Here is a 57671-nt window from a genome sequence, read left to right as displayed (position 1 = left end):
AAATCAGCTGCGCTTACTGCGCACACGCCTGACGATGGTGTTCCAGCACTTCAATCTCTGGAGCCACATGACGGTACTGGAAAACGTCATGGAAGCGCCGATTCAGGTGCTGGGTCTGAGTAAGCACGAAGCACGCGAGCGGGCGGTGAAGTATCTGGCGAAAGTCGGCATAGACGAACGTGCGCAGGGGAAATACCCGGTGCATCTTTCCGGCGGTCAGCAACAGCGTGTTTCCATCGCAAGGGCGCTGGCAATGGAACCGGAGGTTCTGCTGTTTGATGAACCTACCTCGGCGCTCGATCCTGAACTGGTAGGCGAAGTGTTGCGTATTATGCAGCAGCTCGCAGAAGAGGGAAAAACGATGGTTGTAGTGACCCACGAAATGGGCTTTGCCCGCCACGTCTCCACGCATGTAATTTTTCTTCATCAAGGGAAAATTGAAGAAGAGGGGGCGCCAGAACAGTTATTCGGCAACCCGCAAAGTCCGCGTCTGCAACAGTTCCTTAAAGGTTCGCTGAAATAATTACCTCTCCGGTGGCTAATGCTGCCGGAGTATTTTCAGGGGGAATTTGCGAGTCAGCTTCCGCTGAAATGTAAAAGTTGCAGTCCGCTAAAAATACTTCTGAATTCGCTGTCCAAAGATAAAAACTGCCTGCTGCATTAGCTATTAAGGATGGGTATTGTCACGTCATCTTAAATTTGAGGGGTGACGGAACGCCATGACAATATCGACAACTTCCACGCCGCATGATGCGGTATTTAAATCTTTTTTACGCCATCCAGACACCGCGCGGGATTTTATTGATATTCATCTTCCCGCACCGCTGCGCAAACTGTGTGATTTAACGACGCTCAAACTGGAACCCAACAGTTTTATTGATGAAGACCTGCGGCAATATTATTCCGACCTCTTGTGGTCTGTGAAAACGCAGGAGGGCGCGGGCTATATTTATGTAGTGATAGAGCACCAAAGTAAGCCAGAAGAATTAATGGCTTTTCGCATGATGCGCTATTCCATCGCGGCAATGCAAAACCATCTTGATGCGGGCTATAAAGAGCTTCCGTTGGTGATCCCGATGCTGTTTTATCATGGTTGCAGGAGTCCTTACCCTTATTCTCTCTGCTGGCTTGATGAATTTGCGGAGCCAGCTATAGCCCGCAAAATTTATTCATCGGCTTTTCCGCTGGTGGATATTACCGTAGTGCCGGATGACGAGATTATGCAACATCGCAAAATGGCGTTGTTGGAATTAATTCAGAAACATATCCGTCAGCGCGATCTGTTGGGATTAGTCGATCAAATTGTTTCGCTGCTAGTTACAGGGAACACTAATGACAGACAGCTAAAAGCTCTGTTTAATTACGTATTACAAACAGGGGATGCCCAGCGTTTCCGAGCATTTATTGGTGAGATAGCGGAACGTGCACCACAAGAAAAGGAGAAACTGATGACCATTGCTGACAGATTACGTGAAGAAGGGCGGAATGATGGATTAATTCTGGGCAAACGTGAAGAAGCCCTGCGTATTGCTCTGGAGATGTTGGAGAGAGGTTTAGACAGAGAGTTAGTTCTGATGCTGACCCGACTTTCGCCAGACGATCTTATCGCGCAAAGCCACTAATCCTGTAACGCCGGGAGTTAACTGGCGGATGTTTGCAGTAAACCACATCAGCGAACGACATCCGCCAGCGCCTCTTCTAAATCGTACCAGCGAAACGCAAAACCCGCTTCTTCCAGCCGTTTTGGCAACGCACGTTGTCCGCCCAAGACCAGAACCGATGATTCCCCCATCAGCAAGCGAATAGCTGTGGCAGGGACGCGCAAAATCGCTGGGCGATGCAGCGCATGACCAAGCGCATGGGCAAATTGTTCATTGTGTACCGGATATGGCGAGACCATATTAAATGGCCCGCGCAGATCGTTATCCAGCAGCCAGAGAATACCGTTGACCATATCATCAATATGAATCCAGGCCAGATACTGCCGACCGGAACCAATCGGCCCGCCCAGGCCAAGACGAAACGGCGGCAGCATTTTACCGAGAATACCGCCATCCGGTGCCAGCACTACGCCGGTACGCAGCAGGCACACTCGCGTTTTGTCACTTTGCGCCCGACAGGCAATTTCCTCCCAACGGGCGCAGAGTTTATGGGTAAATTCGTTATGTGGCGGTTCTTCTTCGGTGACCACGACTTCACCTAAGTCACCATAATATCCCGTCGCCGAGCCGGAAATGAGCACTGACGGCGGCGTGTCGCTGGCGTTAATCAAATCCACCAGTTTTTGCGTTATATTCCAGCGGCTTTGGCAGAGGCGATCTTTTTGCTCGCGAGTCCAGCGTTTATCGGCTATTGGTTCACCGGCCAGATTGATCACCGCATCAACGCCGTTGAGGTTGCTTTGATCGGCAAGCTCTTGCCATAGTGTCACCTGGGAGCCGAGAACTGAGCTGGCTTTCTGCGGGTTACGTGTTACAACCGTGACCTGATGGCCCAGTTCCAACAAACGTGGGATTAAATGACGACCAATTAATCCCGTTCCTCCAGTGATCACTATGTTCATGCAGCCTCCCGATATGGCGGTTAACGCTGCCAGCGTAAGGTCATGGATACCGAATCCGCGTAGCGCAGCGCGTGCAGTTTATCGATCTCCACTTCAGCATACGTCACCCAGTGATGTTCACGTGCGATATCGAGCACATCCTGAGTTAATTTTTCCAGCAAAGAGAAACGGTTATTCTCTACATGCTGAATAATGTTTTTCGTTACGGTGCGATAATTCAGCGCATCGTTGATATCTTCACTGGTTCGCGCTTTATCGGCGGGGTAGTGGATCGTCACATTGATAACAATATCCTGACGGTTGTTAATCTCTTCGTCCTTAATGCCAATAAACGTTCGTAAACGAAGGTTCTTTATCCGAATAATCGCGGCAGGTTGTGCCATTGCAGGTTCTCCGTTGTTTTATTTAGGATTAAATAATACACGAGAACCAGGTTCTGTTAACTATTCGAAATCTCATCATTTACTTGTGCTTTTAGTAGCGCCTGCCCGGTAGCAGGACGTGAGCGGATTCGTTCATACCAGTTTTTTACTGCCGGATACATTGCGAGTTCAATTCGCTGGCGAGTCCAGGCATTAACCCACGGCCAACAGGCAATATCTGCAATGCTGTAGTTTTCACCGCCCAGCCAGGGCGAGTTTTCCAGGCGCTTATTCAATACATGATACAGACGCTGAGTTTCAACCTGATAACGCTCAATTGCATAGGGAATAGTCTGTGGCGCTGCATGATTAAAATGGTGATTTTGCCCGAGCATCGGCCCCAGGCCTCCAACCTGCCAGAATAACCACTGTAATGTAGTGGCGCGCTCACGCGGTTGATGACCTAAAAATAGCCCTGTTTTTTCCGCCAGATACAACAAAATCGCACCTGATTCAAAGAGGCTTAATGGTTCTCCGCCGTCAGTCGGGGCATGATCAACAATCGCCGGAATTTTATTGTTGGGCGAAATGCGCAAAAACTCCGGGCGAAACTGACCACCTTTACCGAGGTCAACTTTGATTAAGCGATAATCCAGTCCCGCCTCTTCGAGAAACAACGTAATTTTGTGACCATTCGGCGTTGGGGCGAAATAGAGATCGATCATTGCAGCTCCGGTTATCTAATAATCTGAACACATCAAGTATAGAAAGCGCAGCGACTTGTGTAAGTTTTCATCAAGTCACCGTGACAAAAAGGCTCTATAGTTTGATAGCAAGCCCATTTATCGCTGAGGACATAATGAGTAAACCTGCTATCACGCTGTGGTCAGATGCCCATTTTTTCTCCCCTTATGTGTTATCCGCCTGGGTGGCGTTGCAGGAGAAAGGCCTGCCTTTTCATATAAAAACCATCAACCTCGACAGCGGTGAACATTTGCGGCCGACGTGGCAAGGTTACGGACAGACACGGCGCGTGCCGTTGTTACAAATTGATGATTTTGAGTTGAGTGAATCCTCTGCCATTGCAGAATATCTGGAGGAGCGTTTTGCGCCGCCGACCTGGGAGCGCATTTATCCGCTTGATTTGCAAAAGCGGGCGCGAGCACGGCAGATTCAGGCCTGGCTACGCAGCGATCTGATGCCCATCCGCGAAGAACGTCCGACGGATGTTGTCTTTGCTGGTGCGAAAAAAGCGCCACTAACGGCGGAGGGAAAGGCCAGTGTAGAGAAACTGTTCGCGATGGCAGAACATTTACTGGCACATAACCAGCCGAATCTGTTTGGTGAGTGGTGTATTGCGGATACTGATTTGGCGTTAATGATTAACCGCCTGGTATTACAGGGTGATGAGGTGCCGGAACGTCTGGTGGATTATGCAGCATTCCAGTGGCAGAGGGCTTCAGTTCAGCGTTTTATTGCACTTTCGGCGAAGCAATCTGGCTGATAGAGGCGATAGAATCCAGTATCATAGCTTACGTTTTTTCGACGAGGAGTGAGTGATGAAACTGATGTTTGCATCGGACATTCATGGGTCGTTACCGGCGACGGAACGTGTTCTGGATTTGTTTGCCCAGAGCGGAGCTCAGTGGCTGGTGATTCTTGGCGACGTGCTGAATCATGGCCCGAGAAACGCCCTGCCTGAAGGGTATGCGCCAGCCAAAGTAGCCGAACGGCTGAATGAGGTGGCGCATAAAGTTATCGCCGTGCGCGGCAACTGCGATAGCGAAGTGGATCAGATGCTGCTGCACTTCCCGATAACCGCACCGTGGCAACAGGTATTACTGGAAAAACAACGTCTGTTTCTGACGCATGGTCATCTGTTTGGCCCGGATAATCTGCCGACTTTAAACCAGAACGACGTGTTGGTGTACGGTCATACCCATCTACCAGTGGCGGAACAGCGGGGTGAAATCTTCCACTTTAACCCCGGTTCGGTAAGCATCCCGAAAGGCGGTTATCCGGCGAGCTATGGCATGTTGGATGATGACGTACTAAGCGTAATCGCACTCAATGATCAAAGTATCATTGCGCAGATCGCGATTAATCCGTAATTTACCCACAACTCAAAATGCGCCGTAAGAGCGCCAGAAAAAGAAGGTTTCCTGATAATGGAACAGCGTCGTTTGGCAAGTACTGAATGGGTGGATATTGTCAATGAAGAGAACGAAGTCATTGCACAAGCCAGCCGGGAACAAATGCGGGCACAGTGTCTGCGTCATCGTGCAACTTATATTGTCGTGCATGATGGCATGGGCAAAATTCTTGTGCAGCGTCGTACCGAGACAAAAGACTTTTTACCCGGCATGTTAGATGCGACCGCTGGTGGTGTGGTCCAGGCCGATGAGCAACTGCTGGAATCCGCACGTCGCGAAGCGGAAGAAGAGTTGGGCATTGCCGGTGTCCCCTTTGCCGAGCACGGGCAGTTCTATTTCGAAGATAAAAATTGCCGTGTCTGGGGCGCGCTGTTCAGTTGTGTCTCTCACGGTCCATTCGCCCTCCAGGAAGATGAAGTCAGTGAAGTTTGCTGGCTAACGCCGGAAGAAATCACCGCACGTTGCGATGAGTTCACTCCAGACTCGCTGAAAGCACTGGCGTTGTGGATGAAGCGCAATGCCAAAAATGAAGCCGTAGAGACTGAAACGGCAGAATAAAAAAGAGCCGCAATTGCGGCTCTTAACATTTTTAATGGTAGCCCATTAACTGAGCGCCTATCACCACCACGCTGGACATAATAAACAGCAGTCCAAGCAGTGTCGCACCCACTTTCACCCAGTTACGGAAGTCCACCCGGCAAACACCGAGCGTGGCCATTAACGACGCCGAGGTCGGGTAAATGATGTGACTGAAGCCATCGCCGAACTGGAATGCCAGCACGGTAACCTGGCGGTTAACACCGACCAGATCGCCAAGCGGTGCCAGTAATGGCATGGTTAGCGCAGCCTGACCAGAACCGGATGTCACGAAGAAATTAAATACCGCCTGGAAGAGCAACATAAACCAGGCCGCGACCGCGTTATCCAGACCGCTAATGGCATTGGCAATGCTGTTGAGGATAGTATTCAGCACGCTGGCCTCACCAGCTTCACCGTTACCCACCAGCAGCAAAATCCCTTTGGCGAAACCTACCAGCAGGGCAGGGGCGATCATCATTCGCGCGCCTTCGGTAAAGGATGAAGCCATGGTATTTACCGTCATGCCGTTAAGACGGAAGACAACGCCGATGATGCCAATCACCAGCCCCATAGTGAAGAACTGGCTGGCAATTTCTGGAATAAACCATGCATTAACGATCACGCCCCAAATTACCCAGACCATCACGGCGGTCAGGACAATCAATACCAGCCAGTCACCAAAGGTAAACGGACGTTGTTCAACATCAGCCTGCTTTTCACGAAAGAAGCGGTCGGACTCATGCACGCGTGACAGAAGAGGATTCTTTTTCACTCGTGAGGCATAAACCATGGTAAAGATCAGGCCAATCAGAGTCGCGATAACCCACACCACAATGCGCAGGCCGGAGCCGGAAAGCACCGGAACGCCAGCAATCCCCTGGGCGACAACCACGCAGAACGGGTTCATCCACGAGCTGGCAAAACCGATTTGCGTGGCGATATAGGTCACCAGGACGGTAGTAATACTGTCATAACCCAGTCGTACCATTAGCGGGGCAATGATGATGGCAAAGGCGACAGCCTCTTCTCCCATGCCGAACACCGCACCACCGAGCGAAAAGAGAATAAACAGCGCCGGAATAAAGAGAATTTCATTCCCTCGTGTATGGCGGATAAGCGCCAGGATGCCGTTATCAATGGTTCCTGTACGCATCACGATGCCAAATGCACCGCCAATCACCAGCATAAACATGATGATGCCAACGGCTGTCCCGTATTTCGATCCGGAGGTTAACCCTTCAAACGGGAAGTTCATCAGGCCTGGACGTTCATCTCCGGTCGTGAACAGTTGTACGCGATGATACTCAGGTTCGCCGGCCTCGTTGGTCAGAATGCGAAATGAGTGAGGGTCTACGACTTTGCGTGTTTTCGTCTGACCATCAACCTGGTACTGCACTTCCTGACTGTCAAACATCCCCACCGGAACAACCCATGTGGCGAGGCTGGTTAAAATAGCGACAAAAAAGATAATCACCAGCGTATCGGGCATTGCCCATCTTCTGGTTGGTTTGGATTCAGTTATTGCGGACATAGCGCAAATTTTCCCTTGCACAAGACAAAGTGGTAAGTATGCAAAGTGATATGGCGCAATTCATTGATGCAGCGCAGTTAAGCAAGATAATCAGAAAGGAGTAATGCAAATTAAGAGAATAAAAAACCGGAAACAGTGACTATTTCCGGTTCAGATATCCGCAGCGCAAGGCTGCGGATGATGACGAGATTACTGCTGCTGCTGTGCAGACTGAATCGCAGTCAGCGCGATGGTGTAGACGATGTCGTCAACCAGAGCGCCACGGGACAGGTCGTTAACCGGCTTGCGCATACCCTGCAGCATCGGCCCGATGGAGATCAGGTCGGCAGAACGCTGTACCGCTTTGTAGGTGGTGTTACCGGTGTTCAGATCCGGGAAGATGAACACGGTAGCGCGACCTGCAACCGGAGAGTTCGGTGCTTTAGATTTCGCAACGTCAGCCATTACCGCAGCGTCGTACTGCAGCGGACCGTCGATCATCAGGTCAGGACGTTTTTCCTGCGCCAGACGAGTTGCTTCGCGAACTTTTTCTACGTCGCTACCTGCACCAGAAGTACCGGTGGAGTAGGAGAGCATAGCAACACGCGGTTCGATACCGAAGGCTGCGGCGGAATCTGCGGACTGAATCGCAATTTCTGCCAGTTGTTCTGCGGTCGGATCCGGGTTGATCGCACAGTCACCGTAAACGTAAACCTGTTCCGGCAGCAGCATGAAGAACACGGAAGATACCAGAGAGCTGCCCGGTGCAGTTTTGATCAGCTGCAGCGGCGGACGGATGGTGTTTGCGGTGGTGTGGACAGCACCGGAAACCAGACCATCAACTTCATCCTGTTCCAGCATCAGCGTACCGAGAACCACGTTGTCTTCCAGCTGTTCGCGGGCAACGGTTTCGGTCATGCCTTTGTTCTTACGCAGCTCGACCAGACGAGCAACATAGCTTTCGCGAACCACTTCTGGATCAACGATTTCAATGCCTGCGCCCAGTTCTACGCCCTGAGACGCGGCAACGCGGTTGATCTCTGTCGGGTTACCCAGCAGTACGCAAGTTGCGATACCACGTTCAGCACAGATAGCGGCTGCTTTAACGGTACGCGGTTCGTCGCCTTCCGGCAGAACGATACGTTTGCCCGCTTTGCGCGCCAGTTCGGTCAGCTGATAACGGAACGCCGGCGGAGACAGACGACGGCTGCGCTCGGAAGTGGCAGTCAGAGAATCGATCCAGTCAGCGTTGATGTAGTTAGCAACATATTCCTGAACTTTCTCGATACGCTCGTGATCGTCAACCGGAACTTCCAGGTTGAAGCTCTGCAGGCTCAGAGAAGTCTGCCAGGTGTTGGTGTTCACCATAAATACCGGCAGGCCGGTAGCGAAAGCACGTTCGCACAGTTTAGAAATGCGCGCGTCCATTTCGTAGCCGCCAGTCAGCAGCAGGGCACCGATTTCTACGCCGTTCATTGCAGCCAGGCAAGCGGCAACCAGCACGTCAGGACGGTCTGCGGAAGTCACCAGCAGAGAACCAGCACGGAAGTGCTCCAGCATGTGCGGAATGCTGCGTGCGCAGAAAGTGACGGATTTAACGCGGCGAGTGTTGATGTCGCCTTCGTTGATGATGGTCGCATTCAGGTGACGCGCCATATCGATCGCACGGGTTGCGATCAGATCAAAGCTCCACGGCACAGCGCCGAGAACCGGCAGCGGGCTGGATTCTTGCAGCTTCGCCGGATCAACATTGTTGACTTTAGCTTTGGAAGAGTCGTCGAAAATCTCGGACAGATCCGGGCGAGTACGACCCTGTTCATCAACCGGTGCATTCAGTTTGTTAACGATAACGCCGGTGATGTTGGTGTTTTTGGCACCGCCGAAGCTGTTGCGGGTCAGTTCGATACGCTCTTTCAGCTGTTCCGGGGTGTCAGTGCCCTGAGACATGACGAAGACGATTTCCGCGTTCAGCGTTTTAGCGATTTCGTAGTTCAGAGACTGGGCAAATTGGTGCTTACGTGTCGGGACCAGACCTTCAACCAGAACCACTTCAGCGTCTTTGGTGTTAGCGTGGTAGTTCGCGACGATCTCTTCCATCAGCACATCTTTTTTATTGCTGGAAAGCAGACCTTCAACGTAACTCATTTTCAGCGGTTCAGCGGCTGTCGTGGTGGAAGAATTCGCACGCACAATAGTCGTTGTCTGATCGGGCGCATCGCCACCGGTACGCGGCTGAGCGATAGGTTTGAAAACGCTCAGACGAACGCCTTTGCGTTCCATTGCACGGATCACGCCAAGACTGACGCTGGTCAGACCGACGCTGGTTCCGGTAGGGATCAGCATAATAATACGGGACACGGTTTATCCTCTTTCGTTACCGCCGGTTTGGCGGGTTACAAAACAGCACCGCCAGCAGGGCTGGCGGTGTGGAATCAGGCGGTCAGGCGGCAGGCGTCTTGCCCGATAACCAGCTCTTCGTTGGTTGGGATCACAACAGCAGGGCGGGTGCCTTCTTTGTTGATGAAACCAGATTTGCCGAAACGTGCAGCCAGGTTGCGTTCATGATCAACTTCAAAGCCCAGCACGCCCAGTTTGCCCAGAGACAGTTCACGAACCATCGCGGCATTTTCACCGATACCACCGGTGAATACAACAGCGTCCAGACGACCATCCATCAGCGCAGTGTAGGCACCGATGTATTTCGCCAGGCGGTGGCAGTAAACGTCCATTGCGCGCTTCGCGTCTTCTTTCGTCGCGTAGTTGTCTTCAACATAGCGGCAGTCGCTGGTCACTTCGGTCAGACCCAGCAGGCCAGACTCTTTGGTCAGCAGTTTGTTGATTGCGTCAACGCTCATGCCCAGGGTGTCGTGCAGGTGGAAGATGATAGCCGGGTCGATATCGCCAGAGCGAGTACCCATTACCAGACCTTCCAGCGGGGTCAGACCCATAGAGGTGTCAACGCATTTACCGTTGCGGATAGCAGAAACGGAACCACCGTTGCCCAGGTGGCAGGTGATGATGTTCAGCTCTTCTACCGGTTTGTTCAGCATTTTTGCCGCTTCCTGGGTTACATAGAAGTGGCTGGTGCCGTGCGCGCCGTAACGACGGATGCCGTGCTCTTTGTACAGGTTGTACGGCAGGGCGTAGAGGTAAGACTCTTCCGGCATAGTCTGGTGGAACGCAGTGTCAAATACAGCAACGTTTTTGTCTTTCAGCTGCGGGAAAGATTTCAGAGCTTCTTCGATACCGATCAGGTGAGCCGGGTTGTGCAGCGGTGCAAAAGAAGCCGCATCTTTGATACCCTGAATAACAGACTCATCGATCACTACGGAGCTGGTATACTTCTCGCCGCCGTGTACGATACGGTGACCGATAGCGGTCAGCTGCGCAGAAAGTTCTGGTTTTTGTGCCAGAATATTATTAACGATAAAGTTGAGCGCTTCGCTGTGAGCGGCGCCTGCACCTAAAGCCGCTTCTTGTTTATTGCCGTCCATTTTCCATTTGATGCGTGCTTCGGGCAGGTGGAAACATTCGGCTAAACCAGAAAGGTACTCTTCACCATTTACAGCATCGATGATTGCAAATTTCAGTGAAGAACTACCGCAGTTCAGAACCAGTACTAACTTACTCGACATGGAAGTACCTATAATTGATACGTGGCTAAAAAAACGTCAGGGAGCCATAGAGCGTAGCGCATGATGACACCGACATTTATGATTAACATCATGCACTGCAAATTTTTTTTGCATGATGGAATAAATATCTTGAGTCTATGCCATTTTGCGTAATTTTCAGCCAATGGCATAATGTATATGAATTTGACGACTCAATGAATATGTACTACTTAGGCCTTCAGGCTGCTAAAGGATACCTGATAGTGGGTATGGAAGACAAAATGTTTTGAACGTTGTCCCGCTGAGTTGTGAATTTGCACAAATTTTTGAATCTTTATATGTGAAGTTGAGGTGAAGCATGTCAACGCCGGATAATCGTTCTGTTAATTTTTTTAGCTTGTTTCGCCGGGGACAGCATTACTCAAAGACGTGGCCGCTGGAAAAACGCCTTGCCCCGGTCTTTGTTGAAAATCGCGTCATCAAGATAACGCGCTATGCGATTCGTTTTATGCCGCCGATTGCTGTGTTCACTCTCTGCTGGCAAATTGCACTAGGCGGTCAGCTTGGGCCGGCTGTTGCTACTGCACTGTTCGCCCTGAGTTTGCCGATGCAGGGGCTGTGGTGGCTGGGCAAACGTTCTGTTACGCCATTACCGCCGGCGATCCTGAGTTGGTTTTATGAGGTTCGTGGTAAATTGCAGGAGGCCGGGCAAGCATTAGCACCCGTAGAAGGCAAGCCTGACTATCAGGCATTAGCTGACACGCTTAAGCGCGCCTTCAAACAACTGGATAAAACTTTCCTTGATGATTTGTAATTGACCCCTGATTACGCATATAAAAGAAGGCAGACATCGGCCTTCTTTTTTTTCACCGTAGTAAAGTGATACAGGAGTCAACAATGGAAATGACCAACGCGCAACGTCTTATTTTGTCTAACCAGTACAAAATGATGACTATGCTCGATCCGGCAAATGCTGAACGTTACCGTCGCCTGCAAACAATCATTGAGCGTGGTTATGGATTGCAGATGCGCGAACTGGATCGTGAGTTTGGCGAGCTGAAAGAAGAAACTTGCCGCACTATCATCGACATTATGGAGATGTATCACGCACTGCATGTTTCCTGGTCTAATTTGCAGGATCAACAAGCTATCGATGAACGCCGTGTCACCTTCCTCGGCTTCGACGCCGCTACTGAAGCGCGTTATCTCGGTTATGTACGCTTTATGGTTAATGTTGAAGGGCGTTACACCCATTTTGATGCCGGGACTCACGGCTTTAATGCTCAGACGCCAATGTGGGAGAAATATCAACGCATGTTGAACGTCTGGCATTCTTGCCCGCGTCAGTATCATCTGAGCACTAACGAAATTAATCAAATCATTAATGCCTGAGGAGGCTAGCGTGCGGTGCAAAGGTTTTCTGTTTGATCTTGATGGTACGCTGGTGGACTCCCTGCCTGCGGTAGAGCGGGCGTGGAGCAACTGGGCGAGACGCCATGGATTAACGCCGGAAGAAGTGCTGGCTTTTATTCACGGTAAACAGGCAATAACGTCTCTGCGCCATTTTATGGTGGGGAAATCGGAGGCGGAAATTGCTGCAGAGTTTACGCGTCTGGAGCAAATCGAGGCTACGGAAACCGAAGGGATCTCCGCACTACCTGGGGCGATAGCTTTGCTCAATCATTTGAATAAAGCGGGTATTCCATGGGCAATTGTCACTTCTGGTTCTATGCCAGTTGCACGAGCCCGCCACAAAATAGCCGGACTTCCCGCACCGGAAGTATTTGTTACTGCGGAGCGGGTGAAACGTGGAAAACCAGAGCCTGATGCATATCTGTTAGGCGCGCAACTGCTGGGGCTTGCACCACACGAATGCGTGGTGGTGGAAGATGCTCCCGCAGGTGTGCTTTCAGGCCTGGCGGCGGGATGTCATGTTATTGCGGTTAATGCCCCGGCAGACACTCCACGTCTGAATGAGGTAGATTTGGTTCTCCATAGTCTGGAGCAAATTACTGTGACCAAACAGCCAAATGGCGATGTTATTATTTCGTGAAACACCTAATCATGATTTAGCCCCGTCTCGTCGGGGCTTTTTTGTGGCAGAATCAAGCCATCCCCCTCAATTAACAAGGATAAGTTGTGAACGGTGAATTGATCTGGGTTCTCTCATTACTGGCCGTTGCCATAGTCCTGTTCGCTACAGGCAGAGTGCGTATGGATGCGGTCGCTTTGTTTGTTATTGTCGCGTTTGCATTAAGCGGAACGCTGACGGTTCCCGAAGTTTTTTCCGGCTTTTCCGATCCCAACGTTGTGCTGATCGCCGCCCTGTTTATTATTGGTGATGGTTTAGTCCGTACCGGCGTTGCAACCGCGATGGGGACATGGCTGGTTAAAGTAGCAGGCAACAGTGAAATCAAAATGCTGGTTTTACTGATGTTAACTGTTGCGGGTCTTGGCGCATTTATGAGTTCAACTGGCGTCGTCGCTATCTTTATTCCCGTGGTGTTAAGCGTTGCCATGCGTATGCAAACGTCGCCGTCGCGCCTGATGATGCCGCTGAGTTTTGCCGGGTTGATTAGCGGCATGATGACGCTGGTGGCGACGCCGCCTAACCTGGTGGTGAACAGTGAACTGCTACGCGAAGGTTATCACGGGTTTAGTTTCTTTAGCGTAACGCCTATCGGCCTGGTCGTATTGGTACTCGGCATCTTATACATGCTGGTGATGCGTTTTATGCTGAAAGGGGATTCCCAGACCCCGCAGCGCGAAGGCTGGACGCGTCGCACCTTCCGCGATCTTATTCGTGAATACCGTCTTACCGGACGTGCGCGCCGTCTGGCTATTCGCCCCGGTTCGCCGATGATTGGGCAACGACTGGACGACCTTAAATTGCGTGAACGCTATGGCGCAAATGTCATTGGTGTTGAACGCTGGCGTCGTTTTCGTCGTGTTATTGTGAATGTGAACGGGGTTTCTGAATTTCGTGCGCGTGACGTTTTGCTTATCGATATGTCAGCGGCTGATGTCGATCTCCGGCAATTTTGCAGTGAGCAATTGCTGGAGCCGATGGTTTTGCGCGGTGAGTATTTTTCCGATCAGGCTCTTGATGTCGGCATGGCGGAGATTTCATTAATTCCTGAGTCAGAGCTTATTGGTAAATCGGTGCGCGAAATTGGCTTTCGTACTCGCTACGGGCTGAATGTCGTGGGGCTGAAACGCAATGGCGTGGCGCTGGAAGGTTCGCTGGCGGATGAGCCTCTGCTGCTGGGCGATATCATTCTGGTGGTCGGTAACTGGAAACTGATCGGTATGCTGGCAAAACAGGGGCGCGATTTTGTGGCGCTGAATTTACCGGAAGAAGTGAGTGAGGCATCGCCCGCACACAGCCAGGCACCCCATGCCATTTTTTGTCTGGTGTTGATGGTGGCCTTAATGCTAACCGATGAAATTCCTAACCCTGTTGCCGCTATCATTGCCTGCCTGCTAATGGGGAAATTCCGCTGTATCGATGCCGAAAGCGCCTATAAATCCATTCACTGGCCGAGCATTATTTTGATCGTTGGGATGATGCCGTTTGCTGTAGCATTACAGAAAACCGGAGGTGTTGCGCTGGCGGTAAAAGGACTGATGGACATCGGCGGCGGTTACGGACCGCATATGATGCTGGTCTGTTTGTTTGTCTTGTCGGCGGTTATTGGGTTATTTATCTCTAATACCGCGACGGCGGTGTTGATGGCTCCGATTGCGCTGGCTGCCGCAAAAACAATGGGCGTATCACCTTATCCGTTCGCAATGGTCGTGGCGATGGCTGCATCCGCCGCTTTTATGACGCCAGTTTCTTCGCCCGTTAACACACTGGTTTTAGGTCCGGGGAATTACAGCTTCAGTGACTTTGTGAAGCTGGGTGTACCGTTCACCATTATCGTGATGGCGGTTTGTGTGGTGATGATCCCGATGCTGTTTCCATTTTGACGAGAGCCTGATGTCGCATCCGTCGCTTATTGCCTGATGCGACGCTGGCGCGTCTTATCAGGCTGTGTCGGCTGGTATCTGGCTGCTTACAGCGGTGAATCCTGGCTAATCTCATCGAGCGAAAGATGGAAGCTGGGAACAAATACTTCCATGAAGTAGTCCATCTCCTGGCTGCGGCGCGCTTCAAGCGTCGCTTCCAGCCGCGTTTTTGCCAGCAAAAATTCATTATTTCCGGCTGCGAGTTCTTCAAGGCATTTCAGATACGCACACAGCGCATCCGCCTGTTTAACCAGTGACTTTTCTTCATCGCTATACGCATTCTCATCGATTAAAGGCGCAAATATATCCCGCAACTCCTCAGGAACCATATCGACAAGTTTTTGCTGAGCGATTTTCTCAATGGCTTTATATTCTTGGGCGATTTGCGAGTTGAAGTATTTCACCGGAGTAGGAAGATCGCCAGTGAGCACTTCAGAGGCATCGTGGTACATCGCCAGCAGTGCGATGCGTTCTGCATTCACCTGTCCGCCAAATTTGCGATTCTTGATGGCTGCCAGCGCATGGGCGACCATCGCTACCTGCAAACTGTGTTCGGACACATTTTCCGTCCGCACGTTGCGCATTAGCGGCCAGCGGTTAATGAGTTTCAGGCGGGAGAGGTGGGCAAAAAAATGGCTCTGTTTCATAGTGACCTTACGAGTGATGACATCCTGAGGTCATTGTGGAGGGATAACACTGCCGGATGCAATCTCCGGCAGTGAATTTAAGATTACAACTGATGATAACCGGAAAGGAAACGAGCGAACTTGCTCAAGGACAGTTCGATATCATCAACACGCGGCAGCGTGACAATGCGGAAGTGATCCGGCCACGGCCAGTTAAATGCAGTTCCTTGTACCAGCAGAACTTTTTCCTGTAACAGGAAATCCAGTACCATCTTCTGATCGTCGTGAATATTAAAGCGTTTGGCGTCGATTTTCGGGAACATGTACAGTGCGCCGCGCGGCTTCACACAGGAAACACCTGGAATGTCGTTAATCAATTCCCAGGCGCGATTACGCTGCTCGTAAAGACGTCCACCCGGCATGATAAACTCGCTGATACTCTGATAGCCGCCGAGTGCGGTTTGTATTGCGTGTTGCGCGGGAACGTTGGCGCACAGTCGCATTGAGGCCAGCATTTCCAGACCTTCGATGTAGCCTTTGGCGTGTTTTTTCGGCCCGTTCAGCACCATCCAGCCCTGACGGAAGCCAGCGACGCGATACGTTTTCGACAGCCCGTTAAAGGTAATGGTCAGCAGGTCAGGAGCTAACGGCGCAATCGAGTGATGCTCTGCGTCGTCATAGAGGATTTTGTCGTAAATTTCATCGGCGAAGATAATGAGATTATGTTGACGCGCAATCTCCACAATCTCCATCAAAAGCTCTTTGGAATATACTGCGCCGGTTGGGTTGTTCGGGTTGATAATAACAATGCCGCGCGTGCGTGGCGTAATTTTGGCGCGAATGTCATCGAGATCCGGGAACCAGTCAGAGGATTCATCGCAAAGATAGTGCACTGCTTTACCGCCGGAGAGCGAAACTGCCGCTGTCCATAGAGGGTAATCAGGCGCAGGAACCAACATTTCGTCCCCACTGTTCAGCAATGCCTGCATTGCCTGAACGATAAGCTCTGATACACCATTGCCAATGTAAATATCTTCCACGGTAACATCACGCATACCACGAGCCTGGTAGTGCTGCATGATGGCTTTACGCGCGGAATAAAGGCCTTTGGAATCGCAATAGCCCTGAGCTGTCGGGAGGTTGCGTATCACGTCAACCAGGATCTCATCGGGTGCGTCAAAACCGAACGGCGCTGGATTGCCGATGTTCAGTTTCAGTACTTTGTTACCTTCTTCTTCCAGGCGTTTTGCTTCTTTCAGCACCGGACCACGGATGTCGTAACAGACATTCTCTAATTTGCTGGATTTTTCAATGGGGGACATGAATCTTGACCTTTTTGCTGTTATCGCCACTCCCTGCCGTGGAAGTCAGCTTAGAACAATGTACTCTCCCAGGGCGGCGTTTTGAAGTTCTGCAGAACAAGATTTTGCTAGCAGAGAAAGAGGAATTGTGCTGTTAATAACTTAATTATCGCAAAATAATAAGATGCATATACTTAATAAGCGATGTTTTGTAGTGATTTGTTCTGAATATTAATTCGCTGTATGGTTTTTTTGTCTGGCAGATAAATGCGTAAAATTTCTTCGGCTTAAGAAATCACGAACATAAAGTGTTGATGATATTTTCGTTATAAGTGAAAAATTAACGAGTAGTGATTGCCGATGTGTCGTATAGGTGATTACGGGGGTAATTATTGTTAAGAGGAATTAATGAATGCGGGTGATGCTAATTAATTATTATTTAATATTCAAAAAGGTTTTGTTGTGCATATTAATAATAGAAGATTACTTTGCCTAACATAACATAACTTTGCATCAGATAATTCGCAATGACCCTTATAAATAAAAGGGTTTTAGGGTAAAATGCTTGCTTTAATGACGGAACACCTGCTTTTGATGCGGTCTCATCCTTGCTGTTTGTACGCGTATACGTATTAGCCGCGCTGCTGCGAGGGAGAGGAGCAGGGAGCAACATTTACATTTACACAAACTCGCGCATGTCATAAATAGAAAAGAGTGAGTAACTTAATAGATATGCGATCCCTGAAGATATATTCTGTGATCTACTTCAGGCATTATAACGGAACAATGTGAGCCACATTTTTAGTGCAACTCATATGCATTTTTACTTTCATCCGGGTTCCGGATGAAACTGCCAGGGAGGCACATTACAAATGGAATTGCTTGTTTGTGTGTGCACAGCATTAACCAGCTCAGTATGAGCCGCCAGTAAGTGATAATATATGATAAGTGCAAATCGTCCGATAATTAACCTCGACCTCGATCTGCTGAGAACATTTGTTGCTGTTGCCGATCTGAACACTTTTGCTGCTGCAGCTGCCGCTGTGTGTCGTACTCAGTCCGCTGTTAGCCAGCAAATGCAACGTCTGGAACAACTCGTTGGGAAAGAACTGTTCGCTCGGCATGGTCGCAACAAACTGTTAACTGAACATGGCATTCAGCTTCTTGGTTACGCCAGGAAAATCCTGCGTTTTAATGATGAGGCTTGCTCATCATTGATGTTCAGTAATCTTCAGGGCGTGTTAACTATCGGTGCTTCAGATGAATCTGCTGATACGATCTTACCTTTCCTGCTTAATCGCGTAAGTTCGGTTTATCCGAAACTTGCGCTGGATGTCCGCGTTAAGCGCAATGCCTATATGGCAGAAATGCTGAAGTCCCAGGAAGTGGATTTAATGGTTACCACTCATCGTCCTGATACCTTTAAGGCGTTGAACCTGCGTACTTCTCCTACGCACTGGTATTGCGCTGCGGAATATGTGTTGCAAAAAGGCGAGCCGATCCCACTTGTGCTCCTGGATGATCCTAGTCCGTTCCGTGACATGGTTCTGGCAACGCTCAATAAAGCGGATATTCCATGGCGCCTGGCGTATGTTGCCTCCACATTACCGGCGGTTCGTGCTGCAGTAAAAGCGGGTCTTGGCGTGACGGCAAGACCGGTTGAGATGATGAGTCCGGATCTGCGCGTTTTGAGCGCGGTAGACGGTTTACCTCCACTACCAGATACCGAATATTTGCTGTGCTATGATCCATCCAGCAATAATGAGTTGGCGCAGGTGATATACCAGGCGATGGAGAGTTATCACAACCCATGGCAATACAGCCCGCTGACTACCCAGGAGGGGGACGATTCCCTGTTGATAGAAGGGGATTACGAATAATCGTCCGGCAATAACAATTTCTGATGACAAGTTTGTAAAAATAAGCCACTGGTGACGAATAAAACGTCAGTGGCTTTTTTTACAATAAATCCTTAAGAATTTTCCTCACGACGAACAAAATCGTTCATTTTTCAATCATCAGCCATTCTCCTCACTGACGAACAAAAAATCGCCTGAAAAAAATCTCCTGCTACAATGATGTTAAAAAATGCGTAAAATTTTTGCTGTATTTTTGTTATGGATTAACAAAAGCGTGTCACAGATCAAGAAAATACTCTCTTTTGGGGGGAGGAATCGACACAAATTCCTGTCAAAATAGACCCGTATTTTTTCCATTGCTTCACAACGGACACGATTCAACAACATCTAATTTTCCTGGAGTTGTCAACAATCTGGGGCTAAAGGGCATTAAATGCAAAAGTTGTTGATATCATGTAAATTAATGTGAAGAAACCTTTGTTAAAGTTGACAAAAGGTTATAGAAAGGAGTAAAAGACCACATCAATTAGCTGTTAAAATAGTTTCTACAGTGATTGTAAGGTTTTTTTTATTCCTCCCCATGAATCGATGTGGCGTCCATCTGCCGTGAAGAGCAGTGAATCTGGCGCTACTTTTGATGAGTAAGCAATGAGTATGTCAACATCCACTGAAGTCATCGCTCATCACTGGGCATTCGCTATCTTTCTTATCGTTGCCATTGGCCTGTGTTGCCTGATGCTGGTAGGCGGTTGGTTTTTAGGCGGTCGCGCACGCGCGAGGTCGAAAAACGTGCCGTTTGAATCAGGTATCGACTCGGTCGGCTCCGCCCGCTTACGCCTGTCTGCCAAGTTTTATCTGGTGGCCATGTTCTTCGTTATCTTCGACGTTGAGGCGCTGTATCTGTTCGCATGGTCAACCTCCATTCGCGAGAGCGGCTGGATTGGCTTTGTAGAAGCGGCAATTTTTATTTTTGTGTTACTGGCTGGTCTGGTTTATCTGGTGCGTATTGGCGCGCTGGACTGGACGCCCGCGCGTTCTCGCCGCGAGCGTATGAACCCGGAAACGAACAGTATCGCTAATCGTCAACGCTAACCGCGAGGCATTAAGATGGATTATACGCTCACCCGCATAGATCCCAACGGTGAGAACGACCGTTACCCCCTGCAAAAGCAGGAGATCGTAACCGACCCTCTGGAGCAAGAAGTTAACAAAAACGTGTTTATGGGCAAGCTCAATGACATGGTTAACTGGGGTCGTAAAAACTCAATTTGGCCGTATAACTTCGGTCTTTCCTGCTGTTACGTTGAGATGGTGACCTCGTTTACTGCGGTGCATGACGTGGCGCGTTTTGGCGCAGAAGTATTACGTGCTTCGCCGCGTCAGGCTGACCTGATGGTGGTGGCAGGAACCTGCTTTACCAAGATGGCACCGGTTATTCAGCGTCTGTATGACCAGATGCTGGAGCCGAAATGGGTTATCTCTATGGGAGCCTGTGCCAACTCCGGTGGTATGTACGACATTTATTCCGTTGTACAGGGCGTTGATAAATTCATTCCGGTTGATGTGTATATCCCGGGGTGTCCGCCGCGTCCGGAAGCGTATATGCAGGCACTGATGTTGTTGCAGGAATCTATTGGTAAAGAACGTCGCCCGCTCTCCTGGGTCGTTGGCGATCAGGGCGTTTATCGCGCCAATATGCAATCAGAGCGCGAACGCAAGCGCGGTGAACGCATTGCCGTTACCAACCTGCGCACCCCTGACGAGATTTAATTTGCGCCTGTCGGCAAAGGCATTTTTCTTCGCTTATTCCTAAATCTATTGCGCGAAGCCACGCCGACAGTCACCACGGACCATATGCAATGGTGAACAATATGACCGACTTAACCGCGCAAGAACCCGCCTGGCAGACCCGCGATCATCTTGATGATCCGGTGATAGGCGAACTGCGCAACCGTTTTGGGCCGGATGCCTTTACTGTTCAGGCGACTCGCACCGGGGTTCCCGTTGTGTGGATCAAGCGTGAACAATTACTGGAAGTTGGCGATTTCTTAAAGAAACTGCCGAAACCTTACGTCATGCTGTTTGATTTACACGGCATGGACGAACGTCTACGCACCCACCGCGAAGGGCTACCTGCTGCGGATTTTTCTGTTTTCTACCATCTGATTTCCATCGATCGTAACCGCGACATCATGCTGAAGGTGGCGCTGGCTGAAAACGACCTGCACGTACCGACCTTTACCAAATTGTTCCCGAACGCCAACTGGTATGAGCGTGAAACCTGGGATCTGTTTGGCATTACTTTCGATGGTCACCCGAACCTGCGCCGCATCATGATGCCGCAAACCTGGAAAGGTCACCCGCTGCGTAAAGATTACCCGGCGCGCGCTACCGAATTCTCGCCGTTTGAGCTGACCAAAGCCAAACAGGATCTGGAGATGGAAGCCCTGACCTTCAAACCGGAAGAGTGGGGGATGAAGCGCGGCACCGAAAACGAAGACTTCATGTTCCTCAACCTCGGCCCGAACCACCCGTCGGCGCACGGGGCTTTCCGTATCGTTTTGCAACTCGACGGCGAAGAGATTGTCGACTGCGTACCAGACATCGGCTACCACCACCGTGGCGCTGAGAAAATGGGCGAACGCCAGTCCTGGCACAGCTATATTCCTTACACCGACCGTATCGAATATCTCGGCGGCTGCGTTAACGAAATGCCTTACGTACTGGCGGTAGAGAAACTGGCCGGAATTACCGTGCCGGATCGCGTTAACGTGATCCGCGTAATGCTCTCCGAACTGTTCCGTATCAACAGCCACCTGCTGTACATTTCCACCTTTATTCAGGACGTCGGCGCGATGACGCCCGTGTTCTTCGCCTTTACCGATCGGCAGAAAATCTACGATCTGGTAGAAGCGATAACCGGTTTCCGTATGCACCCGGCGTGGTTCCGCATTGGCGGCGTAGCGCACGACCTGCCGCGTGGCTGGGATCGTCTGCTGCGTGAATTCCTCGACTGGATGCCGAAACGTCTGGCGTCTTACGAGAAAGCGGCGCTGCAAAACACCATTCTGAAAGGCCGTTCCCAGGGCGTTGCCGCCTACGGCGCGAAAGAGGCGCTGGAGTGGGGCACCACCGGTGCTGGCCTGCGCGCCACCGGGATCGACTTCGACGTGCGTAAGGCGCGTCCTTATTCTGGCTATGAAAACTTCGACTTTGAAATCCCGGTTGGCGGTGGCGTTTCTGACTGCTACACCCGCGTGATGTTGAAAGTGGAAGAGCTGCGTCAGAGTCTGCGCATTCTTGAGCAGTGCCTCAACAACATGCCGGAAGGCCCGTTCAAAGCGGATCACCCGCTGACTACGCCGCCGCCGAAAGAGCGCACGCTGCAACATATCGAAACCCTGATCACCCACTTCCTGCAAGTATCGTGGGGGCCGGTGATGCCTGCCAATGAATCCTTCCAGATGATTGAGGCGACTAAAGGGATCAACAGTTACTACTTGACCAGCGACGGCAGCACCATGAGTTATCGCACCCGTATCCGCACGCCGAGTTATGCGCATTTGCAGCAAATTCCGGCGGCGATCCGTGGCAGCCTTGTGTCTGACCTGATTGTTTATCTGGGCAGTATCGATTTTGTTATGTCAGATGTGGACCGCTAATTATGCACGAGAATCAACAACCACAAACTGAGGCTTTTGAGCTGAGTGCGGCAGAGCGTGAAGCGATTGAGCACGAGATGCACCACTACGAAGACCCGCGTGCGGCGTCCATTGAAGCCCTGAAGATCGTTCAGAAACAGCGTGGCTGGGTGCCGGACGGTGCGATCCACGCGATCGCTGACGTTCTGGGTATTCCGGCGAGCGATGTCGAAGGCGTGGCAACATTCTACAGCCAGATCTTCCGCCAGCCGGTTGGTCGCCATGTGATCCGTTATTGCGACAGCGTGGTCTGTCACATCAACGGTTACCAGGGCATTCAGGCGGCGCTGGAGAAAAAACTGAACATCAAACCAGGGCAAACGACGTTTGACGGCCGCTTTACGCTGCTGCCAACCTGCTGCCTGGGGAACTGTGATAAAGGGCCAAACATGATGATCGATGAGGATACTCACGCGCATCTGACCCCGGAAGCGATCCCTGAACTGCTGGAGCGGTATAAATGAAAAACATTATCCGTACTCCCGAAACGCATCCGCTGACCTGGCGTCTGCGTGATGATAAACAGCCAGTGTGGCTGGATGAATACCGCAGCAAAAACGGTTACGAAGGGGCGCGTAAGGCGCTGACCGGACTTTCTCCGGACGAAATCGTTACTCAGGTAAAAGACTCCGGCCTGAAAGGGCGCGGCGGTGCAGGCTTTTCTACTGGCCTGAAGTGGAGCCTGATGCCGAAAGACGAATCCATGAACATCCGTTACCTGCTGTGTAACGCCGATGAAATGGAGCCGGGCACCTATAAAGACCGCCTGCTGATGGAGCAACTGCCGCACCTGCTGGTGGAAGGTATGCTCATCTCCGCGTTTGCGCTGAAAGCTTACCGTGGCTACATCTTCCTGCGTGGCGAATATATTGAAGCAGCAGTGAATCTGCGCCGTGCCATTGCTGAAGCGACCGAAGCAGGTCTGCTTGGCAAAAACATTATGGGAACAGGTTTTGATTTTGAACTGTTTGTCCATACCGGGGCAGGGCGCTACATCTGCGGTGAAGAAACAGCGTTAATCAACTCCCTGGAAGGGCGTCGCGCTAACCCGCGTTCAAAACCGCCATTCCCGGCAACCTCCGGCGCATGGGGTAAACCGACCTGTGTCAACAACGTCGAAACCCTGTGTAACGTTCCGGCAATCCTTGCTAACGGCGTGGAGTGGTATCAGAACATCTCGAAAAGTAAAGATGCTGGCACCAAGCTGATGGGCTTCTCCGGTCGGGTGAAAAATCCGGGTCTGTGGGAACTGCCGTTCGGCACTACCGCACGCGAGATCCTCGAAGATTACGCCGGTGGTATGCGTGACGGCCTGAAATTCAAAGCCTGGCAGCCAGGCGGCGCGGGCACCGACTTCCTGACCGAAGCGCACCTTGACCTGCCGATGGAATTCGAAAGCATCGGTAAAGCGGGCAGCCGTCTGGGTACGGCGCTGGCGATGGCGGTTGACCATGAGATCAACATGGTGTCGCTGGTGCGTAACCTGGAAGAGTTTTTCGCCCGTGAATCCTGCGGCTGGTGTACACCGTGCCGTGACGGTCTACCGTGGAGCGTGAAAATTCTGCGTGCGCTGGAGCGGGGCGAAGGTCAGCCGGGAGATATCGAAACACTTGAGCAACTGTGTCGATTCTTAGGCCCGGGTAAAACCTTCTGTGCCCACGCACCTGGTGCGGTGGAGCCGTTACAGAGCGCCATCAAATATTTCCGCGAAGAATTTGAAGCGGGAATCAAACAGCCGTTCAGCAATACCCATTTGATTAATGGGATTCAGCCGAACCTGCTGAAAGAGCGCTGGTAAGGACCTTTTACCCCTCACCCTAACCCTCTCCCCGGAGGGGAGAGGGGATGATCCTGAGCCGCTTTTCTCCCTCGCCCCTTAGGGGAGAGGGCCGGGGTGAGGGGAATGATTTCGATTAACGCTCAGTCTCTGACTGAGAAAACTGGAAGCATGCTAATGGCTACAATTCATGTAGACGGCAAAGAATACGAGGTCAACGGAGCGGACAATCTGCTGGAAGCTTGTCTGTCTCTGGGTCTTGATATTCCTTACTTTTGCTGGCATCCGGCGCTGGGAAGCGTCGGTGCTTGCCGCCAGTGTGCGGTGAAGCAGTACCAAAACGCGGAAGACACGCGTGGTCGCCTGGTGATGTCCTGTATGACACCGGCTTCCGATGGCACCTTTATTTCCATTGACGACGAAGAAGCGAAACAGTTCCGTGAAAGTGTGGTCGAGTGGTTAATGACTAACCACCCGCACGACTGTCCGGTATGTGAAGAGGGCGGTAACTGCCATCTTCAGGATATGACCGTGATGACCGGACACAGCTTCCGTCGCTACCGTTTCACCAAACGTACCCACCGCAATCAGGATCTGGGGCCGTTCATCTCCCACGAAATGAACCGCTGCATCGCCTGTTACCGCTGTGTGCGTTACTACAAAGATTACGCTGACGGTACGGATCTGGGCGTTTATGGCGCACACGACAACGTCTACTTCGGTCGCCCTGAAGACGGCACCCTGGAAAGCGAATTTTCCGGTAACCTGGTCGAAATTTGCCCGACTGGCGTATTTACCGACAAAACGCACTCCGAGCGTTACAACCGTAAATGGGATATGCAGTTTGCGCCGAGCATCTGCCAGCAATGTTCCATCGGCTGTAACATCAGCCCCGGCGAACGTTACGGCGAACTGCGTCGTATCGAAAACCGTTACAACGGTACGGTAAACCACTACTTCCTCTGCGACCGTGGTCGTTTCGGTTACGGCTACGTCAACCTGAAAGATCGTCCGCGTCAGCCAGTACAGCGTCGTGGCGATGATTTCATCACCCTTAACGCCGAACAGGCAATGCAGGGCGCAGCAGATATTCTGCGTCAGTCGAAGAAAGTGATCGGCATCGGTTCTCCGCGAGCCAGCGTAGAAAGCAACTTTGCGCTGCGTGAGCTGGTGGGCGAAGAAAACTTCTATACCGGTATTGCTCACGGTGAGCAGGAACGTCTGCAACTGGCGCTGAAAGTGCTGCGTGAAGGCGGCATTTATACGCCGGCGCTGCGCGAAATCGAATCTTATGATGCGGTACTGGTACTGGGCGAAGACGTTACTCAGACTGGGGCACGCGTCGCGCTGGCGGTGCGTCAGGCGGTGAAAGGTAAAGCGCGCGAAATGGCGGCAGCACAGAAAGTGGCTGACTGGCAGATTGCGGCAATCCTCAACATCGGCCAACGTGCGAAGCATCCGCTGTTTGTTACCAACGTTGATGACACCCGTCTGGATGATATCGCGGCGTGGACTTACCGTGCACCGGTTGAAGATCAGGCGCGTTTAGGATTTGCCATCGCCCATGCGCTGGATAACTCCGCGCCAGCGGTTGACGGTATCGAGCCTGAGCTGCAAAGCAAAATCGACGTCATCGTGCAGGCGCTGGCTGGCGCGAAGAAACCGTTGATTATCTCCGGGACGAACGCCGGTAGCACAGAAGTGATTCAGGCGGCGGCTAACGTGGCGAAAGCCCTGAAAGGTCGCGGCGCTGACGTAGGTATCACCATGATTGCCCGTTCCGTCAACAGCATGGGGCTGGGCATTATGGGTGGCGGTTCGCTGGAAGAAGCGTTAACCGAACTGGAAACCGGACGCGCCGACGCGGTGGTGGTGCTGGAAAACGATCTGCATCGTCACGCTTCCGCAACCCGCGTAAATGCTGCGCTGGCTAAAGCGCCACTGGTGATGGTGGTTGACCATCAACGCACAGCGATCATGGAAAACGCCCATCTGGTGCTTTCCGCCGCCAGCTTTGCTGAAAGCGACGGTACGGTTATCAACAACGAAGGTCGCGCTCAACGTTTCTTCCAGGTTTACGACCCGTCCTATTACGACAGCAAAACGGTCATGCTGGAAAGCTGGCGCTGGCTGCACTCGCTGCACAGCACCCTGCTGAGCCGTGAAGTGGACTGGACGCAGCTCGACCATGTGATTGACGCCGTTGTGGCGAAAATCCCGGAACTGGCGGGTATCAAAGATGCCGCGCCGGATGCGACATTCCGCATTCGTGGTCAGAAACTGGCCCGTGAACCGCACCGTTACAGCGGTCGTACCGCCATGCGCGCCAATATCAGCGTTCATGAGCCGCGTCAGCCGCAGGATATTGACACCATGTTCACCTTCTCGATGGAAGGTAACAACCAGCCGACCGCGCACCGTTCGCAAGTGCCGTTTGCCTGGGCACCGGGCTGGAACTCCCCGCAGGCGTGGAACAAATTCCAGGACGAAGTGGGCGGCAAACTGCGCTTTGGCGATCCGGGTGTGCGTCTGTTTGAAACCAGCGAAAACAGTCTGGATTACTTCACCAGCGTACCGGCTCGCTTCCAGCCGCAGGAAGGGAAATGGCGTATCGCGCCGTACTACCACCTGTTTGGCAGCGATGAACTGTCACAGCGTGCTCCGGTCTTCCAGAGCCGTATGCCGCAGCCGTACATCAAACTTAACCCGGCAGATGCCGCGAAGTTGGGTGTGAACGCGGGTACACGCGTCTCCTTTAGTTACGATGGCAACACGGTCACGTTGCCGGTTGAAATCGCCGAAGGGCTGACGGCAGGGCAGGTAGGCTTGCCGATGGGGATGTCCGGCATTGCTCCAGTGCTGGCTGGCGCGCATCTTGAGGATCTCAAGGAGGCACAACAATGAGTTGGTTATCACCGGAACTGATTGAGATCCTGCTGACCATCCTCAAAGCGGTGGTGATCCTGCTGGTGGTTGTCACCTGCGGGGCATTCATGAGCTTTGGCGAACGTCGCCTGCTGGGTCTGTTCCAGAACCGTTACGGACCTAACCGTGTTGGCTGGGGCGGTTCGCTCCAGCTGGTCGCGGACATGATCAAAATGTTCTTTAAAGAAGACTGGATCCCGAAATTCTCGGATCGCGTCATCTTTACTCTGGCGCCAATGATTGCCTTTACCTCGCTGCTGCTGGCCTTTGCGATTGTGCCAGTCAGTCCGGGTTGGGTGGTTGCCGACCTGAACATCGGGATTTTGTTCTTCCTGATGATGGCTGGTCTGGCGGTTTACGCGGTGCTGTTTGCGGGCTGGTCAAGTAACAACAAATACTCTCTGCTGGGTGCGATGCGTGCTTCTGCACAGACTCTGAGCTACGAAGTGTTCCTTGGGCTTTCCCTGATGGGCGTGGTGGCGCAGGCCGGTTCATTCAACATGACCGACATCGTCAACAGCCAGGCGCATGTGTGGAACGTCATCCCGCAATTCTTTGGTTTTATTACCTTTGCCATCGCGGGCGTGGCGGTGTGTCACCGTCACCCGTTTGACCAGCCGGAAGCCGAGCAGGAACTGGCGGATGGTTACCACATTGAATATTCCGGTATGAAATTCGGTCTGTTCTTCGTGGGTGAATACATCGGGATTGTGACCATCTCTGCACTGATGGTGACGCTGTTCTTCGGTGGCTGGCAAGGCCCGTTGTTACCGCCATTCATCTGGTTCGCGCTGAAAACCGCGTTCTTTATGATGATGTTCATTTTGATTCGTGCGTCGTTACCGCGTCCGCGTTATGACCAGGTAATGTCCTTCGGCTGGAAAATCTGCCTGCCGCTGACGCTGATCAACTTGCTGGTAACGGCGGCTGTCATTCTCTGGCAGGCGCAATAAGGGGCACTAAGACCATGACCTTAAAAGAATTGTTAGTAGGTTTCGGCACCCAGGTTCGTAGTATCTGGATGATCGGCCTGCACGCGTTCGCCAAACGCGAAACGCGAATGTACCCGGAAGAGCCGGTCTATCTGCCGCCCCGTTATCGTGGTCGTATCGTTCTGACCCGCGACCCGGACGGCGAAGAGCGTTGCGTAGCCTGTAACCTCTGCGCGGTAGCCTGCCCGGTCGGCTGTATCTCGCTGCAAAAAGCAGAAACCAAAGACGGTCGCTGGTATCCGGAATTTTTCCGCATCAACTTCTCACGCTGCATTTTCTGTGGCCTGTGCGAAGAAGCCTGTCCGACCACGGCGATTCAGTTAACCCCGGATTTCGAAATGGGGGAATACAAGCGCCAGGATCTGGTTTACGAGAAAGAGGATCTGCTGATCTCCGGTCCGGGCAAATACCCGGAATATAACTTCTACCGGATGGCAGGTATGGCAATCGACGGCAAAGATAAGGGCGAAGCAGAAAACGAAGCCAAGCCTATCGACGTCAAGAGCCTGTTACCGTAAGGAGAGGGGCAATGGAGTTCGCTTTTTATATCTGTGGCCTGATAGCCATACTTGCGACCTTGCGAGTGATCACCCATACCAATCCGGTACACGCACTGCTGTACCTGATTATTTCGCTGCTGGCGATTTCCGGGGTGTTCTTCTCACTGGGCGCTTATTTCGCTGGTGCGCTGGAAATTATCGTCTACGCGGGTGCCATTATGGTGCTGTTCGTGTTCGTGGTGATGATGCTCAACCTGGGCGGTTCAGAAATCGAACAGGAACGCCAGTGGCTGAAACCGCAGGTGTGGATTGGTCCGGCAATTTTGTCGGCCATCATGCTGGTGGTGATTGTTTACGCCATTCTCGGTGTTAACGATCAGGGTATCGACGGTACGCCAATCAGTGCTAAAGCAGTGGGTATTACGCTGTTCGGGCCTTACGTACTGGCGGTGGAACTGGCTTCTATGCTGCTGCTGGCTGGTCTGGTTGTGGCCTTCCACGTCGGTCGTGAAGAGCGTGCGGGTGAAGTGCTGAGCAATCGTAAAGACGACAGCGCGAAAAGAAAAACGGAGGAGCGCGCATGATCCCCTTACAACATGGACTGATCCTCGCGGCAATCTTATTCGTTCTTGGCTTAACCGGTCTGGTTATCCGTCGCAATCTGCTGTTTATGCTGATTGGTCTGGAAATCATGATTAACGCCTCCGCGCTGGCCTTTGTGGTCGCCGGTAGCTACTGGGGCCAGACCGACGGTCAGGTGATGTACATTCTCGCCATCAGCCTCGCGGCGGCAGAAGCGAGTATCGGCCTTGCGCTGCTGCTGCAACTTCACCGTCGTCGCCAGAACCTGAACATCGATTCAGTAAGTGAGATGCGCGGATGAACATGCTTGCCTTAACCATTATTTTGCCATTGATTGGCTTCGTCCTGCTGGCGTTCTCCCGTGGACGCTGGTCTGAAAACGTCTCTGCGATCGTTGGCGTTGGCTCTGTGGGCCTGGCGGCGCTGGTGACCGCTTTTATCGGCGTCGATTTCTTCGCTAACGGCGAGCAGGCTTACAGCCAGCCGCTGTGGACGTGGATGTCGGTAGGCGACTTTAACATTGGTTTCAACCTGGTGCTGGACGGCCTGTCGCTGACCATGCTCTCGGTGGTTACCGGTGTGGGTTTCCTGATCCACATGTACGCCTCCTGGTATATGCGCGGTGAAGAGGGATACTCTCGCTTCTTCGCCTACACCAACCTGTTCATCGCCAGCATGGTGGTTCTGGTTCTCGCCGACAACCTGCTGCTGATGTACCTCGGCTGGGAAGGCGTGGGTCTGTGCTCCTATCTGCTGATCGGTTTCTATTACACCGATCCGAAGAATGGCGCAGCGGCAATGAAAGCGTTCGTCGTGACCCGTGTGGGTGACGTGTTCCTCGCTTTCGCGCTGTTCATTCTTTACAACGAACTGGGCACCCTGAACTTCCGCGAAATGGTGGAACTGGCACCAGCGCACTTTGCTGACGGCAATAACATGCTGATGTGGGCGACGCTGATGCTGCTGGGCGGTGCGGTCGGTAAATCTGCGCAGTTGCCGTTGCAGACATGGCTTGCCGACGCGATGGCTGGCCCGACGCCAGTCTCCGCGCTGATCCACGCCGCAACGATGGTAACAGCCGGTGTCTACCTGATCGCTCGTACCCACGGCCTGTTCCTGATGACCCCGGAAATCCTGCATCTGGTGGGTATTGTCGGGGCGGTTACGCTGCTGCTGGCAGGCTTTGCTGCACTGGTACAAACTGACATCAAACGTGTTCTCGCTTACTCCACCATGAGCCAGATTGGTTACATGTTCCTCGCGCTTGGCGTACAGGCATGGGATGCGGCGATTTTCCACTTGATGACCCACGCGTTCTTTAAAGCGTTGCTGTTCCTGGCATCCGGTTCCGTCATTCTGGCCTGCCATCACGAACAGAACATCTTCAAGATGGGCGGTCTGCGTAAATCTATTCCACTGGTTTATCTCTGCTTCCTGGTGGGCGGCGCGGCACTGTCGGCACTGCCGCTGGTCACTGCGGGCTTCTTCAGTAAGGATGAGATCCTCGCGGGTGCGATGGCGAATGGTCATATCAATCTGATGGTGGCAGGTCTGGTCGGTGCGTTTATGACCTCGCTTTACACCTTCCGTATGATTTTCATCGTCTTCCACGGAAAAGAACAAATTCACGCTCACGCCGTGAAAGGGGTAACTCACAGCCTGCCGCTGATTGTGCTGCTGATCCTTTCCACCTTCGTTGGCGCACTGATTGTACCGCCGCTGCAGGGCGTGCTTCCGCAAACGACGGAACTGGCGCACGGCAGTATGTTGACCCTGGAAATTACCTCTGGCGTGGTTGCGGTCGTCGGCATTCTGCTGGCTGCCTGGCTGTGGCTGGGTAAACGTACTCTGGTGACCTCCATCGCCAACAGTGCGCCGGGTCGCCTGCTGGGAACCTGGTGGTACAACGCCTGGGGCTTTGACTGGCTGTACGACAAAGTGTTCGTCAAGCCGTTCCTGGGTATTGCCTGGTTGCTGAAACGCGATCCGCTGAACTCAATGATGAACATTCCGGCGGTTCTCTCGCGCCTTGCGGGTAAAGGTCTGCTGTTCAGTGAGAACGGCTACCTGCGCTGGTATGTGGCATCCATGAGCATCGGTGCGGTCGTGGTGCTGGCACTGTTGATGGTACTGCGTTGAGTTGTTGGCTGAGTGAATATACCCGGCGTTGCGCCGGGTCTGTGAACTAAGAATAAATTTTAGGTAACTGTTCCTGAAGTACAGGCGTCATCGGCGAAGTCAGACCGGATACCGCCAGCGCACAGCAACCGGAGCGTACTTAAGTACGTGAGGATTGCGAGCACTGCCGGGATTCGGGCTGGCGAGTGAGATAGCCTGAGCAGGAGTAAATATAAGGGACATACTTAGCTATGTTATTACCCTGGTTAATACTAATCCCCTTTATCGGCGGCTTCCTGTGCTGGCAGACCGAACGCTTTGGCGTCAAGGTGCCGCGCTGGATCGCGCTGATCACCATGGGATTGACGCTGGCGCTGTCGCTGCAACTGTGGTTGCAGGGCGGTTATTCACTGACGCAATCCGCCGGAATTCCACAGTGGCAGTCTGAATTCGACATGCCGTGGATCCCGCGTTTTGGAATCTCTATCCATCTCGCCATTGATGGTCTGTCGCTGCTGATGGTCGTGCTGACCGGTTTGCTCGGCGTGCTGGCCGTACTCTGTTCGTGGAACGAGATCGAAAAATATCAGGGCTTCTTCCATCTCAACCTGATGTGGATCCTGGGCGGCGTTATCGGCGTGTTCCTTGCCATCGACATGTTCCTGTTCTTCTTCTTCTGGGAAATGATGCTGGTGCCGATGTACTTCCTGATCGCACTGTGGGGGCATAAAGCCTCTGACGGTAAAACGCGTATCACGGCGGCAACCAAGTTCTTCATTTACACCCAGGCGAGTGGTCTGGTGATGTTGATCGCCATCCTGGCGCTGGTTTTTGTTCACTACAATGCGACTGGCGTCTGGACCTTCAACTATGAAGAGCTGCTGAATACGCCGATGTCCAGTGGTGTGGAATATCTGTTGATGCTGGGCTTCTTCATCGCCTTTGCGGTGAAAATGCCGGTGGTTCCGCTGCATGGCTGGCTACCGGATGCGCACTCCCAGGCACCGACCGCCGGTTCCGTTGACCTCGCGGGGATCTTGCTGAAAACCGCTGCTTACGGTCTGCTGCGTTTCTCCCTGCCGCTGTTCCCGAACGCGTCGGCAGAGTTCGCGCCAATCGCTATGTGGCTGGGTGTTATCGGCATTTTCTACGGTGCGTGGATGGCCTTCGCTCAGACCGATATCAAACGTCTGATCGCCTACACCTCGGTTTCCCACATGGGCTTCGTGCTGATTGCTATCTACACCGGCAGCCAGTTGGCCTACCAGGGCGCGGTAATTCAGATGATTGCGCACGGCTTGTCGGCGGCGGGTCTGTTTATTCTCTGCGGTCAGCTCTATGAACGTATCCATACCCGCGACATGCGCATGATGGGCGGTCTGTGGAGCAAGATGAAATGGCTGCCAGCACTGTCGCTGTTCTTTGCGGTGGCAACGCTTGGGATGCCAGGCACCGGTAACTTCGTCGGCGAATTTATGATTCTGTTCGGCAGCTTCCAGGTTGTGCCGGTGATTACCGTTATCTCTACCTTTGGGCTGGTCTTTGCATCTGTTTATTCGCTGGCGATGTTGCATCGCGCTTACTTCGGTAAAGCGAAAAGCCAGATTGCCAGCCAGGAACTGCCAGGGATGTCGCTGCGTGAGCTGTTTATGATCCTGTTGCTGGTGGTGCTGCTGGTACTGCTGGGCTTCTATCCGCAGCCGATTCTGGATACCTCGCACTCCGCGATTGGCAATATCCAGCAGTGGTTTGTTAATTCCGTTACTACTACAAGGCCGTAAATCGCCATGACAATAACTCCACAAAACCTGATCGCACTGCTACCGTTGCTGATCGTCGGCTTGACGGTGGTGGTTGTGATGCTCTCCATTGCGTGGCGACGCAATCATTTCCTCAACGCTACGCTCTCGGTTATTGGGCTTAACGCGGCGCTGGTTTCGCTCTGGTTTGTCGGCCAGGCTGGCGCTATGGACGTTACGCCGCTGATGCGCGTTGATGGTTTCGCCATGCTTTATACCGGGCTGGTTCTGCTGGCGAGCCTCGCCACCTGTACTTTCGCCTACCCGTGGCTTGAAGGCTATAACGACAACAAGGACGAGTTCTACCTGTTGGTGTTAATTGCCGCGCTGGGCGGGATCTTGCTGGCGAATGCCAACCATCTGGCGTCTCTGTTCCTCGGTATCGAACTGATCTCTTTGCCGCTGTTTGGCCTGGTCGGTTACGCTTTCCGTCAGAAACGTTCGCTGGAAGCCAGTATCAAATACACCATCCTTTCTGCCGCAGCATCTTCTTTCCTGCTGTTCGGTATGGCGCTGGTGTATGCACAGTCTGGTGACCTGTCGTTTGTCGCGCTGGGTAAAAACCTCGGCGACGGTATGCTCAACGAGCCGCTGTTGCTGGCAGGTTTTGGCCTGATGATTGTCGGCCTCGGCTTCAAACTCTCTCTGGTTCCGTTCCACCTGTGGACGCCAGACGTATACCAGGGCGCGCCTGCGCCGGTTTCCACTTTCCTGGCGACGGCGAGTAAAATCGCTATCTTCGGTGTGGTGATGCGTCTGTTCCTTTACGCACCGGTGGGTGACAGCGAAGCGATTCGCGTGGTGCTGGCGATTATCGCCTTTGCCTCTATCATCTTCGGTAACCTGATGGCGCTGAGCCAGACCAACATCAAACGTCTGCTCGGTTACTCGTCTATCTCTCACCTCGGCTATCTGCTGGTGGCGCTGATTGCGCTGCAAACCGGCGAGATGTCGATGGAAGCGGTAGGGGTTTACCTGGCCGGTTATCTGTTCAGCAGCCTCGGCGCATTCGGCGTGGTCAGCCTGATGTCCAGCCCGTATCGTGGCCCGGATGCTGATTCCCTGTTCTCTTACCGTGGTCTGTTCTGGCATCGCCCGATACTCGCGGCAGTGATGACGGTGATGATGCTGTTGCTGGCAGGTATTCCGATGACGCTGGGCTTTATCGGTAAGTTCTATGTGCTGGCTGTCGGTGTCCAGGCACACCTGTGGTGGCTGGTGGGCGCCGTGGTTGTCGGTTCGGCAATCGGCCTCTACTACTACCTGCGCGTGGCGGTGAGCCTGTACCTTCATGGTTCAGAACAGCCAAACCGTGATGCGCCGTCAGACTGGCAGTACACAGCAGGTGGTATCGTGGTGCTGATCTCTGCCCTGCTGGTTCTGGTGCTGGGTGTATGGCCGCAACCGCTGATTAGCATTGTGCGTTTGGCAATGCCGATGATGTGAGTCGTCAGTCAGTAAGCTGAGAAAGCCGCCGACATGTTCGGCGGTTTTTTTATGGTGCCCTGACACCATCACCCAACAATAACCGTCAGCGCATGATTCCCTTGCCGCAGCATACGTCGATACGCACTAATCAGTTTTTCCATATCAAGCATGATCGAAGCAAAGAGTTGCCCCTCTAACTCCTCTGAAAAGGTCACTCCCGGATAAATATCCATTTCATTGAGTCGCTTAATGGAAAACTGTTTACGCAGTTCATTTCGGTCGAGTGCCTCCAGACGGTCAATAGTGGCGGCTAACTCCTGATTCCAGGTCAATCCCAGGAAACCATCGATGCTATCTTCGAGACTATGTTCACCGAGCACCGCACGACTCAGCGGATCATTCTTCGCTGGATCAAAAGCAGAGGTGCCCGTCAGGCCAAAATGTAAAAAGTCCCAGCGTTTATCAATATCCAGTCGCCTTGAGCCTGAAATCGTTTCATGAATATCGTCCATTAAAGATTTCTCATTAGACTCAATCAATTTGTTGGCCTTTTCTGAGTTAATTTCCGCAAAATACGCAATCATTCCCATCTTATTTCTCCCGTCAGATTTCCTTTTGCGCATCTTAAAACAGACGGGGGGAAATAAAACATACAAGCTGCTTTTTCTGGAGCCGCCTCGAGAAAATTTTATTATTTACTGTTGTACAACAAGGTTATAACACCATCCACCACCTGCGCCATTTTCTGATAGTTCAGTCTGTCTGCGGTATCACCGGGCAGGTGATATTGTTTATTACGATAAAAAGCGGTGTCTGTAATCATGACGGCGGGGATATCTTGCTGCCAGTAATTAAGATGGCCAGAGAAATCGATACCGGGAATAAAACCAGGACATGGGCGAGTCTGTTATTTATCACTATTAATGATAAATATCATGCTCAAATATATTGTTGGCTTGATAGATTTATATAAAAGTAGCCTGAGTCATTGGCTGATGAAACAGGGCGATTTTGCCCTGTTATCAATTAATTAAAAATTATACGTGAAACACCGCGAAATCGCTCGCCAGTTCTGTTGCCGGGAAAATTGCCCGGCACTCGCGTAATAAATGCTGACAGCCTTTATCATCATAGCGTGAGCTGACGTGAGTAATGATCAATTTGCCGACACCCGCCTCACGAGCCAGAGTCGCCGCCTGACGGCTTGAACTGTGCCCACGGCTGTTGGCTTTGGCTTCCATCTCCATATCCAGCGTCGTTTCGTGAACCATTATGTCGACACCTTTAGCAAGATCGATTGCGGCATCGCAAGGGCCGGTATCACCGAAAATGGCGATTGATTTACCCGGTGTAGGCGCGGCTAAGTAATCAGCGCCGTTAATCTGCCGACCGTCTTCCAGCGTGACTGTTTTGCCTTTTTTCAAATCCTGGAACAGCGGACCCGGTTGTACGCCGGCATCTTTTAACGCCTGAGCATTTAGCGCGCCTGGTTTATCATGTTCTTCAATACGATAGCCGTAACACTCCAGTGGATGTTCCATCGGGTAAGCGGTCACTTTGCGCAGTCCATCATCAACTATTTCTCCAGCCGTAATTTCAACAATTTCCAGCGGATAATCCGTCCACGAGCCGCTAATGCGTAACGCTGTCTCAACAAATTCACGGATACCTTTCGGACCATAAATTGTTAATGGTTGCACAATGCCTGACATGGAACGACTGCATAGCAATCCTGGCAAGCCAAAAAGGTGATCGCCATGAAGATGGCTTATAAAAATCCTGTCCAGTTTTCCTGGGTTAAATGCCGTGTGCAACATCTGGTGTTGTGTACCTTCACCACAATCAAATAACCAAAGCCCGGCTTGCGTCGGATGTTTCAGATTAAGCAATATTGCCGTGACATTACGTGTCCGGGTCGGAACACCTGCCGAAGTGCCTAAAAAAATTAATTCCATGAGTTCATCACGCTGCTGAAAATATTCCGGCTAGTATAAAGCAAACAGCACAAAGGAGCCTTCCATGATCGACTGGCAAGATCTGCATCATTCTGATTTATCCGTTTCTCAGCTTTATGCCTTATTACAACTGCGTTGTGCGGTATTTGTAGTGGAACAAAACTGTCCTTACCAGGATATCGATGGCGACGATCTGGTGGGAGAAAATCGCCACATTCTCGGTTGGCATAACGGGACACTGGTGGCGTATGCGAGGATTCTGAAAAGTGACGACGAACTGCAACCCGTTGTGATTGGTCGGGTGATTGTCAGCGAAGCCTTACGCGGCGAAAAAATTGGTCAGCAATTGATGAGTAAGGCGCTGGAATCGTGTACTCGCCACTGGCCGGAGAAGCCGATTTATCTGGGGGCGCAGGCGCATTTACAAAACTTTTATGGGCAATTTGGTTTCATCCCTGTGACCGATATTTATGAGGAAGATGGTATTCCGCATATCGGGATGGCGCGCGAGGTTATTCAGGCGTAATCGATAACCGTTGTCTATAGTTAGTGGCAGGTTTTACGCAAATGGAGAACGAGAATGTCTAATCAGTTTGGTGATACACGTATCGATGACGACCTGACGTTGCTGAGTGAAACACTTGACGAGGTACTACGTTCCTCTGGCGATCCCGCCGATCAAAAATATGTTGAACTAAAGGCGCGTGCAGAAAAGGCGCTGGATGATGTGAAAAAAAGGGTAAGCCAGGCTTCTGACAGTTATTACTATCGGGCGAAGCAGGCAGTTTATCGCGCCGATGACTACGTCCATGAAAAACCCTGGCAGGGAATTGGCGTTGGCGCGGCTGTTGGACTGGTATTAGGACTATTGCTGGCACGCCGTTAAAACCTCCCTACACTGGGGTACTGCATTTTTTCTGTAGTACCCCGTATAATGTGAGGCTTTTAACAGGGAGAGGTCCGCGTGCAATCACTTACTACGGCGCTGGGAAATCTACTGCGCCATTTGTCGCAAGAGATTCCGGCGACACCCGGCATTCGGGTTTTCGACATTCCTTTCCCTCTCAATGACGCTTTTGATGCCTTAAGCTGGCTGGCCAGTCAGCAAACGTATCCGCAATTTTACTGGCAACAACGTAATGGCGATGAAGAAGCAGCCGTGCTGGGCGCAATCATCCGCTTTACGTCGTTGGGGCAGGCGCAACGTTTTCTTCGTCAGTATCCGGAACACACCGACTTACGCATCTGGGGATTGAATGCGTTTGACCCGTCGCAGGGTAATCTACTTTTACCACGTCTGGAATGGCGACGCTGTGGCGGTAAAGCCACGCTACGGCTGACGCTATTCAGTGAAAATTCCCTTCAGCACGATGCAGTTAAGGCAAAAGAATTTATCGCCACACTGGCGAATATTAAACCTTTGCCCGCGTTACGTTTAACCACCACGAAAGAACAACACTGGCCGGACAAAACTGGCTGGACGCGATTAATCGAACTGGCAACGAAAACCATCGCCGAAGGTGAACTCGACAAAGTGGTTCTTGCCCGGGCGACTGACCTGCATTTCGCAAGTCCGGTCAATGCAGCGGCGATGATGGCTGCCAGCCGGCGGCTCAATCTGAACTGCTATCATTTTTACATGGCCTTTGATGGCGAAAATGCTTTTCTTGGCTCAACGCCTGAGCGGCTATGGCGGCGGCGAGACAAAGCTCTGCGTACCGAAGCCCTGGCGGGAACGGTAGCAAATCATTCTGATGATAAGCAGGCGCAGCAGTTGGGTGAGTGGCTGATGGCGGATGATAAAAACCAGCGCGAGAACATGCTGGTGGTGGAAGATATCTGCCAACGATTGCAGGCCGATACCCAGACGCTGGATGTGTTACCGCCGCAGGTACTGCGCCTGCGTAAAGTGCAGCATCTGCGCCGCTGTATCTGGACTTCACTCAACAAAGCGGATGATGTGATCTGTTTACATCAGTTACAGCCAACGGCAGCCGTTGCTGGCTTACCGCGCGATCTGGCGCGGCAGTTCATCGCCCGGCACGAACCGTTCACCCGTGAATGGTATGCCGGTTCTGCGGGTTATCTCTCATTACAACAAAGCGAATTCTGCGTTTCCCTGCGCTCGGCGAAAATCAGTGACAATGTGGTGCGATTATATGCCGGAGCAGGCATTGTCCGAGGCTCAGACCCCGAGCAGGAGTGGCAGGAAATCGACAACAAAGCGGCAGGGTTGCGAACATTATTACAAATGGAATAGTAATGAGTCGCATCATTACCGATTCATATCAATAATCTATTTTTGTAGCTCCTTATACTTAGCCGCAATATTGATACCGGACAAACTCATGTCAGTAAGCGCATTTAACCGACGCTGGGCGGCGGTCATTCTGGAAGCATTAACGCGTCATGGCGTCAGACACGTCTGCATTGCCCCTGGCTCTCGTTCTACGCCGTTAACGTTAGCGGCGGCGGAAAATTCTGCATTCATCCACCACACCCATTTTGATGAGCGTGGGCTGGGGCATCTGGCACTGGGGCTGGCGAAGGTCAGCAAACAGCCGGTGGCGGTGATAGTAACTTCCGGCACGGCGGTGGCAAATCTCTATCCGGCACTGATTGAAGCGGGGTTAACCGGAGAGAAACTGATCCTCTTAACCGCCGATCGCCCGCCAGAACTGATTGACTGCGGCGCGAATCAGGCGATTCGCCAGCCGGGAATGTTCGCCTCTCACCCCATGCATAGCATTTCACTACCGCGTCCGACCCAGGATATTCCCGCTCGCTGGCTGGTATCTACCATCGACCATGCTCTCGGTACTTTGCATACTGGCGGAGTCCATATCAACTGCCCGTTTGCTGAACCGTTGTATGGCGAGATGGACGACACCGGGCTTAGCTGGCAACAACGTCTGGGCGACTGGTGGCAGGACAATAAACCGTGGCTGCGTGAAGCGCCTCGTCTGGAAAGTGAAAAACAGCGCGACTGGTTCTTCTGGCGGCAAAAGCGCGGCGTGGTCGTTGCGGGTCGCATGAGTGCGGAAGAGGGCAAAAAAGTCGCCCTGTGGGCGCAAACTCTTGGCTGGCCGCTGATTGGCGACGTGCTGTCGCAAACCGGGCAGCCGCTGCCGTGTGCCGATCTCTGGTTAGGCAATGCCAAAGCGATCAGCGAGTTACAGCAGGCGCAGATTGTGGTGCAACTGGGGAGCAGCCTGACCGGCAAACGGTTACTGCAATGGCAGGCAAGTTGTGAGCCGGAAGAGTACTGGATTGTTGATAATATCGAAGGGCGACTCGACCCGGCGCACCATCGTGGACGTCGGCTGATTGCTAATATCGCCGACTGGCTGGAACTGCATCCGGCAGAAAAACGCCAGCCCTGGTGCGTTGAAATCCCGCGTCTGGCTGAACAGGCAATGCAGGCGGTTGTGGCGCGCCGAGATGCATTTGGTGAAGCGCAACTGGCGCACCGCATCAGCGACTATCTGCCGGAACAGGGGCAACTGTTTGTCGGTAACAGCCTGGTGGTGCGTCTGATTGATGCACTCTCGCAACTTCCGGCAGGTTATCCGGTTTACAGCAACCGTGGAGCCAGCGGTATTGACGGACTGCTCTCTACCGCCGCAGGTGTTCAGCGGGCGAGCGGTAAACCCACGCTGGCGATTGTTGGCGATCTTTCCGCACTTTACGACCTGAACGCACTGGCGTTACTGCGTCAGGTTTCCGCGCCGCTGGTATTAATTGTGGTAAACAACAACGGCGGGCAAATTTTCTCGCTGCTACCAACGCCGACAAGCGAGCGCGAGCGTTTCTATCTGATGCCGCAAAACGTCCATTTTGATCATGCTGCCGCGATGTTTGAGCTGAAATATCATCGCCCGCAAAACTGGCAGGAACTTGAAGCGGCGCTTGCCGACGCCTGGCGCACCCCGACCACCACCGTGATTGAGATGGTGGTTAACGACACCGATGGCGCACAGACCCTCCAGCAATTGCTGGCGCAGGTAAGCCATTTATGATCCTGCACGCGAAGGAAAAACACGGCAAGCCAGGTTTACCCTGGCTGGTTTTTCTGCACGGTTTTTCCGGTGATTGCCACGAATGGCAGGAAGTCGGCGAAGCGTTTGCCGACTACTCGCGGTTGTATGTTGATCTCCCAGGTCACGGCGGTTCGGCGGAAATTAGCGTCGATGGTTTTGATGATGTCACCGACTTACTGCGTAAAACCCTTGTTAGTTACAACATACTTAACTACTGGCTGGTGGGGTACTCGCTCGGTGGACGCGTGGCGATGATGGCGGCTTGTCAGGGGATGCGGGGGCTGAGTGGGGTTGTTGTGGAAGGCGGTCATCCGGGGCTGCAAAATGCTGAACAACGCACGGAACGTCAGCGTTCCGATCACCGTTGGGCGCAGCGTTTTCGCACAGAACCATTAACGGCAGTATTTGCCGACTGGTATCAACAACCAGTTTTTGCCTCGCTTAACGACGAGCAGCGCCGGGAACTGGTGACGCTGCGTAGCAACAATAATGGCGCAACCCTTGCCGCCATGCTGGAAGCAACCTCATTGTCCGTCCAGCCTGATTTACGTGCTAACCTTAGCGCCCGCACATTTGCGTTTTATTATTTATGTGGTGAACGTGACAGCAAATTCCGCGCTCTGGCGGCGGAACTGGCTGCTGACTGCCATGTCATTCCTCGCGCCGGACATAACGCGCACCGGGAAAATCCCGCTGGCGTAATCGCAAGTCTGGCGCAGATCTTGCGTTTCTGACTAAAGGACACAATATGATTTATCCTGATGAAGCAATGCTTTACGCACCGGTTGAATGGCACGACTGTTCCGAAGGTTTCGAGGACATTCGTTATGAAAAATCCGCCGACGGTATCGCAAAAATCACCATTAATCGTCCGCAGGTGCGCAATGCCTTCCGTCCTCTGACGGTAAAAGAGATGATCCAGGCGCTGGCGGATGCGCGTTATGACGATAACATCGGCGTGATCATTCTGACTGGCGCAGGCGATAAAGCGTTCTGCTCTGGCGGCGATCAAAAAGTCCGTGGTGACTACGGTGGTTATAAAGATGACTCCGGCGTACATCACCTGAACGTGCTGGACTTCCAGCGCCAGATCCGTACCTGTCCAAAACCGGTTGTCGCGATGGTGGCTGGCTACTCCATCGGCGGCGGTCACGTTCTGCACATGATGTGCGATCTGACCATTGCGGCAGAAAACGCCATCTTCGGTCAGACTGGGCCGAAAGTCGGTTCCTTCGACGGCGGCTGGGGCGCTTCCTATATGGCGCGTATTGTCGGGCAGAAAAAAGCGCGTGAAATCTGGTTCCTGTGCCGTCAGTACGACGCAAAACAGGCGCTGGACATGGGCCTTGTGAACACCGTTGTGCCACTGGCGGATCTGGAAAAAGAAACCGTCCGCTGGTGCCGCGAAATGCTGCAAAACAGCCCGATGGCGCTGCGCTGCCTGAAAGCTGCGCTGAACGCCGACTGCGACGGTCAGGCAGGGCTGCAAGAGCTGGCGGGTAACGCCACCATGCTGTTCTACATGACGGAAGAAGGTCAGGAAGGTCGTAATGCTTTCAACCAGAAACGTCAGCCTGATTTCAGCAAATTTAAACGGAATCCGTAATGCGTAGCGCGCAGGTATACCGCTGGCAGATCCCCATGGACGCGGGGGTGGTTCTGCGCGACAGGCGGTTAAAAACCCGCGACGGGCTGTACGTTTGCCTGCGCGATGGCGGGCGCGAAGGGTGGGGAGAGATCTCCCCACTGCCGGGCTTCAGTCAGGAAACCTGGGAAGAGGCGCAAAGCGTGCTGCTTGCCTGGGTAAATGACTGGCTGGCAGGCGATTGCGAATTACCGCAAATGCCTTCCGTCGCCTTTGGCGTGAGCTGCGCGCTGGCAGAGCTTACTGATACGTTGCCGCAAGCAGCCAATTACCGTGCGGCACCGCTGTGTAACGGCGATCCGGACGATCTGATCCTCAAACTTGCCGATATGCCTGGCGAGAAAGTGGCGAAGGTCAAAGTGGGATTGTACGAAGCCGTGCGCGATGGCATGGTAGTGAATCTGTTGCTGGAAGCGGTTCCGGATCTGCATTTGCGTCTTGACGCGAATCGCGCCTGGACGCCGCTGAAGAGCCAGCAGTTTGCCAAATATGTCAATCCGGATTATCGCGACCGCATCGCTTTTCTCGAAGAACCGTGCAAAACACGCGATGATTCCCGCGCCTTTGCCCGTGAAACTGGCATTGCCATTGCCTGGGATGAAAGCCTGCGCGAGCCGGATTTTGCCTTTGTGGCGGAAGAGGGCGTGCGCGCGGTGGTGATCAAACCTACGCTCACGGGCAGCCTGGAGAAAGTACGCGAGCAGGTGCAGGCGGCGCACGCGCTGGGGCTGACGGCGGTGATCAGTTCTTCCATCGAGTCGAGCTTAGGCTTAACGCAACTGGCGCGGATTGCGGCCTGGTTAACGCCAGACACCATTCCGGGTCTGGACACGCTGGATCTGATGCAGGCGCAGCAGGTTCGTCGCTGGCCGGGTAGCCCGCTACCGTTAGTGGAAGTAGATGCACTGGAGCGGCTGCTATGATCTTCTCTGACTGGCCGTGGCGTCACTGGCGGCAGGTGCGGGGAGATGCCATCGCCTTGCGTCTCAATGACGAGCAACTCAACTGGCGCGAGCTTTGTGCTCGCGTCGATGAATTAGCGTCGGGCTTTGCGGCGCAGGGCGTAGTTGAGGGCAGCGGCGTGATGTTGCGGGCGTGGAATACGCCGCAAACGCTGCTGGCCTGGCTTGCGTTGTTGCAATGCGGTGCGCGGGTGCTTCCCGTCAACCCACAGCTTCCGCAGCCGTTGCTTGAGGAGTTGCTGCCCAATCTTACGCTGCAATTTGCGCTGGTGCCGGAAGGGGAGAACACCTTTCCGGCATTAACGTCGCTGCAAATTCAGGCTGGAGAGGGCGCATATGCAGCTATGTGGCAGCCGACACGCCTGTGCTCAATGACGTTGACCTCTGGTTCTACCGGGTTGCCGAAAGCCGCTGTCCATACTTATCAGGCTCATCTTGCCAGCGCCGAAGGGGTGTTATCGCTGATTCCGTTTGGCGATCACGATGACTGGCTGCTCTCTTTGCCGCTATTTCATGTTTCCGGTCAGGGAATTATGTGGCGCTGGTTATACGCTGGCGCGCGGATGACGGTGCGTGATAAACAGCCATTGGAGCAAATGCTGGCAGGCTGTACGCACGCTTCGCTGGTGCCGACGCAGCTCTGGCGTTTGCTGGTTAACCGTAGTTCCGTTTCCCTGAAAGCGGTGTTACTTGGCGGCGCGGCTATCCCGATCGAGTTGACGGAACAGGCGCGCGAGCAGGGTATTCGTTGCTTTTGCGGCTATGGTCTGACCGAGTTTGCCTCCACGGTGTGTGCGAAAGAAGCCGACGGTCTGGCAGACGTCGGTTCGCCGCTGCCCGGTCGGGAAGTGAAAGTTGTTAACGATGAGGTATGGTTGCGCGCTGCCAGTATGGCAGAAGGTTACTGGCGTAACGGGCAACTGGTGTCGCTGCTCAATGATGAAGGCTGGTACGCTACGCGCGATCGCGGCGAGATGCATAACGGTAAACTGACCATTGTCGGGCGCTTGGATAATCTGTTCTTTAGCGGTGGCGAAGGTATTCAGCCGGAAGAGGTGGAGCGGGTTATTGCTGCACATCCTGCGGTTTTGCAGGTGTTTATCGTCCCCGTTGCAGACAAGGAGTTTGGTCATCGCCCGGTAGCTGTGGTGGAGTATGACCAGGACAGCGTGGATCTTAGCGAATGGGTGAAAGATAAGCTGGCCCGTTTTCAGCAACCGGTGCGTTGGCTGACGTTGCCATCAGAACTGAAAAACGGCGGCATTAAAATTTCACGCCAGGCGTTGAAAGAGTGGGTTCAACGCCAGCAGTAATGGAACATCCGTTTCACTTCTCATTTTTGCCATTCCATTGCCGTTGATAAAGAGTTTATCTGTTAATCTGTAACTTAATGTGAAAACTCTTAGTTAACAGGATAATGCAATGGAATGGCTGGTCAAAAAATCGTGTTGCGATAAACAAGATAAGAGACATGTAATTATGCTCTGCGATGCTGGCGGCGCGATAAAAATGATCGCTGAAGTGAAGAGTGACTTCGCCGTGAAAGTGGGGGATTTACTCTCGCCTTTGCAGAATGCGCTTTACTGTATTAATCGTGAAAAGTTGCACACGGTGAAAGTCCTCTCGGCAAGCAGTTACAGCCCCGATGAGTGGGAACGGCAGTGTAAATCGGCTGGGAAAATTCAGTAACGTTGTTTTGTCGTGGGAAGGAAAATCAGCATTAATCCGCTCGCAATACAGGTTACGCCCAGCAGCGCTTTCAGTGAAAAAGTCCCTTCCCAACCAGGAAGCACCATTGAAGCAATCCATACCAGTACATAACTCATACTCAGTAAGGCATAGGCTTTGCTGAGTGCCAGTTGATGTAACGCTTTATACCAGCAAAAAACGGAGATCAGATAACCAAGCAATCCGACCAGCAGAATCTGAGCACCGGTATCAAAAGCAAAAAACGCCGCGATAAAATCCCGCCACCGCGTCATCGATGGCAGATGACTTGCCGCATAACCCAGACTTAATTGTGCTGCAGAAGCAATCATGACGCTGAATAATCCCCACATCAGCCCCATTACACCGCACTCCCCAGGATCACAATGCCGCCAATAATGAATGCTACCCCGCACCAGTGACGCAGCGATACCGGCTCGTGCCACAGTTTTACTGCCGCCAGCGTCACCCAGACAAAATTCAGACTCAACATCGGGTAGGCAATGCCTACCGGAACGCTCTGCAAGACCAGTAGCCAGAGCACCATCGCAAGGCCAAGACAAGCCAGCGCCAGTCCCAGCCACAGTACGATATGTTTGCGCCGCTTTTTTATTGCCACAAAGCCGGTTGCCTGTTTCTGACACAACTGCCCGGCTACACTAAGCAGGCTGGCAAAGACTAAAATCATCCAGATCATTTTGGGCGGTACTGAATGAGCACCAGACGTCCCTGATGATCGATGGCATCAGCGGGCGGAATGGCGAGACTGTTGATGTCTTCATCGCGGTCAACCGAAAGCACGAGTGTAATCATCCCCTCCTGACGATGTTGATTAAGCCAGTTTGCGAACTCATCACCGCTGACAAATCTCCCTTGCGCATCCGGATAATTAAGGCCGTATTTCAATTCACCCGTCTGGCGATACATGATGATGTCATCGCGTTGCAGGCTCCATGCCAGACCAGCGGCAACGCCGACGCTGTCGGTAAGAATATAGCGGCTTGGCTGCAGTGATTCTTGTGTCATCTCGACAAAAAATTGCGGATGTTTTCCTTCCATAACTCTGTCAGGAATTGAAAATCCTACCAGCAACGCCATCCCCAGCGGGCAAAGCGCGGCATAAGGCCAGGTTTTATCCACGTTTGTTAAGGTATACCAGCCGAAAAATGCCCATAGCGAAAAAATCGACCATGCACAGAAGACTTTATAGCTCTCGAAGGTTTGCCACACTGGAGTGTTCATTGCTCCCCAGGGGGAGACTACAAACGTGGCAATAATGCCAGTGACACCAAAAGCGATGTTAATCCAGCCATTCATCCGCAACGCCAGAGGATTATTTTTTGCTGCCAGCAAAGCGTAATGCGCCATCAGCATTGCCAGAGGTGCAAAGCAGGAAAGAATATAGGTAGGTAATTTGCCTTTCGCGACGGAGAAAAACAGCAGCGGCATCACCGTCCAGCTCAACAAATAGACGGTTGCGGAATGCTTGCGGTTTTTCCAGCCTGTGTACAGTGCACCGGGGAGTAACCCCAGCCACGGCAGGCTACCGGCGATAATGACCGGCAAGTAGTACCAGAACGGGGCTTTATGCTGGGCATCATCCATCGCAAAGCGTTGAATATGCTCAACCCAGAAAAAATAATGCCAGAAGTCAGACTCCCGCTGCGCTATCGCCAGTCCCCAGGGGAGAACCGTCAGTACGCAACTGATAACCGCCAGCCAGCCGTAAATAAAGAGATCTTTCCAGCGTTTTTGCGTCGCTACCCATGGCAGCACGCTTAATACCGGCACGGCAAGGGCGAGAAAACCTTTAGTCATCACCCCCATGCCGCAGGTGATCCCCAGCAGTAAAAATCCCACGCTTTTGCCTTTCCACGTCTGTGCCTGCATTGCCAGCCAGAAGCTGCACATTCCCGCCACCAGCCAGAATGCAATAAACGGATCGAGCACGGCATAAGTGCCGATGGCATAGACAATAAACAATGAGAGATAAATCACTGCGGCGAGTAGTGCCAGACGTTTATCGCGCCATAAGCGCAGTGTAAACCAGGCCACCAGCGCGGTGGTTAACAGGGTCGCAAAGATAACGCCTGCCCGCACACCAACGTTATTCGCACCAAATAGCCATTGCCCAATGCTGTTAATCCAGTATCCGGCAATGGGTTTTTCGAAATAACGTAGCCCTAACAGATGGGGCACAATCCAGTCGCCGGAAGCCAGCATTTCCCGACTGATTTCCGCATAACGTGTTTCATCAGGTTGCCAGAGCAGACGATAATTAATCGGCAAGAGATAATAGACGATGATAAACGCAAAGAATGCTACGTAATAGCGAACGGATTTCATGGAAGCATTCCCGCAGCTTGTTGGCAACCCAGCCAGCCTTCACGTCCGGCAATACTTCCGCGAACAACTTGTCCGAGCGGCAACGTTTCTGATAACAGTTCGCTTAAAGGGCAAAATGTCACGCCTTCCTGGGCAGCACGTTTCAGGAGATCCACAAAATTATGCTGATAAGCGCAGCCTTCAACTTCTGCATGAATGGTATAAACCGGCGTGCCTTTATCTCGCAGGATGCGGTTGAGTAGCCAGCCATTAAAATCTTCCGCTTTCACATCCCGACCAATCACTTCATCCCAGGTGGGTAAGGTCACCGGAATTTGCGTAGTACCGGGTTTTCCTGATTCGAGCAATGGACGAAACGGCATCGCCCCACGACAATCGCTGTTGTAGCGCAAATGGAACGCTTCTTTTGCTTCGATCACCTGCTGGTCGGCACGCCAGCCCGCAGCGGCAGAACAGGTTACCGGTTGGCCGATAATCTCTTCAAGGGTGCGAAGACCACGTGCAATATCGTTGACCATCGTTTGGCGATCCCAGTTACCGCTTTGGGCTTGCCAGGCATGGTGATCCCAGGCGTGTAGGCCGACTTCGTGGTATTTAGCCGCTTCGCGAATGATATCGGCGTTGGCATAACCAATCTCTTTACCTGGCCATGCCGTACCGGCCAGTAAAATATCCCAGCCATAAAGCGATGCCGCGTTTGAGCGCAGCATCTTCCACAAAAACTGTGGTTTCACTAGCCGCCAGAGATGGCGACCCATATTGTCCGGGCCGACGCTGAAAAAAATGCTGGCCTGAATATTATGCTTACTCAAGATTTCCAGAAGACGCGGCACGCCTTCACGGGTGCCACGAAAGGTATCGACATCAATGCGTAAGCCCACTTTGGTCATGATCATTTTTCCGTAAGATCGACAGTGCGCAGGAAGAAATCCAGTGTTTCGTCGATGGTTTCCTGCATATCAATTTTCGGTTCCCAGCCCAGGCAGCGGTGGGCATTGCGGATGCTCGGTTTACGATGCCCTACGTCCTGATATCCTTTGCCATAGTAGCTGCTACTTTCGACAACCCGAAAGCCCGCAAACGGTGGGAAGTGATGGCGCAGTGGATGTTTTTCGAAGCTCGCCAGCAGCATCTCGCCCAGTTCCTCAATGCTCGCTTCGTTATCAGGATTGCCAATGTTGATAATTTCGCCGTCGCAGCGATTTCCCGCATTTTCGATAATGCGGTATAACGCTTCAATGCCATCCCGAATATCAGTAAAGCAGCGTTTTTGTTTTCCGCCATCAATCAGCTTAATCGGTGAACCTTCCACCAGGTTGAGAATGAGTTGCGTAATAGCGCGCGAACTGCCAATTCGCGCTGCATTCAGGTTATCCAGCCTTGGCCCCATCCAGTTAAACGGACGGAAGAGGGTGAACTGTAAACCTTCTTTTTCGCCATACGCCCAGAGCACCCGATCAAGTAATTGTTTTGAAACCGAATAAATCCAGCGAGGTTTATTCACCGGGCCGACGATTAAATTAGAATGGTCTTCATCGAAGTATTTATCGCTACACATCCCATAAACTTCTGAAGTCGACGGGAAGATGATTCGCTTACGGTACTTCACGCAATAACGGATAATGCGCAGATTCTCTTCAAAATCGAGTTCAAATACGCGCAGCGGGTTGCGGGTATATTCAATCGGTGTGGCTATCGCCACCAGCGGCAAGACGACATCACATTTTTTGACGTGATACTCAATCCATTCGGAATGAATACTGATATCGCCTTCGACAAAGTGAAAACGCGGATGATTCAGAAAACGGCTTATCGCATCGCTGCCGATATCCAGACCGTAAACTTCATAATGATCTTCGCGCAGCAGGCGTTCTGTCAGATGGTTACCAATAAAGCCATTCACCCCGAGGATGAGTACCCGGGTACGGTGTCGGGCAGCGCAGGTTGATTGGCTATTTAATCGTGAACCTTGCACCAGCCCCAGCGTTTGCGCTAATTGTGAGCCTTGCATGGTAATGCCGTCGCCCGCCTGTCCGGTGACGATTTCCAGCGTGCCATAACCACAGGCAATCAACAGCGGTGAAACAGAAATCACGCTGCCCGACTGTGCGGCAGTAGTAAGGGAATGAACGCGGGACGACCAGACTGTAAATTTCTGATTGCCAACATAGCTAAAGGCGCCAGGCCAGGGATCGGCAACGGCACGCACCATGTTGTGGAGTTCACAAGCCGGTTTATGCCATTCGAGGCGGCTGTCCTCCGGTGTTCTGCGACCAAAACAGGTGGCTTCGTTCTCACGCTGGGCGATTTCCAGAATATTACCGTGTTTAATAGCGGGTAACGTCTGTTCCAGTAACTGACGCGCGGCGTGGCACAATTTATGATGTAGCGTAATGGCAATATCATCCGGCGCAATGGTAACGCGTAGCTGGGCAATAATGGCCCCGGCATCGGCACACTTCACCATTCGGTGCAACGTAACGCCCGTTTCCGTTTCACCGTTCACCAGCACCCAGTTCAGCGGCGCGCGACCACGATATTTCGGTAACAGCGAACCATGCAGATTAAATGCGCCTGCGGGAGCAAGCTGCAAAATCTCGTCGCTGATCAAATGTCGATAATAAAAAGAGAAAATCACATCAGGTGACAGTTGGGCTATGCGTTCTACCCACAGCGGATGGTTAACGTTATCCGGCGCGTAAACCGGAATGCCTCTTTCCGCCGCCAGACGAGCCACCGAACCATAAAACGCTTTTTCGCCAGGATTATCGGTATGAGTAAAAATGGCGCTAATTTCGTAACCGGCAGCCAGCAAGGCTTCAATGCCCAGGCATCCCATATCGTGATAGGCAAAAACGGCGGTTTTCATTATTCATTTTCCTTGCTGGATGGACGGATAACTTGCTGAACAAAATAGCGGGGGCGGGCGCGGACATCGGTGTAGATCCTGCCGATATATTCACCGAGCAAGCCCATGCCGATAAACTGAGCGCCAATAAAGGTAAACAGCACGGCAAACAGCATAAAGACTCCTTCAGCCGCCCATTGTGGTCCGAAGGTCAGGCGTAAAATCACCAGCAGCACCGCAATGCTAAAACCTCCAATCGCAATAATGCTGCCGAGCAGGCTCAGCATACGTAGCGGCGTAGTGGTAAGGCAGGTCACCAGGTCGTACATCAAATTAATCAGGCGCATAAAGCTGTATTTGGATTCACCAAACTCACGCTCGGCATGATGCACTGGAATTTCAATGGCGCGGCGGGCAAAGATATTCGCCAGAATAGGAATAAAGGTGCTGCGTTCATGGCAGTGCAACATCGCATCGACAATATGCCGGCGATAAGCGCGCAGCATACAGCCGTAGTCGCCCATCGCTTTGCCGGTGGTGCGCTGGATAAGCCGGTTAATCATCTTCGAGGCGGTTTTACGAAACCAGCTGTCCTGGCGATTCTGGCGCACAGTCCCTACCACGTCGTAACCTTCATCGGCTTTTTCCACCAGGTGGGGGATTTCTTCTGGTGGATTCTGGAGATCGGCATCAAGAGTAATGATTAAGTCGCCGGTAACGTGACTGAATCCCGCCATAATTGCCGAATGTTGTCCGTAATTGCGGTTAAGCAAAATAGACACAATATGGCTGCCCTCCGCTTGTGAGGCATCGACCAGCATTTGTGCGGAGTTGTCGTTACTGCCGTCATCAACCAACAGTATTTCATACTCTTTGCCCAGTGATTCACAAGCTGCGGTGGTGCGCCTGATTAATTCCGGTAAACTTTCCTGCTCGTTATAAATGGGAATAACCACCGAGACTTTCTTAACAGGGTGGATTTCAAACATGGCTTATTGTCCTGCGAGTTGCTGAAGGGCAGTGATGACGCGATCGGCATCGGCGGTGGTCATATCCGGGAACAGCGGCAACGAACAGATGCGTTCGCTATTCCATTCCGTATTCGGCAACGACAGCGTTGGAAAACGCTCGCGATAATATTTTTGCGTGTGGGCGGCGCGGAAATGTAACCCGGTTCCAATGCCTCTTTCTTTTAACGCTTCCATCAGAGCATCGCGGCTGATACCACAACGTTGTTCATCAACACGAATGATAAACAGATGCCAGGCGTGAACGTGTGACCATGCAGGAACGCTTAAAGGCTGGAAAGGGAGAGTTGCCAGTGCTTGCTGATATTGCAGGGCAATGTCGCGACGGCGAGTATTTAGTTGCTCTAATTTATTCAACTGCGTCAGAGCTATCGCAGCGTTAATATCGGTCAGATTGTACTTATAGCCTGGCGTTAATACTTCAGCCTGCGGTGTGCGGCCCCAGGTTTGTCTGTCGTATGCATCGACACCCAGACCATGAAATTTCAACATACGTAACTGGCGGGCGAGGTTTTCATTATCGGTAACAATCAGGCCGCCTTCCGCGCAGGTAATATTTTTGATGGCGTGAAACGAAAAAATAGCGGTGCCCTTTGCACCAGTATGCTGACCTTTGTAATACGTACCGACGGCGTGGGCGGCATCTTCAATGACCGCGATACCGTGGCGTTCAGCAATGGCGCGAATGGCGTCAATATCTGCTGGCGCTCCGGCATAATGCACCGGGATAATCGCTTTGGTGTAGGGCGTAATGGCCGCTTCGATCGCTTCAGGCGTGATCATCAGCGTATCGCGATCAACGTCCACCATCACCGGCGTTGCGCCCAACAGGGAGATCATATTGAGGGTTGAAACCCAGGTCATGGAGGGGGTGATGACTTCATCATCAGCGCCAATCCCCAGCGCCATCAGCGTGATATGCATTCCAGCAGTGGCCGAGCTGACTGCGATGGCATGTTGATTTCCTGTCAACTGGCAAAAGGCCGCTTCCAGTGCTTGATTCTTCGGGCCAGTGGTTATCCAACCGGATTCGAAAACCTCTTGAACTGCAGCGAGTTCTTCCGCGCCTATTGCCGGACGCGAAAAAGGTAAAAAGTCTGACATCGTTTTTCCTTCGGCCATTGAATACCTTTCCCTGTTATTCGCTAATATCTGTCATAGGGAACGTTATGTGTATTTTGCCATTTGGAATGAAATTCTAAGGGTAGAATATTAATTTAACCTTAAGGAATGAATATAAGGCTTAAATATTATTTTTTTTGTTTTTGTATCTTATTCAGGCTTTTAATTTGACAAGATTTAAGGCATTTTGCGTGCATCGTAATGTTTTAATACTATCCCAGCCACTATTTACCGGTGAAAATGTCGTTTGTTTTCGCGGTCATTTAGCTGGCTACGCTTGTCTATAGGTGGAGCTTAAGTGTTAGCTTTTAGCGGGACTTCGTTGAAGTCTAAAAAATATATCTACATTTTACTGGCGCTTGGGGCGATTGTGGGGCTGGGTACACATGCTGCCTGGAGCAGTAATGGTTTGCCGCGTATCGACAATAAAACGCTGGCCAGATTAGCGCAGCAGCATCCGGTTGTGGTTCTGTTTCGCCATGCGGAACGCTGCGATCGCTCCTCTAATCAATGCTTGTCAGACAAAACAGGCATTACGGTGAAAGGTGCTCAGAATGCCCGTGAACTGGGCAAAGCTTTTAGCGCGGACATCCCTGATTTCGATCTTTATTCCAGTAATGCCGTTCGGACTATTCAATCAGCGACCTGGTTTTCTGCTGGAAAAAAACTGACGGTAGATAAACGGTTTTTACAATGTAGAAATGAGATTTATAGCACAATTAAGGAGTTGCAAAGCAAAGCTCCAGATAAAAATATCGTTATTTTCACCCATAACCATTGTCTGACCTATATCGCAAAAGATAAACGAAACGTGACATTTAAACCAGATTATCTGGATGGGTTGGTAATGCATGTGGAAAAAGGCAACGTTTTACTGGATGGTGAGTTTGTTAATCGGTGATTTGTTAATATGACAGCCAATAATGGCTGTCATTACTGTTACATCAGACCTTTCAAACGTAATGTTTTCTGAGTGGCGACATTCAAATCATAGTGAGCAAGATCTTCAGGTTTTACCCATGCGTATTCCTGAAACTCTTCGTTAATTTTCACTTCACGGTTGGCAGAGACGCAGTCAAAGATCAGGTAAATCATATAAATCTCTTCCTTGCGGCCATCTGCATATGTCTTGATGCGAATATCATCACTGAACGTCCACGGCGTGATGTCAGTAAGAATCAGTTGCTCGCCCAGCTCTTCTCTGATTTCACGACGTAATGCTTCTTCAATGCGCTCACCGGGTTCTACGCCGCCGCCAGACAGCGCCCATTGTCCGGGGAAAACGCCGCGATCGTCGGCCATTTTACACAGCAGATAAGCACCATCATTTTGAATTAAGGGACAAACTATAGTCCGTTGACGCATGGGAATATTCCTTACCACCAAAAATAAAACAAAAGAATACGGCAATGGATCAACGCGTGAAAGTGGCATTGGTCTTTTTTGCGATGATAATCATGGTGATTGTTTTTTTGGGTTTCATCTTTTTGGTGGCTACTTTTTCTGCACTTAATTATTCAAGAAGTATTTAGTTACAATAAGTTAGCAGATCGCTTTTTTCACGCATTGAATCCTCTGTGTCAGGCAGTACAATCCCGCAGCTTTGGGGACTTTTAATTATCTTCTTGCGGGAAAAGGTAAAAATGAAAAAATTTGCGCTGCCAGTTCTGGCTGGAATGCTATTGGTTTCTGCATCGGCAAATGCGATAAGCATTAGCGGTCAGGCGGGAAAAGAATATACCAATATTGGCGTCGGTTTCGGTACTGAATCGACCGGTCTGGCATTAAGCGGTAACTGGACACATAACGATGACGACGGTGACGTCGCGGGCGTTGGTCTGGGATTGAATCTGCCGCTGGGACCGTTAATGGCAACTGTGGGCGGTAAAGGCGTTTACACCAACCCGAACGACGGCGATGAAGGCTATGCCGCAGCGGTAGGCGGTGGCTTGCAGTGGCAAATTGGCGATAGCTTCCGTCTGTTTGGTGAGTATTACTACTCTCCGGATTCGCTCTCCAGCGGTATTAAAAGTTATGAAGAAGCGAATGCTGGCGCGCGTTACACCATTATGCGTCCAGTCAGTATTGAGGCGGGTTATCGCTACCTGAATCTGTCGGGTAAAGACGGTAACCGCGACAACGCCGTGGCTGACGGCCCGTATGTCGGGGTTAACGCCAGTTTCTGATGCCTTCCGGCGCGGCGTTCTGCCGCGCCATTCAGTTTCTTACTACGCCTTATCTCCCTTTGCGTTATAGTGATTCGATAACAAAAGCAGGAGATAACCATGTTAAAAGTGGAAATGTTATCCACCGGGGATGAAGTGTTACACGGGCAAATCGTTGACACTAACGCTGCCTGGCTGGCGGATTTTTTCTTTCACCAGGGATTGCCATTATCTCGCCGCAATACAGTGGGCGATAACCTTGATGATTTAGTGACCATTCTGCGCGAACGTAGTCAGCACGCCGATGTGCTGATCGTCAATGGCGGACTGGGGCCGACCAGTGATGATTTAAGCGCACTCGCCGCAGCGACAGCCAAAGGTGAAAGCCTGGTTCTTCATGAAGCCTGGCTCAATGAGATGGAACGCTATTTCCGCGAACGTGGTCGCGTAATGGCGCCGAGCAACCGCAAACAGGCGGAGCTGCCAGCCAGTGCTGAATTTATCAATAACCCGGTAGGCACCGCTTGTGGTTTTGCCGTGCAGCTTAACCGTTGCCTGATATTCTTTACCCCCGGCGTACCGTCGGAGTTTAAGGTGATGGTGGAGCATGAAATCCTGCCGCGCCTGCGCGAGCGTTTTTCTTTGCCGCAGCCGCCGGTTTGTCTGCGGCTGACAACTTTTGGTCGTTCGGAAAGCGATCTGGCGCAAAGCCTGGATGCGTTGCAACTACCGCCAGGTGTGACGATGGGCTATCGCTCTTCCATGCCGATTATTGAATTGAAACTCACTGGACCGGCAAGCGAGCAACAGGCGATGGAAAAACTGTGGCTGGACGTTAAACGCGTCGCCGGGCAGAGCATGATTTTCGAAGGCACAGAAGGACTGCCTGCACAAATCAGTCGCGAACTGCAAAGTCGCCAGTTCAGCCTGACGTTGAGTGAGCAATTCACCGGTGGTTTATTGGCTTTGCAACTCGCGCGCGCAGGTGCGCCATTACTGGCATGTGAAGTGGTTCCTTCACAGGAAGAAACTCTGGCGCAAACTGCACACTGGATTACAGAACGGCGGGCCAACCATTTTGCCGGGCTGGCACTGGCTGTTTCTGGTTTCGAGAACGAGCATCTCAACTTTGCGCTAGCCACACCAGACGGCACTTTCGCTCTGCGTGTGCGTTTCAGCACTACGCGCTACAGCTTGGCTATCCGTCAGGAAGTGTGCGCAATGATGGCACTGAATATGCTGCGCCGCTGGCTGAACGGGCAGAACATCGCCAGTGAGCATGGCTGGATTGAGGTTGTTGAGTCGCTGAGACTGTCGCCGCAATAATAGTCCAGGTGCCGGATGCTTCCGGCACCTGTTCGCGGGTTTATTGCTGTTCATTACGGAAACGAAAGATAAAATGTCGCATCCGCATCCGCTTTTCCTGGCGTTACATTACTTTCTGTCTGGATATATCGCGCACTAAAATTCAACGACGTGGCTGATTGCTGAATATTACTTAACTGTAAAACGTAATCAGGTTGATTAAGGGGGATAATATTTTTATTCTTATCTAAGATCTGTACGCCAACCCCGGAGGCAGAATTATTCTGTTGAGTTAGCTTCAGGATTGAATTATTACTTCCACTTACCGTATCGCCTTCAAAACGTATGGCGACATTGGTTCCCGGATCACACGTTAGTCCGATATTAAAATCTACCAGCGCCGAAGTGGAGTTAATCCCTTTGAAGGTGGTGTCGGAATTAATTCCTGCGGCGGGTGATAATGAAACTGGAACATCAGGCGTGTTCAGGTCGCAGCTCAATGAGTGAAGATTAATAATGGTGTTGCTAAATTCGAGAGAAAATGCCTCAATATTATTCCACCAAATGCCAGCATTACTAAAACGAGATAAATCAATTTCACCACCCTGTAATTCCCCGATGACTTTTAATTGTATGCGGAAATTACCCTCAACGGAAAAGTTGTTTTTATTTGCAGTGCTGGTGCGTTTAGGGTATTCCATGCAGTAATTGTTTGGGGTGGTATTATTATTCTTTAAATCGTAAAATATTTTAATGCCGATGCCAGAATTTTTTCCATTAGTCAAAGGCACATTGAATAAACAGATATCACTGCCGACTAAAGTTGAAGGAGAAGTGGCAAACCCTTCACTGTAATCAGGATAATTATCTGAGCATGTGATCTGTCCTGAGTGACTGGAATGGTAACTTCGATCAAAAATTATGGTTCCTGGCGCTGTATTTTTATTGTATTCAGAATTGATCGAAATATCAGAAAATGAAACTAATGCCGGTCCACCACTGGTGTAGCTACATGTTTTAGCGAAACTAAGAGAAGGAACAAAGGCTGCTATCAAAATAACCAGCAGCAATAACGCTTCACGACTTGTAACTTTATAAGTACTGATGATTTTTATCTTCATGATGTTAATCACACGCTGCGGTGGCAATAATAAGATTAGTCATGTTTTGCGGTGTCTGAAGTAGTTCTGGTAATATACGAACCTGGCAACTTTCAGTGGCCGATTTTCCCCACTTGACTTGCCATTTTTGATTAGCTTGTGCGCCGGATAAATACGTTTCACCGTTTCGCCCAACGAGGGTTGAAATTTGCTCATCTTTAGCAGTGACTACGGCTCCAAAGGGAACAAATTTGTCTTTATGCATTAAGGTTAAAAGTAATTTCTGACCATATCGCGTTGAAAAATTGGCTACGACTAATGCGCCTTCCGTAGGAATAACTTCTTGTACCGGTTCCGGTATTTCAACATTTGACGGCAAGGTTTGCGTATTGATGGCGATACGGTTGCGCTGAAATGCTGATGCGTAAGGGATGATGGAGTATCCTCGCCAGTCGGTATAAACCGACGTTCCTCTGTTAATGCCCAGCCCACTGGCATCAGGGGCGCGCACCAGAATCGATGATTCACCTAAAGACTGAGCAAGGGTTAATCCATACGGATGCAGAACAATTGCGCCCTGCATATTGTAATTTAATTGCCGTTGATCCTGACCATAGTTCCAGCCTGCGCCAATTACGCCTTTACTGGAGCGATAACTGAGTGACGTATTGCCACCATAACCTTGATCGCCATGACTTTGTTGCAGACTATAACTGAGATTATTATCTTCCAGCGCAGTACCGTTAAGCGCCACACTGTTTAAAGTGTGACCGCTATTACTGCTGGTGTTATTGTAATTAACATGCGCACCAGGTAACCATTTTCCTAGTGGAACGCTGACAGAAAGTGAGAGTTGTTGATCGTTCTTATTATTGTCTGGCATTCGTGTCAGTAAATAACTTAGGCTAAAACTCACATTTTCCCAACTATGACTATACCCTACGCTGAGGCTGCGCTCTTTACCCCCGAGTCCCCAATAATCTTGTTGATAGCCTGAAATATTGAACTGACCAAACGAGGGGATCGCCTGATTAATGGTAAGTTGTAA

The 57671-nt window shown here is 51.7% G+C and carries 55 protein-coding genes and 1 pseudogene (1 of these 56 running past the window's edge); 35 read left to right on the top strand and 21 right to left on the bottom strand.

Features of this window, described 5'->3' with window-relative positions:
• Positions 1 to 523, top strand: partial view of a histidine ABC transporter ATP-binding protein HisP gene (gene hisP / locus EQY_RS0108270; protein ID WP_001293604.1) — the 3' portion only. The gene continues 251 nt to the left of window position 1, outside the view; only the last 523 of its 774 coding nucleotides appear in the window; its start codon lies off the left edge, out of view; the stop codon is at positions 521 to 523.
• A 196-nt stretch (positions 524 to 719) separates the two neighbouring features.
• A complete protein-coding gene (gene rpnB, locus EQY_RS0108265) occupies positions 720 to 1622 on the top strand; it encodes a recombination-promoting nuclease RpnB (RefSeq protein ID WP_000156123.1) in 903 nt (300 codons plus the stop codon).
• 47 nt (positions 1623 to 1669) lie between these two features.
• On the opposite strand, the gene EQY_RS0108260 is transcribed toward rpnB, so the two are convergent.
• Genes EQY_RS0108260 through yfcG form a run of 3 tightly spaced genes read right to left on the bottom strand, consistent with a single transcriptional unit; the run spans position 1670 to position 3650 of the window.
• Positions 1670 to 2563 (bottom strand): TIGR01777 family oxidoreductase, encoded by an 894-nt coding sequence (locus EQY_RS0108260; protein WP_001028349.1) that lies wholly within the window; start codon positions 2561 to 2563, stop codon positions 1670 to 1672.
• Between the two features lie 20 nt (positions 2564 to 2583).
• Positions 2584 to 2946: a dihydroneopterin triphosphate 2'-epimerase gene (gene folX, locus EQY_RS0108255; RefSeq protein WP_000068453.1), complete on the bottom strand. Its 363-nt coding sequence runs from the start codon at positions 2944 to 2946 to the stop codon at positions 2584 to 2586.
• Positions 2947 to 3002: 56 nt separating this feature from the next.
• Complete coding sequence (gene yfcG, locus EQY_RS0108250; RefSeq protein ID WP_000566493.1) at positions 3003 to 3650, bottom strand: GSH-dependent disulfide bond oxidoreductase; 648 nt, start codon at positions 3648 to 3650, stop codon at positions 3003 to 3005.
• A gap of 134 nt (positions 3651 to 3784) precedes the next feature.
• Here yfcG and yfcF point away from each other — a divergent pair, with 134 nt between their 5' ends.
• From yfcF to yfcD, 3 genes are read left to right on the top strand one after another with little or no spacing between them, the layout of a single operon-like run.
• On the top strand, positions 3785 to 4429 hold the full coding sequence (gene yfcF, locus EQY_RS0108245) for a glutathione transferase (RefSeq protein ID WP_000042424.1): 645 nt from the start codon (positions 3785 to 3787) through the stop codon (positions 4427 to 4429).
• A 55-nt stretch (positions 4430 to 4484) separates the two neighbouring features.
• Entirely contained in the window at positions 4485 to 5036 is a 552-nt protein-coding gene (gene yfcE, locus EQY_RS0108240; RefSeq protein ID WP_010346680.1) for a phosphodiesterase, read from the top strand.
• 57 nt (positions 5037 to 5093) lie between these two features.
• Complete coding sequence (yfcD, locus tag EQY_RS0108235; protein WP_000437935.1) at positions 5094 to 5636, top strand: NUDIX hydrolase YfcD; 543 nt, start codon at positions 5094 to 5096, stop codon at positions 5634 to 5636.
• Positions 5637 to 5667: 31 nt separating this feature from the next.
• Here yfcD and yfcC read toward each other — a convergent pair whose 3' ends face one another.
• From yfcC to ackA, 3 genes are all read right to left on the bottom strand, one after another.
• Positions 5668 to 7188, bottom strand: a complete 1521-nt coding sequence (gene yfcC / locus EQY_RS0108230; protein WP_001274494.1) for a putative basic amino acid antiporter YfcC — start codon at positions 7186 to 7188, stop codon at positions 5668 to 5670.
• 189 nt (positions 7189 to 7377) lie between these two features.
• The gene (gene pta / locus EQY_RS0108225) at positions 7378 to 9525 is read right to left on the bottom strand and encodes a phosphate acetyltransferase (protein WP_000086702.1); all 2148 of its coding nucleotides are present in this window, start codon (positions 9523 to 9525) and stop codon (positions 7378 to 7380) included.
• 74 nt (positions 9526 to 9599) lie between these two features.
• Entirely contained in the window at positions 9600 to 10802 is a 1203-nt protein-coding gene (ackA, locus tag EQY_RS0108220) for an acetate kinase (protein WP_000095694.1), read from the bottom strand.
• 337 nt (positions 10803 to 11139) lie between these two features.
• Here ackA and yfbV point away from each other — a divergent pair, with 337 nt between their 5' ends.
• The 4 genes from yfbV (at position 11140) to EQY_RS0108195 (ending at position 14753) form a co-directional block, all read left to right on the top strand.
• The gene (gene yfbV / locus EQY_RS0108210) at positions 11140 to 11595 is read left to right on the top strand and encodes a terminus macrodomain insulation protein YfbV (RefSeq protein WP_000106619.1); all 456 of its coding nucleotides are present in this window, start codon (positions 11140 to 11142) and stop codon (positions 11593 to 11595) included.
• A gap of 83 nt (positions 11596 to 11678) precedes the next feature.
• The gene (locus EQY_RS0108205) at positions 11679 to 12173 is read left to right on the top strand and encodes a YfbU family protein (protein WP_000426118.1); all 495 of its coding nucleotides are present in this window, start codon (positions 11679 to 11681) and stop codon (positions 12171 to 12173) included.
• Between the two features lie 10 nt (positions 12174 to 12183).
• On the top strand, positions 12184 to 12834 hold the full coding sequence (gene hxpA, locus EQY_RS0108200; protein ID WP_001203421.1) for a hexitol phosphatase HxpA: 651 nt from the start codon (positions 12184 to 12186) through the stop codon (positions 12832 to 12834).
• 86 nt (positions 12835 to 12920) lie between these two features.
• Positions 12921 to 14753 carry an SLC13 family permease gene (locus tag EQY_RS0108195; RefSeq protein ID WP_001012872.1) on the top strand — a complete coding sequence of 611 codons (1833 nt, stop codon included), beginning with the start codon at positions 12921 to 12923 and terminating at the stop codon, positions 14751 to 14753.
• A gap of 86 nt (positions 14754 to 14839) precedes the next feature.
• On the opposite strand, the gene yfbR is transcribed toward EQY_RS0108195, so the two are convergent.
• Positions 14840 to 15439 carry a 5'-deoxynucleotidase gene (gene yfbR, locus EQY_RS0108190; protein WP_000813872.1) on the bottom strand — a complete coding sequence of 200 codons (600 nt, stop codon included), beginning with the start codon at positions 15437 to 15439 and terminating at the stop codon, positions 14840 to 14842.
• A gap of 83 nt (positions 15440 to 15522) precedes the next feature.
• A complete protein-coding gene (gene alaA / locus EQY_RS0108185) occupies positions 15523 to 16740 on the bottom strand; it encodes an alanine transaminase AlaA (protein WP_000074519.1) in 1218 nt (405 codons plus the stop codon).
• A gap of 920 nt (positions 16741 to 17660) precedes the next feature.
• Between alaA and lrhA the strand changes: the two genes are divergently transcribed.
• From lrhA to nuoN, 14 genes are all read left to right on the top strand, one after another.
• Positions 17661 to 18599: a transcriptional regulator LrhA gene (gene lrhA, locus EQY_RS0108180; protein ID WP_000622296.1), complete on the top strand. Its 939-nt coding sequence runs from the start codon at positions 17661 to 17663 to the stop codon at positions 18597 to 18599.
• 627 nt (positions 18600 to 19226) lie between these two features.
• Positions 19227 to 19670, top strand: a complete 444-nt coding sequence (gene nuoA, locus EQY_RS0108175; RefSeq protein ID WP_000062994.1) for an NADH-quinone oxidoreductase subunit NuoA — start codon at positions 19227 to 19229, stop codon at positions 19668 to 19670.
• A 15-nt stretch (positions 19671 to 19685) separates the two neighbouring features.
• Complete coding sequence (gene nuoB / locus EQY_RS0108170; RefSeq protein ID WP_000386733.1) at positions 19686 to 20348, top strand: NADH-quinone oxidoreductase subunit NuoB; 663 nt, start codon at positions 19686 to 19688, stop codon at positions 20346 to 20348.
• Between the two features lie 89 nt (positions 20349 to 20437).
• Positions 20438 to 22240: an NADH-quinone oxidoreductase subunit C/D gene (gene nuoC / locus EQY_RS0108165; RefSeq protein WP_000247878.1), complete on the top strand. Its 1803-nt coding sequence runs from the start codon at positions 20438 to 20440 to the stop codon at positions 22238 to 22240.
• Between the two features lie 2 nt (positions 22241 to 22242).
• Complete coding sequence (gene nuoE / locus EQY_RS0108160) at positions 22243 to 22743, top strand: NADH-quinone oxidoreductase subunit NuoE (protein ID WP_000545042.1); 501 nt, start codon at positions 22243 to 22245, stop codon at positions 22741 to 22743.
• Positions 22740 to 24077: an NADH-quinone oxidoreductase subunit NuoF gene (nuoF, locus tag EQY_RS0108155; protein WP_000789511.1), complete on the top strand. Its 1338-nt coding sequence runs from the start codon at positions 22740 to 22742 to the stop codon at positions 24075 to 24077. The genes nuoE and nuoF overlap by 4 nt, the downstream gene beginning before the upstream one ends.
• A gap of 156 nt (positions 24078 to 24233) precedes the next feature.
• Positions 24234 to 26960 carry an NADH-quinone oxidoreductase subunit NuoG gene (gene nuoG, locus EQY_RS0108150; protein ID WP_024212464.1) on the top strand — a complete coding sequence of 909 codons (2727 nt, stop codon included), beginning with the start codon at positions 24234 to 24236 and terminating at the stop codon, positions 26958 to 26960.
• Positions 26957 to 27934: an NADH-quinone oxidoreductase subunit NuoH gene (nuoH, locus tag EQY_RS0108145; RefSeq protein WP_000118685.1), complete on the top strand. Its 978-nt coding sequence runs from the start codon at positions 26957 to 26959 to the stop codon at positions 27932 to 27934. Before nuoG ends, nuoH begins: the two co-directional genes overlap by 4 nt.
• A 14-nt stretch (positions 27935 to 27948) precedes the next feature.
• Entirely contained in the window at positions 27949 to 28491 is a 543-nt protein-coding gene (nuoI, locus tag EQY_RS0108140; RefSeq protein ID WP_000172749.1) for an NADH-quinone oxidoreductase subunit NuoI, read from the top strand.
• Positions 28492 to 28502: 11 nt separating this feature from the next.
• Entirely contained in the window at positions 28503 to 29057 is a 555-nt protein-coding gene (gene nuoJ, locus EQY_RS0108135) for an NADH-quinone oxidoreductase subunit J (protein WP_000393513.1), read from the top strand.
• A complete protein-coding gene (gene nuoK, locus EQY_RS0108130; RefSeq protein ID WP_000612644.1) occupies positions 29054 to 29356 on the top strand; it encodes an NADH-quinone oxidoreductase subunit NuoK in 303 nt (100 codons plus the stop codon). Before nuoJ ends, nuoK begins: the two co-directional genes overlap by 4 nt.
• Entirely contained in the window at positions 29353 to 31194 is a 1842-nt protein-coding gene (nuoL, locus tag EQY_RS0108125) for an NADH-quinone oxidoreductase subunit L (protein ID WP_001056603.1), read from the top strand. Before nuoK ends, nuoL begins: the two co-directional genes overlap by 4 nt.
• A 230-nt stretch (positions 31195 to 31424) precedes the next feature.
• Positions 31425 to 32954: an NADH-quinone oxidoreductase subunit M gene (nuoM, locus tag EQY_RS0108120; RefSeq protein ID WP_000926452.1), complete on the top strand. Its 1530-nt coding sequence runs from the start codon at positions 31425 to 31427 to the stop codon at positions 32952 to 32954.
• Between the two features lie 6 nt (positions 32955 to 32960).
• Entirely contained in the window at positions 32961 to 34418 is a 1458-nt protein-coding gene (gene nuoN, locus EQY_RS0108115) for an NADH-quinone oxidoreductase subunit NuoN (RefSeq protein ID WP_000156695.1), read from the top strand.
• 68 nt (positions 34419 to 34486) lie between these two features.
• Here nuoN and EQY_RS0108110 read toward each other — a convergent pair whose 3' ends face one another.
• The 3 genes and pseudogenes from EQY_RS0108110 to rbn form a co-directional block, all read right to left on the bottom strand.
• Entirely contained in the window at positions 34487 to 34990 is a 504-nt protein-coding gene (locus EQY_RS0108110) for a YfbM family protein (protein ID WP_000525338.1), read from the bottom strand.
• A gap of 101 nt (positions 34991 to 35091) precedes the next feature.
• Positions 35092 to 35292 (bottom strand): annotated as a pseudogene (locus tag EQY_RS0108105) (hypothetical protein); the annotation flags it as partial.
• A gap of 145 nt (positions 35293 to 35437) precedes the next feature.
• Positions 35438 to 36355, bottom strand: coding sequence for a ribonuclease BN (rbn, locus tag EQY_RS0108100; RefSeq protein WP_000419101.1), 918 nt, complete (start codon positions 36353 to 36355; stop codon positions 35438 to 35440).
• A gap of 64 nt (positions 36356 to 36419) precedes the next feature.
• Between rbn and EQY_RS0108095 the strand changes: the two genes are divergently transcribed.
• The 9 genes from EQY_RS0108095 (at position 36420) to pmrD (ending at position 44691) form a co-directional block, all read left to right on the top strand.
• Positions 36420 to 36881, top strand: coding sequence for a GNAT family N-acetyltransferase (locus tag EQY_RS0108095; protein ID WP_000568146.1), 462 nt, complete (start codon positions 36420 to 36422; stop codon positions 36879 to 36881).
• A gap of 54 nt (positions 36882 to 36935) precedes the next feature.
• A complete protein-coding gene (elaB, locus tag EQY_RS0108090; RefSeq protein ID WP_000070617.1) occupies positions 36936 to 37241 on the top strand; it encodes a stress response protein ElaB in 306 nt (101 codons plus the stop codon).
• Positions 37242 to 37319: 78 nt separating this feature from the next.
• Positions 37320 to 38615: an isochorismate synthase MenF gene (gene menF / locus EQY_RS0108085; RefSeq protein ID WP_001191450.1), complete on the top strand. Its 1296-nt coding sequence runs from the start codon at positions 37320 to 37322 to the stop codon at positions 38613 to 38615.
• An 88-nt stretch (positions 38616 to 38703) separates the two neighbouring features.
• The gene (gene menD / locus EQY_RS0108080; RefSeq protein ID WP_024212463.1) at positions 38704 to 40374 is read left to right on the top strand and encodes a 2-succinyl-5-enolpyruvyl-6-hydroxy-3-cyclohexene-1-carboxylic-acid synthase; all 1671 of its coding nucleotides are present in this window, start codon (positions 38704 to 38706) and stop codon (positions 40372 to 40374) included.
• Complete coding sequence (menH, locus tag EQY_RS0108075; protein ID WP_000600457.1) at positions 40371 to 41129, top strand: 2-succinyl-6-hydroxy-2,4-cyclohexadiene-1-carboxylate synthase; 759 nt, start codon at positions 40371 to 40373, stop codon at positions 41127 to 41129. Before menD ends, menH begins: the two co-directional genes overlap by 4 nt.
• Positions 41130 to 41143: 14 nt before the next feature.
• Positions 41144 to 42001 carry a 1,4-dihydroxy-2-naphthoyl-CoA synthase gene (menB, locus tag EQY_RS0108070; RefSeq protein WP_000639990.1) on the top strand — a complete coding sequence of 286 codons (858 nt, stop codon included), beginning with the start codon at positions 41144 to 41146 and terminating at the stop codon, positions 41999 to 42001.
• Positions 42001 to 42963, top strand: a complete 963-nt coding sequence (gene menC / locus EQY_RS0108065; protein WP_001255575.1) for an o-succinylbenzoate synthase — start codon at positions 42001 to 42003, stop codon at positions 42961 to 42963. Before menB ends, menC begins: the two co-directional genes overlap by 1 nt.
• Complete coding sequence (gene menE / locus EQY_RS0108060; RefSeq protein ID WP_000577537.1) at positions 42960 to 44315, top strand: o-succinylbenzoate--CoA ligase; 1356 nt, start codon at positions 42960 to 42962, stop codon at positions 44313 to 44315. The genes menC and menE overlap by 4 nt, the downstream gene beginning before the upstream one ends.
• A gap of 109 nt (positions 44316 to 44424) precedes the next feature.
• Positions 44425 to 44691, top strand: a complete 267-nt coding sequence (gene pmrD, locus EQY_RS0108055) for a signal transduction protein PmrD (protein ID WP_000455127.1) — start codon at positions 44425 to 44427, stop codon at positions 44689 to 44691.
• On the opposite strand, the gene arnF is transcribed toward pmrD, so the two are convergent.
• The 7 genes from arnF to arnB are packed head-to-tail and all read right to left on the bottom strand — an operon-like array spanning position 44685 to position 52035.
• Positions 44685 to 45071 carry a 4-amino-4-deoxy-L-arabinose-phosphoundecaprenol flippase subunit ArnF gene (gene arnF, locus EQY_RS0108050; protein ID WP_000523886.1) on the bottom strand — a complete coding sequence of 129 codons (387 nt, stop codon included), beginning with the start codon at positions 45069 to 45071 and terminating at the stop codon, positions 44685 to 44687. The two genes, pmrD and arnF, sit on opposite strands and share 7 nt — an antisense overlap.
• Entirely contained in the window at positions 45071 to 45406 is a 336-nt protein-coding gene (gene arnE / locus EQY_RS0108045) for a 4-amino-4-deoxy-L-arabinose-phosphoundecaprenol flippase subunit ArnE (RefSeq protein WP_000638040.1), read from the bottom strand. Before arnE ends, arnF begins: the two co-directional genes overlap by 1 nt.
• On the bottom strand, positions 45403 to 47055 hold the full coding sequence (arnT, locus tag EQY_RS0108040; protein ID WP_000844090.1) for a lipid IV(A) 4-amino-4-deoxy-L-arabinosyltransferase: 1653 nt from the start codon (positions 47053 to 47055) through the stop codon (positions 45403 to 45405). Before arnT ends, arnE begins: the two co-directional genes overlap by 4 nt.
• Entirely contained in the window at positions 47052 to 47945 is an 894-nt protein-coding gene (arnD, locus tag EQY_RS0108035; protein WP_024212462.1) for a 4-deoxy-4-formamido-L-arabinose-phosphoundecaprenol deformylase, read from the bottom strand. Before arnD ends, arnT begins: the two co-directional genes overlap by 4 nt.
• A gap of 2 nt (positions 47946 to 47947) precedes the next feature.
• Positions 47948 to 49924, bottom strand: a complete 1977-nt coding sequence (arnA, locus tag EQY_RS0108030; protein WP_000845070.1) for a bifunctional UDP-4-amino-4-deoxy-L-arabinose formyltransferase/UDP-glucuronic acid oxidase ArnA — start codon at positions 49922 to 49924, stop codon at positions 47948 to 47950.
• Entirely contained in the window at positions 49924 to 50892 is a 969-nt protein-coding gene (arnC, locus tag EQY_RS0108025; RefSeq protein WP_000461630.1) for an undecaprenyl-phosphate 4-deoxy-4-formamido-L-arabinose transferase, read from the bottom strand. Before arnC ends, arnA begins: the two co-directional genes overlap by 1 nt.
• Positions 50893 to 50895: 3 nt before the next feature.
• Positions 50896 to 52035 carry a UDP-4-amino-4-deoxy-L-arabinose aminotransferase gene (gene arnB / locus EQY_RS0108020; protein ID WP_024212460.1) on the bottom strand — a complete coding sequence of 380 codons (1140 nt, stop codon included), beginning with the start codon at positions 52033 to 52035 and terminating at the stop codon, positions 50896 to 50898.
• Positions 52036 to 52351: 316 nt separating this feature from the next.
• Here arnB and ais point away from each other — a divergent pair, with 316 nt between their 5' ends.
• The gene (ais, locus tag EQY_RS0108015; protein WP_000879240.1) at positions 52352 to 52954 is read left to right on the top strand and encodes a lipopolysaccharide core heptose(II)-phosphate phosphatase Ais; all 603 of its coding nucleotides are present in this window, start codon (positions 52352 to 52354) and stop codon (positions 52952 to 52954) included.
• Between the two features lie 38 nt (positions 52955 to 52992).
• Here the strand turns inward: ais and nudI are convergent, their stop codons facing one another.
• Entirely contained in the window at positions 52993 to 53418 is a 426-nt protein-coding gene (nudI, locus tag EQY_RS0108010) for a nucleoside triphosphatase NudI (RefSeq protein WP_001249882.1), read from the bottom strand.
• A gap of 278 nt (positions 53419 to 53696) precedes the next feature.
• Between nudI and EQY_RS0108005 the strand changes: the two genes are divergently transcribed.
• Both EQY_RS0108005 and EQY_RS0108000 read left to right on the top strand, forming a co-directional pair.
• A complete protein-coding gene (locus EQY_RS0108005; protein WP_000712688.1) occupies positions 53697 to 54239 on the top strand; it encodes a YfaZ family outer membrane protein in 543 nt (180 codons plus the stop codon).
• Positions 54240 to 54338: 99 nt separating this feature from the next.
• The gene (locus tag EQY_RS0108000; RefSeq protein WP_000921646.1) at positions 54339 to 55544 is read left to right on the top strand and encodes a nicotinamide mononucleotide deamidase-related protein YfaY; all 1206 of its coding nucleotides are present in this window, start codon (positions 54339 to 54341) and stop codon (positions 55542 to 55544) included.
• A gap of 53 nt (positions 55545 to 55597) precedes the next feature.
• On the opposite strand, the gene EQY_RS0107995 is transcribed toward EQY_RS0108000, so the two are convergent.
• The gene (locus EQY_RS0107995) at positions 55598 to 56644 is read right to left on the bottom strand and encodes a fimbrial protein (RefSeq protein WP_138984111.1); all 1047 of its coding nucleotides are present in this window, start codon (positions 56642 to 56644) and stop codon (positions 55598 to 55600) included.
• A 4-nt stretch (positions 56645 to 56648) separates the two neighbouring features.
• Positions 56649 to 57671: fimbria/pilus outer membrane usher protein (locus tag EQY_RS0107990; RefSeq protein ID WP_000686016.1), on the bottom strand; the 1023-nt coding region annotated here is incomplete at its 5' end.

This window comes from Escherichia sp. TW14182 (assembly GCF_000208525.1).
GTDB classification, from domain to species: Bacteria; Pseudomonadota; Gammaproteobacteria; order Enterobacterales; family Enterobacteriaceae; genus Escherichia; species Escherichia ruysiae.
Note: the sequence above shows the minus strand (reverse complement) of the source record. Positions and strands in the feature narration are given on the sequence as shown.

Coding starts and splice junctions, on each gene's coding strand:
- rpnB (WP_000156123.1), top strand. CDS start 720: ATGACAATATCGACAACTTCCACGCCGCATGATGCGGTATTTAAATCT.
- EQY_RS0108260 (WP_001028349.1), bottom strand. CDS start 2,563: ATGAACATAGTGATCACTGGAGGAACGGGATTAATTGGTCGTCATTTA.
- folX (WP_000068453.1), bottom strand. CDS start 2,946: ATGGCACAACCTGCCGCGATTATTCGGATAAAGAACCTTCGTTTACGA.
- yfcG (WP_000566493.1), bottom strand. CDS start 3,650: ATGATCGATCTCTATTTCGCCCCAACGCCGAATGGTCACAAAATTACG.
- yfcF (WP_000042424.1), top strand. CDS start 3,785: ATGAGTAAACCTGCTATCACGCTGTGGTCAGATGCCCATTTTTTCTCC.
- yfcE (WP_010346680.1), top strand. CDS start 4,485: ATGAAACTGATGTTTGCATCGGACATTCATGGGTCGTTACCGGCGACG.
- yfcD (WP_000437935.1), top strand. CDS start 5,094: ATGGAACAGCGTCGTTTGGCAAGTACTGAATGGGTGGATATTGTCAAT.
- yfcC (WP_001274494.1), bottom strand. CDS start 7,188: ATGTCCGCAATAACTGAATCCAAACCAACCAGAAGATGGGCAATGCCC.
- ackA (WP_000095694.1), bottom strand. CDS start 10,802: ATGTCGAGTAAGTTAGTACTGGTTCTGAACTGCGGTAGTTCTTCACTG.
- yfbV (WP_000106619.1), top strand. CDS start 11,140: ATGTCAACGCCGGATAATCGTTCTGTTAATTTTTTTAGCTTGTTTCGC.
- EQY_RS0108205 (WP_000426118.1), top strand. CDS start 11,679: ATGGAAATGACCAACGCGCAACGTCTTATTTTGTCTAACCAGTACAAA.
- yfbR (WP_000813872.1), bottom strand. CDS start 15,439: ATGAAACAGAGCCATTTTTTTGCCCACCTCTCCCGCCTGAAACTCATT.
- alaA (WP_000074519.1), bottom strand. CDS start 16,740: ATGTCCCCCATTGAAAAATCCAGCAAATTAGAGAATGTCTGTTACGAC.
- lrhA (WP_000622296.1), top strand. CDS start 17,661: ATGATAAGTGCAAATCGTCCGATAATTAACCTCGACCTCGATCTGCTG.
- nuoA (WP_000062994.1), top strand. CDS start 19,227: ATGAGTATGTCAACATCCACTGAAGTCATCGCTCATCACTGGGCATTC.
- nuoB (WP_000386733.1), top strand. CDS start 19,686: ATGGATTATACGCTCACCCGCATAGATCCCAACGGTGAGAACGACCGT.
- nuoC (WP_000247878.1), top strand. CDS start 20,438: ATGGTGAACAATATGACCGACTTAACCGCGCAAGAACCCGCCTGGCAG.
- nuoE (WP_000545042.1), top strand. CDS start 22,243: ATGCACGAGAATCAACAACCACAAACTGAGGCTTTTGAGCTGAGTGCG.
- nuoF (WP_000789511.1), top strand. CDS start 22,740: ATGAAAAACATTATCCGTACTCCCGAAACGCATCCGCTGACCTGGCGT.
- nuoG (WP_024212464.1), top strand. CDS start 24,234: ATGGCTACAATTCATGTAGACGGCAAAGAATACGAGGTCAACGGAGCG.
- nuoH (WP_000118685.1), top strand. CDS start 26,957: ATGAGTTGGTTATCACCGGAACTGATTGAGATCCTGCTGACCATCCTC.
- nuoI (WP_000172749.1), top strand. CDS start 27,949: ATGACCTTAAAAGAATTGTTAGTAGGTTTCGGCACCCAGGTTCGTAGT.
- nuoJ (WP_000393513.1), top strand. CDS start 28,503: ATGGAGTTCGCTTTTTATATCTGTGGCCTGATAGCCATACTTGCGACC.
- nuoK (WP_000612644.1), top strand. CDS start 29,054: ATGATCCCCTTACAACATGGACTGATCCTCGCGGCAATCTTATTCGTT.
- nuoL (WP_001056603.1), top strand. CDS start 29,353: ATGAACATGCTTGCCTTAACCATTATTTTGCCATTGATTGGCTTCGTC.
- nuoM (WP_000926452.1), top strand. CDS start 31,425: ATGTTATTACCCTGGTTAATACTAATCCCCTTTATCGGCGGCTTCCTG.
- nuoN (WP_000156695.1), top strand. CDS start 32,961: ATGACAATAACTCCACAAAACCTGATCGCACTGCTACCGTTGCTGATC.
- EQY_RS0108110 (WP_000525338.1), bottom strand. CDS start 34,990: ATGGGAATGATTGCGTATTTTGCGGAAATTAACTCAGAAAAGGCCAAC.
- rbn (WP_000419101.1), bottom strand. CDS start 36,355: ATGGAATTAATTTTTTTAGGCACTTCGGCAGGTGTTCCGACCCGGACA.
- EQY_RS0108095 (WP_000568146.1), top strand. CDS start 36,420: ATGATCGACTGGCAAGATCTGCATCATTCTGATTTATCCGTTTCTCAG.
- elaB (WP_000070617.1), top strand. CDS start 36,936: ATGTCTAATCAGTTTGGTGATACACGTATCGATGACGACCTGACGTTG.
- menD (WP_024212463.1), top strand. CDS start 38,704: ATGTCAGTAAGCGCATTTAACCGACGCTGGGCGGCGGTCATTCTGGAA.
- menH (WP_000600457.1), top strand. CDS start 40,371: ATGATCCTGCACGCGAAGGAAAAACACGGCAAGCCAGGTTTACCCTGG.
- menB (WP_000639990.1), top strand. CDS start 41,144: ATGATTTATCCTGATGAAGCAATGCTTTACGCACCGGTTGAATGGCAC.
- menC (WP_001255575.1), top strand. CDS start 42,001: ATGCGTAGCGCGCAGGTATACCGCTGGCAGATCCCCATGGACGCGGGG.
- menE (WP_000577537.1), top strand. CDS start 42,960: ATGATCTTCTCTGACTGGCCGTGGCGTCACTGGCGGCAGGTGCGGGGA.
- pmrD (WP_000455127.1), top strand. CDS start 44,425: ATGGAATGGCTGGTCAAAAAATCGTGTTGCGATAAACAAGATAAGAGA.
- arnF (WP_000523886.1), bottom strand. CDS start 45,071: ATGGGGCTGATGTGGGGATTATTCAGCGTCATGATTGCTTCTGCAGCA.
- arnE (WP_000638040.1), bottom strand. CDS start 45,406: ATGATCTGGATGATTTTAGTCTTTGCCAGCCTGCTTAGTGTAGCCGGG.
- arnT (WP_000844090.1), bottom strand. CDS start 47,055: ATGAAATCCGTTCGCTATTACGTAGCATTCTTTGCGTTTATCATCGTC.
- arnD (WP_024212462.1), bottom strand. CDS start 47,945: ATGACCAAAGTGGGCTTACGCATTGATGTCGATACCTTTCGTGGCACC.
- arnA (WP_000845070.1), bottom strand. CDS start 49,924: ATGAAAACCGCCGTTTTTGCCTATCACGATATGGGATGCCTGGGCATT.
- arnC (WP_000461630.1), bottom strand. CDS start 50,892: ATGTTTGAAATCCACCCTGTTAAGAAAGTCTCGGTGGTTATTCCCATT.
- arnB (WP_024212460.1), bottom strand. CDS start 52,035: ATGTCAGACTTTTTACCTTTTTCGCGTCCGGCAATAGGCGCGGAAGAA.
- nudI (WP_001249882.1), bottom strand. CDS start 53,418: ATGCGTCAACGGACTATAGTTTGTCCCTTAATTCAAAATGATGGTGCT.
- EQY_RS0108005 (WP_000712688.1), top strand. CDS start 53,697: ATGAAAAAATTTGCGCTGCCAGTTCTGGCTGGAATGCTATTGGTTTCT.
- EQY_RS0108000 (WP_000921646.1), top strand. CDS start 54,339: ATGTTAAAAGTGGAAATGTTATCCACCGGGGATGAAGTGTTACACGGG.
- EQY_RS0107995 (WP_138984111.1), bottom strand. CDS start 56,644: ATGAAGATAAAAATCATCAGTACTTATAAAGTTACAAGTCGTGAAGCG.